Source organism: Pseudacidovorax intermedius (genome assembly GCF_003350475.1).
In the GTDB taxonomy this organism is placed as follows: Bacteria; Pseudomonadota; Gammaproteobacteria; order Burkholderiales; family Burkholderiaceae_C; genus Xenophilus; species Xenophilus intermedius.
Genome location: NZ_QQAV01000003.1, coordinates 1 through 57,158, shown reverse-complemented (window position 1 = coordinate 57,158; position 57,158 = coordinate 1). Strand labels below are relative to the sequence as shown.

Below are 57,158 nucleotides of genomic sequence, written 5' to 3'. Positions count from 1 at the left end.
GTCGACGACGCTCTGGGCCTTGGCAAACAGCTCGGTGGCCTTGGCCTGGTCGCCAGCGGCAACGGCCTTGGCGACGTTCTTCAGGGCCGTGCGGTACTTGGAGCGCAGCGAGCTGTTGGCGGCATTGAGTTTGGTGTCCTGGCGGACGCGCTTGCGGCCCGACGCGAGGCGCGGGTTCTTCTTCTTGGGCTTGGCGGATGCCATATTTGTGTTCCTTGAGTGTCTGGGGATGATGCGGCGAACCTGAAAGTATACCACCCCGTTTCTTGCTCACTTCGTGTAGCCGAATCCCCCTCAAGGGGTGCACCCGGCGGCCCCGCAAAGCCGGTTCCGCGGGTGCACTGGGGGTTCCGGCTCACGATGACTGCCGCCGCATCATCGGATGTTGGCCTCGCTGGCCTCCGTTGTCCTTGTTCCCGCCGCCCCCCGCGCCGCCGGCGACGTGATCCGCGCCGATGCTGTGTCGGAGGCCAAACACGGAGCCACGGGTGACGGAGGAGGCAGGCCCGCACTCGGCCAAGCTCTCAAACGCCCCGCCTACACTGCGCCGCCGTGTCGCTCTTCAAATCCGCTTCCACCGTCTCCCTGCTGACCCTGGCGTCGCGCATCACCGGCCTCGTGCGCGATGTGCTGATGAGCTCGGTGTTCGGCGTGAGCGCGCTGACCGACGCCTTCTACGTCGCCTTCCGCATCCCCAACCTCTTCCGGCGCGTGCTGGGCGAGGGCGCGTTCAGCCAGGCTTTCGTGCCGGTGCTGTCGGCCACCCGCACCGAGGGTGGCGAGGACGCGGCGCGGCAACTGATCGACCACGTCGGCACGCTGCTGCTGTGGGCGCTGGTGCTGCTGTGCGTGATGGGCGTGGTCGCCGCGCCGCTGATGGTCTGGGCCATGGCCAGCGGTCTGGAGCGCTCGGGCAGCTTCGATGCCGCCGTCGTGATGACGCGCTGGATGTTCCCCTACATCGGCTTCATGTCGCTGGTGGCTTTTGCCGGCGGCATCCTCAACACCTGGAAGCGCTTCGCCGTGCCGGCGGCCTCGCCGGTGCTGCTCAACATCGCGCTGATCCTTTCCATCGTGGCGGGGGCGCCGCTGTTCCGGCGCTGGGGCATCGAGCCGATCTACGCCCAGTGTGTGGGTGTGATGGTGGGCGGCATGCTGCAGCTGGCGATCCAGATCCCGGCGCTGCGCCGACTGGGCCTGATGCCGAAGCTGGCGGTGCGCTTCGCAGCCCTGCGCGAGGCCTGGGCCGACCCGGGCACCCGCAAGATCCTCGGCCTGATGCTGCCGGCCATGATCGGCGTCAGCGGGGCGCAGCTGTCGCTGCTCATCAACACGCAGATCGCCTCGCACCTGACCGCCGGCAGCGTCACCTGGATCACCAATGCCGACCGGCTGATGGAGTTTCCCAGCGCCATGCTGGGCGTGGCCCTGGGCGTGGTGCTGATGCCCCAGCTCGCCGCGGCGCGCGCGGCGAAGGATGCCGACCGCTATTCGGCCATGCTCGACTGGGGCCTGCGCCTGATCGTGCTGCTGGCGCTGCCGTGCGCAGCGGCGCTGCTGGTGTTTCCGGTGCCGCTGGTGGCGGTGCTGTTCCACAACGGCGCCTTCGACGACGCCAGCGTGCTGCGCACGGCGGATGCGTTGGCGGGCTACGGCGTCGGGCTGGTGGGCATCGTGTCGATCAAGGTGCTGGCGGCGGGTTTCTACGCGCGCCACGACATGCGCACGCCCATGCGCATCAGCCTGGCGGCGCTGGCCATCACCCAGCTGCTCAATCTGGCGTTCGTTCCCTGGCTGCAGCACGCGGGCCTGACGCTGGCCATCGGCGTGGGGCAACTGTTCAACGCATTGGCGTTGTGGGTGGGCCTGCGCCGCAGCGGCAGCTACCGGTTGGCGCCGGGCTGGGGCCGCTTCCTGCTGCAGGTGCTGGCGGGAACTGTGGTGATGACGGCGCTGCTGGTCTGGGGTGCGCACGGCTTCGACTGGGTGGGCCTGCGCAGCCAGCGGCTGCTGCGCATCGGACTGCTGGCGGCCTTCGTGGCGGGGGCGGCGGCGCTGTATTTCGGTGTGTTGACCGCCTGCGGCCTGCGGCTGCGCAGCTTCGTGCGACGCTGAAGCACGGCGCCCGGCATCGCCGAGGTGGCCGTGGGGCTTCCGCCGGCCGCCTTGACGCTGGCGACGCGGCTCCACTACAAAGGCCCATGTCTCTTCGATACGACACGCCGACGCCGCTGGCCTATTTCGAATCGCTGGTGCAGAGCGACGAGCACTTCCCCCTGCTCGAGGCCGCCGCCAGCCTCGCGCAGGACGAGTATCCCGAGCTCGACGTCCAGCAGGTGCTGGGCGACATGGACCAGCTGCTGGCGCGCCTCAAGCGTCGTCTTCCTGCCGACGCCGCTCCGCTTGCGCGGCTGCGGGCGCTGAACCAGTTCTTCTTCCACGACCTGAGCTTCGGCGGCAACATCAACGACTACTACGACCCCGACAACAGCTACCTGCATGCGGTGCTTCGCACCCGTCGCGGCATCCCGATCTCGCTGGCCGTGCTGTGGATCGAGCTGGCCCAGGGCCTGAGCCTGCACGCGCGCGGCATCAGCTTCCCCGGACATTTCATGCTGAAGGTGTCGCTGCCCAAGGGCCAGGTGGTGATCGACCCCTTCACCGGACGTTCGCTGTCGCGGGAGGAACTGGCCGAACGGCTGGAGCCGTACAAGCGCAGCAACGGCCTGGTGGGCGAATTCGACGTGCCGCTGGGCCTGTATCTGCAGCCTGCGCCCGCGCGGGAGATCATCGCCCGCATGCTGCGCAACCTGAAGGAGATCCACAGCGCGCAGGAGGACTGGGCCCGCCTCATTGCCGTTCTGGACCGCCTGATCGTGCTGCTGCCCCAGGCCTGGGGCGAGTACCGCGACCGCGGCCTGGCCCGCGCCGAGCAGGGCCATACCGCGCAGGCGGTGCATGACCTCGACACCTACCTCGCCCATGCAGAGGACGCCCTGGATGTCGACGCCATCGCCGAGCGCGCCGCCGCGCTGAGGCGAGAGATTTCCTGAACGGGCGTCGTCCAGTCGCGAAGTCCAGGACTCCGAAGCCGTCCGCCGCTGCGCCAGCCCCGTGCGACAACCTGACCAGTAGCTGACTCTTCTCTGGTCAGCTTCCCTTCGGGTGGGGTAGCCTTCGCCCCCATGCGAATCCTGTTGGTGGAAGACGATGCGACCCTGCGCGACGTGATGTTGCGCAGCCTGACCGATGCCGGGCATCGCGTCGATGTGGCGGCAAGCATGGAGGAGGCCGACTACCTCTGGCGTGTGCAACCCTTCGATGCCGTGCTGCTGGACCTGAACCTGCCGGCCGGCCCCGGCCCCGGCAGTCCGCTGGGCAGCGGCCTGACCGTGCTGCGCCAGGCGCGCAGCCGTGGTGACCGTACGCCGGTCCTGGTCCTCACCGCCCGCAACCGCACCGACGAGCGCATCGCCGGCCTGGACGCAGGCGCCGACGACTACCTCGGCAAACCCTTCGAGCTGCCCGAAGTCGACGCCCGCCTGCGTGCGCTGGTGCGCCGCGCCCAGGGCACGGACGACGTCGCATTGGTCGGCCAGCTCAAGCTCGACCGCCGGGCGCGTCGCTTCTTCATCGGCAACGCGCCGCTGGACCTGCCGGCCCGCGAATTCGAGGTGCTCTGGGAGCTCATGAGCCCGCCGGGCCATGCCGTCAGCAAGCGCGTGCTCTCCAACAAGCTCTCGAGCTTCGACGACGCGCTGGGCGACAACGCGCTGGAGGCCTTCATCTCGCGCCTGCGCAAGAAGCTGCTCGGCAGCGGTGCCGGCATCCGCACCCTGCGCGGCATCGGCTACCTGCTGGAAGGCGACGCTTGAGCGCCCGGCCGGCCACCGCCGCGGCAGTTGCGGCGGCCGGGCATCGCCCGCGCCCGTCGCTGCGCGCGCGGGTGCTGCGGCAGGTGATGCTGCCGCTGGCCCTCACCTGGCTGGCCGGCACGGTGGTGGTGCTGACCATCTCCAACTACTTCGTGCGCCAGGCCTTCGACCGCGCGCTGGTGGACGATGCCTATGCCATCGCCGCCAACATCCAGCCCCAGGGCCGGCCCGACGCGCAGCTGCAGCTGACGGCGCGCGAGATGACGACGCTGCTGTTCGACCAGCGGGAGACGGTGTACTTCGCGGTTCGTCGGCCCGACGGCAGTCTGCTTTCAGGCGAGCCGACGCTGCAGACGCCCTTCCTGGCCGACGGCGCGACCTGGCATCTGGCGGACGTGCGCTTCGCCGGCAAGCAATTGCGCGCCGTGGTCCTGCGCCATCCCGCCGGGACGGGCGACTTCACCGTGGTCGTGGCCCAGACGACCGGCTCGCGCACGGCGCTGCTGCGGCGCCTGGCGCTCTATGCGACGCTGCCGCAGATCCTGCTGCTGGGCGTGCTCGCCTGGTGGCTGTGGCGTGGCATCGCACGGGAGCTGGCCCCGCTGGGCGCACTCCAGCAGGACCTCGGCCGACGCGACGCCAGCGACCTGTCGCCGGTGATCGTGGGCGGCGACACACGCGAGGTCGCGCAATTGGGCGATGCCCTGAACGACCTGTTCGTCCGCCTGGACGGCAGCGTGCGGGCGCAGCGGGAGTTCGCCGGCAACGTGGCGCATGAGCTGCGCACGCCATTGGCCGGCATCCGCGCGCTGGCGCATTACGGCCTGGGCCATTCCGACCCGGGTGTCGCGCGCGAACAGTTGCAGCGCATCGCCGACAGCGAGGCCCGGGCCAGCCACCTGGTCGACCAGTTGCTCGCGCTGGCGCTGGCGGCCGAATCCGATGCCGTGCTGCAGCGTGAGCCGGTGGTGCTCGACGAACTGGCCCATGAGGCCGTGCTGCGCCACCTGACCCGTGCCGACGCCCGAGGCGTCGACCTGGGCGCCCGCGGCCTGGACGAGGCGCAGGAAAGCGGCGGCTTCACCATCAACGGCAGCGTGGCGCTGGTGGAGGGCATCCTCGACAACCTGATCGACAACGCCCTGCGCTACGGCGGCAAGACCGTGACCATCGAGCTGTCGAAGGAGGAGGTCGATGGCGCGATGGTGCCCGTGCTCTCGGTGGCCGACGACGGACCTGGGATTCCCGAGGTGCAGCGGCAGGCGCTGATGCACCGCTGGGCTCAGGGCACCGACGGACGCAAGCTGGGCGAAGGGTCGGGCCTGGGCCTGTCCATCGTCGCCCGCTATGCGAAGCTGCTGGGCGCGCAGATGCGCCTGGCAGCCACGGCGAGTTCGGGCGGGCTGCGGGCGAGCATCCTGTTCACGACCCGCTGAGCCGGCCGGCCACCACCGCCTGTCGGTGCGCCGGGCCACCGCCTGCATCGACGGGCGCGCTGCTTCAACAGACCCGCGGCATGCATCCTGCGTGACCCGGACGACTTTCCGCTCTTCCATGGACTCCCTGATCTCGATCGACGGCCTGCGCGGCCAATGGCGGCTGCTCTTCCAGCGCGCGCAACCCCTGCGCGTGCTGCTGGCGCTGGCCACGCTGATGGCCGGCGCCCGTCTGGCCGGCCACCAGGATGCGGTCATCCCGCTCTTCCTCGGCACCATCGCCAGCGCGCTGGCCGAGACCGACGACAGCTGGCGCGGCCGGCTGCGTGCGCTCCTGGTGATGCTGGCCTGCTTCGCAGCCGTGGGCGCGGGGGTGCAGGCCCTGTTCGGCCTGTCGTGGGTGTTCATCGGCGTGTTCTGCCTGGCGGCCTTCGGCATCACCATGCTGGGCGCCATCGGCGCACGCTACAAGGCCATCGCCTATGGCACGTTGATCCTGGCGATGTACGCCACCATCAGCATGGAGCATGCCGTGGCGGCGCACGGCCCTGGCCACCATTGGCGCGAGCCGCTGCTGCTGGTGGCCGGTGCGGCCTGGTACGGGGCGATCTCGGTGCTGTGGTGCGCGCTGTTCCCCTCGCTGCCGGTGCAGGCCATGCTGGTGCGGGTCTATGGCGTGCTGGGCGAGTACGTGCGCTACAAGGCCTCGCTCTTCGAGCCGCTGCGCGGCGTGGACGTGCAGCGCAAGCGGTTGGCGCTGGCCGGGCTCAATGCAAAGGTGGTCTCCGCCCTCAACGATGCCAAGGAGGCCATCTTCTCGCGCCTCGGCCCGCGGGCACCCACGGGCCGGCTTGCGCGCTACCGCGGCCTCTACCTGATCGCGCAGGACGTGCACGAGCGCGCCAGTTCCTCGCATGAGGACTACAACGCGCTGGCTGAGGCCTTCTTCCACAGCGACCTGCTCTACCGTTGCCAGCGTGTGCTCTGGCTGCAGGGCGATGCGTGCAGCCAGTTGGCCCGGTCGGTGGAGCGCCGCGAGCCCTTCGTGATGGACGGCCAGAGCGTGCAGGCCCTGGCCGAACTGCGCAGCGCCATCGTGCATGCGCGTGCGACCGCAGGTGAAGAGGCGCAGCAACGGCTGCCCGCCATCGAGGCACTGGCGCGCAACCTGGCCCTGCTCGACGGGCAACTGGCCGGCGCCAGCGATACGGCGCATCCCTCGGCCCGGCTCGGCCGCACCGACATGAGCCTGTTCGACCGCTCGGCCCGCGACTGGCGCGATGCGCTGGCGCGCGTGCGCCGGCAGCTCACGCCCCGCTCGCCGCTGTTCCGCCATGCCGTGCGCCTGGCCGTCGCGCTGGCCGCCGGCTATGGCGTCATGCATGTGGTGCAGCTGCAGGAGGGCTACTGGATCATGCTGACCACGCTCTTCGTCTGCCAGCCCGGCTATGGCGAGACCATCGCTCGCATGGGTCAGCGCGTGGCCGGCACGGCCCTTGGCGTGGTGGCGGGCTGGGCGCTGATCGACCTCTTTCCGCAGCCGCTGCTGCAGTCGGTGTTCGCCGTGGTGGCGGGCGTGGTGTTCTTTGCCAACCGCAGCACGCGCTACCTGCTGGCCACGGCGGCCATGACCTTGCTGGTGCTGATGTGCTTCAACCAGATCACCGACAGCGCGCGCCTGATCGAGCCGCGGCTGATCGACACCGCCATTGGCAGCGTGATCGCCGGCCTGGCCGTGCTGCTGGTGCTGCCGCACTGGCAGGCCCGGCGCATCCACGAGATCGCCGCGCAGGCCATGCGCCAGCATGCGGCCTACCTGCGCCAGATCGCGAGCCAGTACGACAGTGGCGCACGCGACGACCTGGCCTACCGGCTGGCGCGGCGCAACGCCCATAACGCCGACGCGGCGCTGTCCACGGCCGTGACCGAGATGTTCCGCGAGCCCGGCTTCGCCCGCCGCCGCGCAGGCGTGGCGGTGCGCTTCGTGATCCAGTCGCACACGCTGCTGAGCTACCTCTCGGCGCTCGGCGCGCACCGCGCCGCGGTGCCCGACGGCCCGCAGGTGGCGGTGCTGCGAGAGGCCGCCCAGCAGGCTGCCGCGGCGCTGGAACAGTTGGCGGCAGACGTCGAGGCGGGCCGGTTGGGTACGGCGCCGCCGCACCCGGCGCGCGAGGCGCTGGCCGCCGGCGCCGAGACGGACGCCGGTCGCAACGTCCCCCAAGCGGACGAGGCCGACGAGGTGATGGCCCGCCTGCGGCTGATGCGCACCGAGTTGCTGCTGGTGTGGGTGCAGATCGACGTGCTGCGTGCCCATGCCGCCGACTGGCTGGCGGTGGCCGACGCCGCGCCCGATCAGGCGGCCGAGGGGCGCGCGGGCGTGCCCGGCAGCCCGAACTGATGCCAGGCCCGGCGCAACTGCGTGTCCGTGCCGAAGCCCGCGGCCTCGGCCGCCTGGGTCACGTTGGCGCCGGCGCCGATGGCCTGCCGCGCCTTTTCGAGCCGCAAGCGCCGCAGGTAGGTCAGGGGCGCCACGCCGGCATGCTGCACGAACAGGCGTGTCAGGTGCCGCGGTGAGGTGTGGGCCAGGGCGGCCATGCCCGGCACCGTCCAGTCGGCCTGGGGCGCCTCGCTCACTGCGTCCTGCACGCGGTGCACGGCGGCGTGCAGGTGATGACGGTGGGCCAGGAAGGGCGAGAGTTCCGGATCCTGCGGGCCGCGCCGCAGCGGCATCACCATCGTCTGCGCCACCTGGGCTGCCAGCGCTTCGCCGCACAGCGTGCCGATGCGGTGCAGCACGAGGTCGATGCCGGTGGTCACGCCGGCGCTGCTGAAGACGGGCGCGTCGAGCACGAAGACCCGGTTGGCCACCACCTCGCAGGCCGGTTCGCTGGCCTTCAGTTCATCGAGGTGATGGTGGTGCGTGGTGGCGCGCCGGCCCGCCAGCAGGCCCGCGTGGGCCGCGAGCAGGGCGCCGCCGCAGATGGTCAACAGCTCCAGTTGGCCGGCTTCCAGACGCTGGCCGCGCAGCCAGTGCAGCAGATGACGCGCCTCGGGTGTGTCGACGTCGATGTGTCGCCCGGGCAGGCCCACCAGCACGAGCCAGGTCGCCCGCGCATCCCAAGCGCCGGGCAGCGGCATGAGGCCCGCCAGCTGCACGCCGACGGAGCTGCGCAATTCGGGCTGGGCGGCGGCGAACTCCACCTCGAAACGCAACGGCTGGCCGCCGGCCTCGAGCAGCCGGTTGGCGATGCGCAGCGCCTCGGCGGGCCCGGCCCAGTCCAGCGCCAGGCTGTCGGGCAGCAGGGCAAAGACGACGCGGATGGTGGTGTGCGCTTCCTGCGGCTGGCGCCCCGGTGCTGCTGCGGCCGTGGTTGCAACGCGCGCGCGTGCCCGCGCGGCCGGACAGTCGCTCATGGCCGTCCGCTGCCATAGGCCCGTTCGACGCGGGCCACGCGCAGTTCGAAGGCCGTGTACCAGCGGCTGCGGCCCTGCGCGCGTGCGGCGGCGTGCCCGGCATGGCGGCGCCAGGCGGCGATCGCCTCCTCGCTGGCCCAGTACGAGACCGTGATGCCGAAGCCATCGGCGCCGCGTGCGCTTTCCACGCCCAGGAAGCCGGGCTGCGCCGCCGCCAGCTCGACCATGCGGTCGGCGGCCTCGGCGTAGCCGTCGTCGTCATGCCCGGCACTTCGCTGGGAGGAAAAGATGACGGCATAGCAGGGGCCGTCGGGCAGGTGCGCAAAGGGGCTGGCGTTCGGGGTCGTCATGGAGAGGGTCCGGGACATGTGCCCTCGGCGCGCCGTCGCCTGGAAGGCGCAGCGTGGGGCGCCGGGCGTCGAGGTCTGCCTGCGATTCTGTGCGCTTCAGGCCGTTTCGAGCGCGGGCAGGCGTGCGACGGCCTGCGCGGCGCTGCACACCTGCGCGAATCGGCCCTGCAGCACGGTGGCCGTCCGGGCCTTGATCTGCGCGGCCGTCAGTGGCTGGCCGTCGGGCTGGACCATGTCGAAGGTGAGCGTGGCGTCCAGCGCGTAGTCCACCTGCCAGCCCGAGTCGCTGGCATGGCGCGTCGTCGTCTCGCAGCATTGCTCGGTGCGGATGCCGCTGACGATCAGTCGACGGACGCCCTGTTGGGTGAGCCAGACGTCGAGCCCGGTGCCCACCAGCGCGCTGTGCCGGTGCTTGACGAAGGTGGCGTCGGCGGCGAAGTCGGCCAGGCCGTCGAAGGGGCGTACGTGGCCGCTCTCCTCGGCGAAAGGGTTGGCGGCATCGTGCGGGCCGTCGACGTGGTAGACCCTGACGATGGGCACGCCGGCGTCGCGGCAGCCTGCGATCAGCGCGTTCTGCGCGGCCAGCCACGCGGGAACGTCGTCGGGACGGTAGAAGGGGCGGTGGAGAAAGGACGCCTGGGCGTCGATCACGAGCAGGGCGGTGGTCATGGCTGCTTCCTGTCTTGGCGTTGAGGAAGCCTGCATTGTTCGGACCACCACGCCCTGCGTCCGCACCGGCTGCGTCCACCTTCGCTCGGAATCGGACATCGGCAGGTCGCGTCCCGCGACTGCCTCAGACCAGCTTCGCCGCCTCCAGCTCCTTCTTGAGGTAGGCGTAGAACAGCGGCGCCGCCACCAGCCCTGCCGGCCCGAAGACGGTTTCGGCCACGAACATCACCGACAGCAACTCCCACACCGCCATGTGGGTGCGCTTGCCAACCACCTTGGCGTTGATGACGTACTCGGCCTTGTGGATCAGGATCAGGAAGACCAGGCAGGCCGCTGCCGTCACCGGCGAGACCGACAGGCCCACCAGCGTCAGCACCACGTTGCACAGCAGGTTGCCCACGATGGGCACCAGCCCCGCCACGAAGGTGAAGGTGATCAGCACGGGCGTGTAGGGCAGCCGCGTGTCCCACAGCGGCAGTACCAGCAATAGGAAGGTGGCCGTGAGGGCGGTGTTGAAGCTGGCGATCCAGAACTGGGCCGCCACGATCTGCTTGAAGGCCAGTCCGAAGGTGGTGATGCGCTGGTGGAGTGCGGCAGCCAGGGGGCGGCGGTGCAGCGGCGGCAGCGCGACGGCGGCCAGGCCGCCGACGATCAGGCCCACGTAGCCGTGCAGCACGGCGTTGAGCCAGGCCCGGCCGGCCAGGGCGAGCGTGCCCGCTTCGTTGCGCAGGTAGTTGGCCACCATGCGCTGGACGTCGTCGGCCGCCGCCGGCAGCGAAGCGGCCAGCTCGGGCGGCAGCTTCTGGCGCAGTTCCAGGATGGTGCGGGCGATGTAGTCGAGCAGTCCGCGGTACTGCTGCGGTGCCTCCACCACGTATTCGCGCGCCTGCGACACACCGAGCGCCAGCAGCGCCAGCGGGCCCAGCACCACCAGCAGGATCGCCACGGCCTTGATGATCGATTCGACCCGCGCCCGCGCTCGGGGCGGCAGCCGCCGATGTGCCCACTGCACCGTCAGGCGCGTGAACCAGCGCGTGAACAGAAAGCCCACGCAGGCGCACAGCAGGCCCACCAGCAGATGGCTGAGCAGGATGCCCAGCAGGCCCAGCCCCATCAGCAGGTAGCTGGCGATGACCACCGGCCGGTTTGCGCCGACGGCGACAGGATGCGGCATCGTCACGGCGTGGCCGGGCGGATCCTCAGGCCACGACGACAGCGGCGCCGTTGCCGCGCTCGGCGATGGTGCCGATCTGGTAGACCGTCTCGCCCTGGGCGCGCAGCGTGGCGGCGCAGGACTCAGCGTCGGCGGCGGCCACCACCACCACCATGCCGATGCCGTTGTTGAAGGTACGGTTCATCTCGATGTCGTCAATGCCCGCCACCTTCTGCAGCCAGGCGAACAGTTCCGTCTGCGGCCAGCTGCCCTTGGTGAGGTGGGCCGCGGTGCCTTCGGGCAGCACGCGCGGAATGTTCTCCAGCAGGCCGCCGCCGGTGATGTGGGCCAGCGCCTTGATGCCGCCGTCGCCCGCCTCGCCGCCGTGCGGATGGCCGGCCAGCGCCGCCAGCACCGGCTTGACGTACAGGCGGGTGGGCGCCATCACGGCCGCGCGGAAGGGCTGGCCGTCCAGCGTGGCGGGCAGGTCGGTGCCGGCGCGCTCGATCACCTTGCGCACCAGCGAGAAGCCGTTGGAATGCACGCCGTGCGAGGCCAGGCCCAGCACCACGTCGCCGGGCTTGACGTTCTGGCCGGTGAGGATCTTCGACTTCTCGACCGCGCCGACGGCGAAGCCGGCCAGGTCGTATTCGCCGGCGGGATACATGCCGGGCATCTCGGCCGTCTCGCCGCCGATCAGCGCGCAGCCCGACAGCTCGCAACCCTTGGCGATGCCGCCCACGACGCGGGCGGCGGTGTCCACGTCCAGCTTGCCGCAGGCGAAATAGTCGAGGAAGAACAGCGGCTCGGCGCCTTGCACCAGGACGTCATTGACGCTCATGGCCACCAGGTCGATGCCCACGGTGTCGTGCATCTGCCATTCGAAGGCCAGCTTGAGCTTGGTGCCGACGCCATCGGTGCCGGAGACCAGCACCGGCTCCTTGTAGCGCTTGGGCACCTCGAACAGCGCGCCGAAGCCGCCGATGCCGGCCAGCACGCCTTCGCGCATCGTCTTCTTCGCCAGCGGCTTGATGCGGTCGACCAGCGCGTCCCCCGCATCGATGTCGACGCCGGCGTCCTTGTAGCTGAGGGGGGTGGAGGAGGGCGAAGTCATGGTGGCGAGCGGCGCAGGGAAGGGACAAAAAGAAGGCGGCCCGGGCGTCTTCGACAGGCGCGGAGGCGGGCCGCATAGAATTTCACGCGATTTTAAGGGTCGGCTCCGGCCCGCCCCGCCGCATTCCCGCATCCCCTCCGCCGCCATCCATCTCCCTCGCATGAAGCAGCTCGCGCTCGACATCGGCCTGCAGACAGCGCCGACGCTGGCGAGCTTCCACGTCGGGCCGAATGAAGAGGCGGTGGCCCATCTGCGGGCCTGGGTGGGCACGGGCCGGGGCACGCTGCACTCGCCGGTACCTATCTATCTCTGGGGCGAATCGGGCACCGGCAAGACGCACCTGCTGGAGTCGGTGGCCGCGGCCCTGTACGACCAGGGGGCGCGGCTGGGCTGGATGCACCCGGGCCTCTACGACCCACCGCCCTTCGACGAGCAATGGGACGCCGTGCTGATGGACGACGTGCACCTGTACGACACCGTTCAGCAGCAGGCCGCCTTCAGCTGGTTCGTGCAGGCCCAGTCGCTGCAGTGCGGCGTGGTGGCGGCGGGCGAGCTGCCGCCGGCCGACCTCAAGCTGCGCGAGGACCTGCGCACGCGGCTGGCCTGGGGCCATGTGTTCCAACTGCAGCTGCTGAGTGAGGCAGAGCGACGGGCGGTGCTGCACGAACTGGCCTCGGCGCGCGGCCTCAAGCTGCCGCCGGAGGTGGTCGACTACATGCTGCACCGCTTCAGCCGCGACCTGGGCAGCCTCATCGAGCTGCTCAAGAAGCTCGACGGTTATGCGCTGCAGACGCAGCGTGCCATCACCATCCCGCTGGTGCGGCACATGCTCGAGAACGAATGAAGACACTCCGGGCCGCCCTGCGGGGGCGGTCCGACACACGGATTCCATGATCAAGCAATTCATCGACAAGATCCTGGCCAAGACGGGCTCGGCCCGCGGCGGCCGCTCGCGCTTCGGCAAGCGCCAGGAAGTGGATGCCAGCGTGCACCGCATCGACCCCGCCCTGGTAGACGAGCGGGCCAAGAACGTGGTGGCCACCTTGCAGCAGGCCGGTTTCGAGGCCTACATCGTGGGCGGCGCGGTGCGCGACCTGCTGCTGGGCCTCAAGCCCAAGGACTTCGACGTCGCCACCAATGCCACGCCGGAAGAGGTCAAGGGCCTGTTCCGGCGCGCCTTCATCATCGGCCGGCGCTTCCGCATCGTGCACGTGGTGTACGGCCGGGGCCGCGAGCACGAGGTGATCGAGGTCTCGACCTTCCGCGCCTACATGGAAGCCGGCGCCGCCGAGCAGGTGGCCGGCAACGAGCGCACCAGCAAGAGCGAACTCTCGGCCATGAAGCATGCCGTGGATGCCAGCGGCCGCGTGCTGCGCGACAACGTCTGGGGACCGCAGGACGAGGACGCCGCGCGGCGCGACTTCACCGTCAACGCGATGTATTACGACCCGGCGCGGCAGATCGTGGTGGACTACCACAACGGCATCCGCGACGCGCAGAAGCTGGTGCTGCGCATGATCGGCGACCCCGCCACCCGCTACCGCGAGGACCCGGTGCGCATCGTGCGCGCCATCCGCTTCTCGGCCAAGCTGGCGGCGCTGGGCTTCAAGATGGACGCCAAGACGGCGGCGCCGCTGGTCGAATCGGCCCGGCTGCTGGCCGACGTGCCGCAGAGCCGCATGTTCGACGAGATGCTCAAGCTGCTGCAGACCGGCCATGCACTGGCCAGCATCGCGCAACTGCGCACGCTGGGCCTGGCGCGCGGCATCTATCCGCTGCTCGACGTGGTGGTGGAGCGCGCCGACCTGCCCTTCGTGAAAGCCGCGCTGGCCGACACCGACCGCCGCGTCGGCGAGGGCAAGCCGGTGGCGGCCAGCTTCCTGCTGGCCTGCGTGCTGTGGAGCGATGTGCGCGAGGGCTGGCAGGCGCGCCTCAAGGAACGCCCGGGCCAGCGTGCACAGCCGCCGATCCCCGCGCTGCAGGACGCCATCGACGACGTCTTCAACACCCGCATCGGCGACGTGTCGGGCCGCGGCAAGCTGGCGGCCGACATGCGCGAGATCTGGATGATGCAGCCGCGCTTCGACAAGCGCGTCGGCAGCACGCCCTACGGCCTGGTGGAGCAGGCGCGTTTCCGCGCCGGCTTCGACTTCATGCGCCTGCGCGCCGACATCGGCGAGGTGGACGAAGCCATCGCCGAGTGGTGGCAGGAGTTCAGCACCGCCGACGACATCCGCCGCGAGGACCTGATCGAGCAGGTGCGGGCGGAGCAGCGCAAGACACAGTCGGGCAACCGCGCGCCCCGCGTGCACACGCGCAGCCCTCGTGCCGCGGTGCCTGCGTCGACGGCCGGCGGAGAACCGGCCGAGGCTGCCCTGGGCGAACAGACCGGCGATGGCGACGAGGCCCTGGTGCCCGCAGATGGCGAGGGCGGGGCACCGCGCAAGCGCCGGCGGCGCCGCAAGCCGCGTACCGGCGGCGGCGCGGCGGGTGGGGGCGACGCGGGCGGCTCCTCGCCCGACGCGGCGTGAGCCTCGCGTCGGGCACGCCGACGGGCGCACCCATCGCCAGCGACGCTGGAGGTCGCCCCGTCCCAGGCATGCACGCCGTACCCGAAGTGCCCTGCGTGCGCGCCTACGTGGCACTTGGCGCCAACCTCGGCGACGCCCAAGCGGCCGTGGGTCGTGCACTCGCCGACCTTGGCGGCCTGCCGCGGACGCGCCTGGTCGCCCGCTCGAGCCTCTACCGCAGCGCGCCCGTCGATGCTGGCGGCCCGGACTTCGTCAATGCGGTGGCTGCCCTCGACACGCAGCTGTCGCCGCTCGATCTCCTCGACGAGTTGCAGCGCCTGGAGCTCGAAGCGGGCCGCGAGCGTCCGTATCGCAACGCGCCGCGCACGCTCGATCTGGACCTGCTGCTCCATGGCGATGCCCGCATCGCCGAGCCGCGCCTCGTTGTGCCCCATCCGCGGATGCATGAGCGGGCCTTCGTGCTGTTGCCGCTGGCGGAAATCGCGCCCGAGCGGGTCGACGCGGCGCAGCTCGCAGCCGTGGCGGGCCAAGCCATCCAACGCCTCTGAAGAACCCGCTGGGGGCGCCGGCAGGCGCCGCCCTTTACACTCGCGGGTTGCTCGGGTGTCATCACCCTGTCGCATCTTTCGTGTAAGGACGCCAATTTCATGCTCGGCAAGCTGCTGCCCCGCGAGGGCAATTTCTTTGAGATGTTCAACCAGCATGCCGAGCGCATCGTCGAGGCCGCACGGGCTTTCGAACAGCTGGTCGCCAACTACAACGACGTGCACCTGCGTGAGCAGTACAACCGCGACGTCGACAACGCCGAACGCGCGGCCGACCGGGTGACGCACGACGTCAACCTGCTGCTGCACAAGACCTTCATCACCCCCATCGACCGGGAGCAGATCCACAAGCTCATCAACACGATGGACGACGTGGCCGACCTGATCCAGGACTGCGCCGAGACCATGGCGCTGTACGACGTGCGGCAGATGACGGACGAGATCTCCCGCCTGACTGCCCTGTCGGTCAAGTGCTGCGGCCGCCTCAAGGATGCCGTCAAGTACCTGGGCAAGATCGCCGATCCTGCCGTGGCCGAGGCCACGCTCAAGACCTGCGAAGAGATCGATCGCATCGAATCCGACGCCGACCGCGTGATGCGCAGTGCCATGAGCAAGCTCTTCCGAGAAGAGCCCGACGTGCGCGAGGTGATCAAGCTCAAGGCCATCTACGAGCTGCTGGAAACGGTCACCGACAAGTGCGAGGACGTGGCCAACGTGATCGAGGGCATCATCCTCGAGAACTCCTGAGCCGCCGGGAGCAGTCTCCATGGCAACGGTGCAGGTCGCCCTCTGGGTGGTGGTGGTGCTGGTCGCGCTGGCCATCGCCTTCGACTTCATGAACGGCTTCCACGATGCGGCGAATTCCATCGCCACCGTGGTGTCCACTGGCGTGCTCAAGCCGGGCCAGGCGGTGCTGTTCGCCGCCTTCTTCAACTTGATTGCCATCTTCGTCTTCCACCTCAGCGTGGCGGCGACGGTGGGCAAGGGCATCGCGCATGCCAATGTCATCGACGTGCACGTGGTGTTCGGCGCGCTGATCGGGGCCATCAGCTGGAACCTGGTCACGTGGTACTACGGCATTCCCAGCAGCTCCTCGCATGCGCTGATCGGCGGCATCGTGGGCGCCGTGATGGCCAAGACCGGCACGTCGGGCCTGGTGGGTGCGGGTATCTGGAAGACGGTGGCCTTCATCTTCGTTTCGCCGCTGCTGGGCTTCCTGCTGGGCTCGCTGATGATGGTGGCCGTGGCCTGGATCTTCCGCCGGGCCACGCCCTCCCGGGTGGACCGGTGGTTCCGGCGGCTGCAGCTGGTCTCTGCCGGCGCCTACAGCCTGGGCCACGGCGGCAACGATGCGCAGAAGACCATCGGCATCATCTGGATGCTGCTGCTGGCCACCGGCTACGCCTCCGCCGCCGACACCTCGCCGCCCACCTGGGTGGTGGTGTGCTGTTACACGGCCATTGCCCTGGGCACCATGTTCGGTGGCTGGCGCATCGTGCGCACCATGGGCCAGAAGATCACCAAGCTCAAGCCGGTGGGCGGCTTCTGCGCCGAGACGGGCGGGGCGCTGACGCTGTTCCTGGCGACGGCGCTGGGCATACCCGTGTCGACCACGCACACCATCACGGGTGCCATCGTCGGTGTGGGGTCGGTCCAACGCGCCAGCGCGGTGCGCTGGGGCGTGGCGGGCAACATCGTGTGGGCATGGATCTTCACCATTCCCGCCGCCGCCTTCGTGGCAGCCATCGCCTACTGGCTGAGCATGCAGCTGTTCTGAGGCGGCGGGGCGCTGGCCTGCCGCCTGCTCACTGCGAGATGCGGCGGCCTTCCTCGATCTGGTGCTCGAAGTAGCGCTGGAAGCTGAAGACGATGCTCGACATCAGCACCGTCGCGCCGATCAGCAATGCCAGCACGACGGCACCGATGGTGAACCAGTTGGTGCCACCCGGCGCCGCATCGGGTGCGAGCTGGGGGTTGTGCTTGGCGTTCCAGCGTTCCGGCGCCATCAGGCCGTAGATGATGGCCATCAGCGCGCAGCCCGCAATGGTGAAGCCCAGGAAAGGGATGAGCACCCAGCTCCAGCCGTCGTCCAGCCCGTACATGCGGGCCCGCTCCACGCCGTAGAGGCCCAGCGCCGTCGGGATCGGCAGCAGCCAACCCAGCATGTCGCCGAGGCCATGGAGGTAGAAGCGGTGCAGCCCCAGCGGGCCGCCCACGAAGGCCAGCCATGCTGCGAGGGTCTTGCTCCGGGGCCTGCGAACTGGAACGGCGCCGGGGACGGTCCCGGCCTGGGTGTCGATGGTCATGGCGGGTCCTTATTCGGGTGACGTGCTGCTGCCTTCGCCGAGCACCTTGTCCATCAGCACCACATCGCGCCACTGGCCGAACTTCCAGCCGCAGTCCTTGATGACGCCGACTTCGACGAAGCCCAGCTTGCGATGGACGCCGACCGACCCCGCATTGGCCGAGTCGCCGATCACGGCGATGAGCTTGCGCACACCGGCTGCCTGGGCGGCGCCGATCAGGGCTTTAAGAAGGTGCGCCCCGACGCCCATGCCGCGTGCGGCGTCGGCGATATAGATCGAGTCCTCGGCGGAATAGCGATAAGCGGGCCGCGGCTTGAACCAGTTGCAGTAGGCGAAGCCGAGCACCTCGCCGGCCTCGCTCTCTGCCACCAGATAGGGCAGGCCCTTGGCCAGCACGTCGGCCCGGCGGTGGGACATGTCGACCCGGGTCGGGGCGTCGGTCTCGAAGGTGCCCGTGCCGTTCAGGACGTGATGGGCATAGATGGCCGTGATGGCCGCGAGATCTTCGTCGCGGCTGGGTCGAATGGTCAGGTGCATGGAAGCGGGGGTGCGGAAGGGCGCTATACTCGCGGGCTTTTCAGCGTGTCGCTGGCCGGGTGGCCATGTCGCGTGTCTCAACGCTGGAGAAGAATTCACCGGCCGATCCCAGGCATTCCCAGAAACCTGCGGCTGGCTCCACCCCAAGGATAAATCATGGTCGTCATTCGACTCTCCCGCGGCGGCTCCAAGGGCCGTCCGTTCTTCAATATCGTCGTCGCCGACAAGCGCACCCGTCGCGACGGCCGCTTCATCGAGCGCCTGGGCTTCTACAACCCCACCGCCCGCGGCGGCGAGGAAAGCATCCGTATCGCCCAGGACCGCCTGGCCTACTGGAAGAGCGTCGGCGCCCAGGCTTCGCCCACCGTGGTGCGCCTTATCAAGCAGGCCGGCACCGCCGCCCCTGCCGCTGCCGAGCAAGCCGCCGCCTGATCGGCGCGCCGTCGCCGATGCTGCCCACGCTCGACGCTGCCGAACTGCCGGCGGACGCCATCGAAGTCGGGCGCATCGTCGATGCCTGGGGCATCAAGGGCTGGTTCAAGGTCCTGCCCCACAGCGCCGAGCCCGAGGCGCTGTTCACTTCCAAGCGCTGGTTCCTCCAGCCGCCTGGCAACGGTCGCCAGGTCTTTCGACTTCCCATCCGAGAAGCCCGCGAGCACACCGATTGCATCGTGGCGCATTCCGATGAGGTGCCCGACCGCAATGCGGCCGAGGCCCTGCGCGGTGCCCGCATCTTCGTGCCGCGCTCCCTGTTCCCGACGCCGGGCGACGACGAGTACTACTGGGTCGACCTTGTCGGCCTGTCGGTCGTCAACCGCGAAGGCGTGGCCTTGGGCACGGTGCGTGAACTGCTGGCGACCGGCCCGCAGACCACCCTGGTCCTCGAGGTGCCGCCGACTGCTGAAGGCGACAAGCCTGGCGAGCGGTTGATTCCCTTCGTCTCCGCCATCGTCGACAAGGTCGATCTGGCCGGCCGCCTCATCGTGGCCGACTGGCAGCCCGACTACTGAGCGGCTGGCCCACTGCCGCCTGCACGCGGACGCGCATGCGCTTCGACGTCCTGACCCTTTTCCCGGAACTGTTCGCGCCCTTCCTCGCCAACGGCATCAACCGGCGCGCCTTTGCGTCCGGACAGGTGGACGTGCGCTTCTGGAATCCGCGCGACTTTGCCGAAGGCAATTACCGGCGCGTCGACGACCGGCCTTTCGGCGGCGGGCCCGGCATGGTCATGATGGCCGAGCCCCTGGCCCGTTGCGTGGAGGCTGCCGTTGCCGACCGGGGTGAGGCCTCGCCCGTGGTCCTTTTCTCACCCGTGGGCCAGCCACTGGGCCACGCAGTGGTGACCGAATGGGCGGCGAGTGCCGGGGCGGTGCTGATCTGCGGCCGCTACGAGGGACTGGATCAGCGCTTCATCGATCGCTACGTGACCCATCAGATCAGCCTGGGCGATTTCGTGCTGTCCGGCGGCGAACTGGCGGCGCTGGCGCTGCTCGATGCCGTGGCACGGCTGCAGCCCGGCGTGCTCGGCGACGCCGACAGCCATGCGCAGGACAGTTTCAATCCCGAACTGGATGGCCTGCTCGACTGTCCGCACTACACGCGACCCGAGGTCTGGCGCGACATGTCCGTGCCGGCGCCCCTGATGTCCGGCCACCACGCCCAGATCGAGCGCTGGCGGCGGGAGCAGCGGCTGGCGCTGACGGCCGAGCGCCGGCCCGACCTGATCGCCGCGGCCCGCGCCCAAGGCCGTCTCCAGCCGCTGGACGAGCAGTATTTGCAGCAACTGCCGCAGCCCACGCTATAATCGAGGGCTTTTCGATCCTCTGTCCGGCCGCGGCCCTCGTCCCGAGGCTCGCCCTTGTGGATCCGGCGCCTTCTTTGCAACTCGCGATATCGCAGGCACCGGCAGCCGCCTTCAGTGCAGCGCGGACACGATCCTTTCGCAGGAAACCATGAACCTCATCCAGACCCTCGAGCAAGAGGAAATCGCCCGCCTGGGCAAGAAGATCCCCGCGTTCGCTCCTGGCGACACCGTGATCGTCAGCGTCAACGTGGTCGAAGGCACCCGCAAGCGCGTGCAGGCTTATGAAGGCGTCGTCATCGCCAAGCGCAACCGCGGCCTGAACAGCGCCTTCACCGTGCGCAAGATCTCCAGCGGCGAAGGCGTCGAGCGGACCTTCCAGACCTACAGCCCGCTGATCGCCGGCATCGAAGTCAAGCGCCGCGGCGACGTGCGCCGTGCCAAGCTGTACTACCTGCGCGAGCGCAGTGGCCGTTCTGCCCGCATCAAGGAAAAGCTGCCGGGCAAGGCCTCCAACGCGGCCGCCGCGAACTGATTCGCGACGTGCAGGCAGGACCGGTCACCGCTCCTGCCGTCCGCACAGGGCCGCCTTCGGGCGGCCTTTTTCATTGCAGTTCACCGCCATGTCCCTGAGTCCTGAACCCCCTTCTTCCGGTAGCCCGGGCCATGCACCGCCCGAGGTGGTCAACGCGGTCGGCACGCCGGCCGGGGCGGTGACGGATCCGCGCGCCGTGCCGGTGACCCGCATCGACCGCCACCTGCCCGCGGTGCCTGCCGCCCGACTGACGGCTGCGGGCCTGCGCGAGCGCTTCTCCACGCCCCACAGCGTGACGTGGACCCCCGAAGTCCGCAGGGAGCCGAGCCTGACGCGCCGCAACCCCGCCCCTGCTGCCGTCCTCGTGCCGATCGTGCAGCGGGACGAGCCCACGGTGCTGCTGACCGAACGCGCCACCCGCATGTCCACCCACTCGGGCCAGATCGCCTTTCCAGGTGGGCGGGTGGATCCCGGCGATGCCAGCATCGCTGGCGCGGCCTTGCGCGAGGCATGGGAGGAGGTGGGGCTGGAGGCGGGCTTCGTCGAGGTGCTGGGTGAACTGCCCACCTACACCACCATCACCGCCTTTGTCGTGACGCCAGTCGTCGCGCTGGTGCAGCCCGGCTTTGTGCTACGACCCAATCCTGCCGAGGTGGCGGATGTGTTCGAAGTGCCGCTGGCCTTCCTGATGAACCCGGCCCACCATCGCCGCCATCAGGTGGAAGGGGACGGCCCCGCGGCGCGGCACTTCTTCTCGATGCCGTACCAGGACGGCGGCCGCGAGCGCTTCGTCTGGGGCGCCACAGCGGGCATGCTGCGCAATCTCTACCGTTTCCTGGTCGCATGACGGCACTGTGCGTGCCAGCGATGGCTGCGCCGCCGGAGTCCGTGGCGGGCTTCAGGGCCGTCTTATGATTCCTCGATGAGCTTCTTTGCCATCCTGTGCGCACTGCTGATCGAGCAGGTCCGGCCGCTGGCATCCGACAACCCGGCAGCTCGCGCGGCGCTGGCCTGGACACGCTGGACGAGCCGCAACTTCGATGCCGGCAAGCCCCACCACGGATGGGTCGCATGGTCGCTGGCCGTGGGGGTGCCCAGCCTGTTGGCACTGGGGCTGCACTGGCTGCTGATGCTCACGCTGGGCGCGCCCTTTGCGCTGGTCTGGGGCGTGGGCGTGCTCTACGTCACGCTGGGCTTCCGGCAGTTCAGCCATCACTTCACGGAGATCCGCGACGCGCTGGATGTGGGCGACGAGGCGCTCGCGCGCAGCCTGCTCGCACGCTGGCAACGGGTCGACGCGGCCGAGCTGCCGCGCAGCGAGATCGTCCGGCACGTGATCGAGTACTCGGTCATTGCGGCGCACCGCCATGTGCTGGGCGTGCTTGCATGGTTCTCGCTGGGCGCGCTGCTGGGGCTGGGGCCGGCCGGGGCCGTGTTCTATCGCATGAGCGAGTTCGTCGGCCGCTATTGGGCCTACAAGCACAACGCCATGAGTCAGCCGGCGAGCGTCTGGGTGCAGCAGGCCGCGGACCGCGCATGGACGGTGATCGACTGGCTCCCCGCCCGCATCACGGCCCTGGGCTTCGCGGTGGTCGGCAGCTTCGAGGAAGCCATCGACTGCTGGCGCAACGACGCGCGTCATTTCTCGGGGGTGAACGATGGCGTGATCCTGGCTGCCACCTCGGGGGCGCTCAATGTACGCCTGGGTGGCGAGCAGTTGCGGCCCAGCCGGCCGTTGGCCGACGCGCTGGTGGATGCTGCCGACCAGCCCGGTCCTGCCATATCGGCCGGTGGCGGCACGGCTGGGCGAGAGCCCGAACCGGCCCATCTGCGCAGCGTCGTGGGCCTGGTGTGGCGCTCGGTGGTGCTGTGGATGCTGCTGCTGGCGCTCCTGACCCTGGCGCGCCTGCTGGGCTGAAGGCCCGCGCCGTCTTCTCTCTTCCATCTTCCTCGGCGGTCTTGTGCCGCATGGCGAGCGATATGTCCCATCCCTATCCTGCCTTCTGGAGCCCGCGTGTCGCGGGGCTCGAGCCCTATGTGCCCGGCGAGCAGCCACGCATCGCCAACCTGGTCAAGCTCAACACCAACGAGCATCCGAGTCCGCCGTCGCCGCGGGTGATCGCCGCCATCGCCGAGGCCGCGCGTGATGGGCTGCAGCGTTACCCCGATCCCGAGTCCACGTCGCTGCGCGAGGCCATCGCCCGCCGTCATGGCTTGCAGCCCGCGCAGGTGTTCGTCGGCAACGGCTCCGACGAGGTGCTGAGCCACGCCTTCCTGGCTTTCTTCCAGCGCGGCGAGCCCCTGCTCTTTCCCGATGTCACCTACAGCTTCTACCGGGTCTGGACCCAGCTGCACGGCATCGAGGCGGAGGCGGTGCCGGTGGACGAGGCCTTGCGCATCGAGATCGACGCCCTGGCCCGGCGGGCGGAGCGGGGCTGCGCGGGCGTGGTGATCGCCAATCCGAATGCGCCGACGGGGCAGGGGCTGCCCCTGGACGCCATCGAACAGTTGCTGCGCGCCTGCCCCATGCGGGTGGTGTTGGTCGACGAGGCTTATGTGGACTTTGGCGCCAGCAGCGCCGCGGCGCTGGTCGAGGCCCATCCCAACCTGCTGGTGGTGCAGACCCTCTCCAAGTCGCGCGCGCTGGCCGGCCTGCGCGTGGGCTTTGCGCTGGGGCAGCCGCCGCTCATCGAAGCCCTGGCCCGCATCAAGAACAGCTTCAACTCCTACCCGCTCGACCGGCTGGCCCAGGCCGGCGCACAGGCGGCCATCGAGGACGACGAGTGGTTCAGCGCGCAATGCCGCGCGGTGATCGACACGCGCGAAGGGCTGGCGCTGCAGCTGGAGGACCTCGGCTTCGAAGTGTTGCCTTCGCAGGCCAACTTCGTGTTCGCGCGCCATCCGCAGCGCGACGCGGCCACCCTGGCGGCAGCGCTGCGCGAGCGGGCCGTGCTGGTGCGGCATTTCCGGCAGCCGCGCATCGACCAGTGGCTGCGCATCAGCATCGGCACGCGGGCGCAGTGCGGTGTGTTGGTGGAGGCGCTGCAGGCGATCCTGGAGGGCTGAGGCTGAGGTTCGGCGCGGCAGTCGCGCCGGCATGCCCGGCTTGCGACTGGGAGGCGGGGCGCAGCCCGTGGCCCTTCAGTACGCCGGCCGGCTCAGCTCGTCGAAGAGCTCGTTGTAGATGCGGTAGCGCATCGCGCTGATGTCCGCGTCGCTGTTGCCGTTGCGCTCGTCACCTTCCACATGGGCGATCACGCCGCACCCAGGCTCGTGCCGGTGCGTGCAGTTGTAGAAGCGGCATTCGCCCGTGTGGGCCGCGATGTCGGGCATCAGCGCCGGCAATTGCGTGGGCTCGATGTGGTGAAGGCCGAATTCCTGGAATCCGGGCGAGTCGATCAAGGCCGTCCCGGCTGGCTTGTCCATCCAGTACCAGGTGGTCGTCGTGGTGGTGTGGCGGCCCGAATTGAGTGCCTGCGAGATCTCGCCCGTCTGCGCCAGCGCCGAAGGCACCAGCCGGTTGACCAGCGTGCTCTTGCCCACACCCGAGGGGCCGAGGATGAGCGTGGTGCGGCCTGCCAGTTCGGCCTGCACCTCGGCCAGGCCTGAGGCGCCGGTGTCCTTCAACGAAAGGGGCAGCACCCCGTAGCCCATGCGGCGGTAGGGCGCGAGCCGCTCCCAGGCTGGCGAGAAAAGACCGGGCAGGTCGCTCTTGTTGAGCACGATCAGCGCACGGATGTGTTCGGCCTCGGCCGCGATCAGCGCCCGCGCCAGCTGATGCTCCGAAAAGTCGGGTTCCGCCGCGACCAGCATCAGGATCTGGTCCAGGTTCGCCGCGAAGGACTTGGTGCGGATCTCGTCCTGCCGATAGAAGAGATTGCGGCGCGTGTCCACCCGTTCGATGGTGCCCTCGTCGGTGCTCGGCAGCCATTGCACCCGGTCGCCCACCACGGCCTGGCTCTTCTTGCCGCGTGGGTGGCAGATGCGGCGCTCGCCGTCGGGCGATTCCACCAGGCAGTGCCGGCCATGGCTGCCAACCACCAGGCCTGGCTGCACCGTTGCCGTGGCGGGTGCGGCGCCGACTTGCGTGCTGTGCTTGCTGCGGCCCACGGATGTCCTCAGGCCACCGCGGCCGGCTGCAGCCGCGCCAGGCGCTGCGCCGCCGGCGGGTGGGAGTAATAGAAGCCGACATAGACCGGATCCGGCGTCAACGTGGACGCGTTGTCCTGGTGCAGTTTGAGCAGGGCGCGGGACAGGTCGGCACCGTCGGCATGCGTGGCCGCGAAGGCATCGGCCTCGAATTCGTCCCGACGCGACATGCGCGCCATGACCGGCGAGACGAAGAAGCTGAACACCGGCACCACCAGCATGAACAGCAGCAGCGCCAGCGCGTCGTTGGGCGCCGCCATGTGCGGCTGCACGCCCAGCCCGGTGTAGAACCAGGCCTGGGCCGACAGCCAGCCCAGCAACGCGAAGGCCGCGAGGCTCAGCACCAGCATCAGGCCCATGCGGCGGGTGATATGGCGGTGCTTGAAGTGGCCCAGCTCGTGGGCCAGCACGGCCTCCACCTCGCCCGGCGTGAGCTGCCGCAGCAGCGTGTCGAAGAACACCACGCGTTTGGACCGGCCGAAGCCGGTGAAGTAGGCATTGGCATGGGCGCTGCGGCGGCTGCCGTCCATCACGAACAGGCCCTTCGCCGCGAAACCGCAGCGGGTCATCAGCGTCTGCACGCGCTGCTTGAGCGATTCGTCCTCCAGCGGCAAGAACTTGTTGAACAGCGGGGCGATCCAGGTCGGGACGATGAACTGCAGCAGCAGCGTCCAGCCCGCGAGTGCCACCCAGGCCCACAGCCACCAGAGCGGCCCGGCCGCACCCATCAACCAGAGCACCAGCGCGGCCAGCGGCAGGCCCAGCGCCACGCCCAGTGCCGTCCCCTTGAGCAGGTCGGCCAGCCAGAGCCTGGGCGTCATCTTGTTGAATCCAAAGCGCTCTTCGAGCCGGAAGGTCTGCCACCACGTGAAGGGCAGGTCGATCAGTCCGCCGATCAGGCTGAAGGCGCCAAGCAGCGCGAGCTGTTGCCACATGCCGGCGCCCAGCCAGGCAGCCAGCGTCTTGTCCAGCAGGTCCAGGCCGCCCAACAAGGTCCAGGCGATCAGGGTGGCCGCGCCCCAGGCAGCTTCGATCAGGCCGAAGCGCATGCGCGCGACCGTGTAGTCGGCGGCCTTGCGGTGCGCCGCCAGATCGACGGTGCCGGCAAAAGGCGCTGGCACGGCATCGCGGTGCCGGGCCACATGGCGGATCTGGCGTGCCGCCAGCCAGAAGCGCAGCAGCAATCCGGCACTCAGCGCGACGGCGAAAAGAAGGGTGAAGGCAAGGGAGGCGGACATGCGTGGCGCAGTGTAGTGGGCACCCACCGGCCACACGGGGCGCAGGTGACTGTGGGCGAGAATGCCCCGATGTCCGCATCCCAAGCCTCTTCTGCCCCGGCCCTTCCCAAGAGCGACCAGAACCTCGTCTGGCTCGACTGCGAGATGAGCGGCCTCGATCCCGAGAAGGAGCGCCTGCTCGAGATCGCCGTCGTCGTCACCAGCCCCGACCTGTCGGTGCGTATCGACGGCCCCGTGCTCGTCGTCCACCAGAGCGACGCCGTGCTCGACGCCATGGACGCGTGGAACAAGGGCACGCATGGCCGCAGCGGCCTGATCGACAAGGTGCGCACCTCCACCCTCGACGAAGCCGCTGCCGAGCAGCAGCTCATCGACTTCCTCATGCGCTACGTGCCGCGCAGCGGCTCGCCGATGTGCGGCAACACCATCGGGCAGGACCGGCGCTTCCTGGTCAAGTACATGCCGCGGCTGGAGGCTTACTTCCATTACCGCAACCTCGACGTCAGCACGCTCAAGGAATTGGCCAAGCGCTGGAAGCCCGCCGCCTATGCCACCTTCAAGAAGCAACAGGCCCACACGGCGCTGGCCGACGTGCACGAGTCCATCGACGAGCTGCTGCACTACCGCGACACCTTCCTGCGCCTGCAGGATTGAACATTTGCTCAAAGCGGGATTAGGCAAAACCCTGAACTCCTGCCATAATCGTGGGCTCGCTGCAAAACCATGACCGCAGCGAGTTTTGCGCATCTCCCTTCTTGCACATTGGTCGGCGGCTCCCGCACACAGCGGAACAGCTCGATGAACCCGACCACGGCGCCTGATCCTCTTACACGGATCGCCTGCGCGCCGATCGTCGTTGGATGGTTGATGTTTTTCTGAACCTCCAACGTGCCTGCCCCTGCGGGGCGGCGTGCGTTCACGATCAGTTTTATGACCGACTCCCTGCATGAGCAGGGCGCTGCTGCGCCTGTGCTCGACCCTTCCTTTTCCACTGAAATCGTGGCTGATGGCCGCGCCGACGCGCCCGAAGCCGTCCTGGCCCACGACGTCGTCGCCGAGCCTGCTGCGCCCGAGGGCCCGCATCCTTTTGCCAAACTCGGCTTGGCGCCCGAACTCGTCGCCGCCGTGCGCGACCTGGGCTACACCGAACCCACCGCCGTCCAGACGAAGGCCATCCCGATGGCCATGCCCGGCAACGAAGAGCAGGACGCCAGCGCGGCCGGCTTCGTCGACCTGATGGTCTCCAGCCAGACCGGCAGCGGCAAGACCGCCGCCTTCCTGCTGCCCGTGCTGCACACGCTGCTGCTGCAACAGCAGCGCGAAGAAGAAGAGGCCAAGGCCGAGCACGCCCGCCTGGCGGCCGAAGCCGCCGCCCGCGGCGAAGCGCCGCCCAAGAAGCCCCGCCGCGTCAATCCGACGCAGTCGCGCAACTTCAAGGCGGCCGTCCCCGGCGCGCTGGTGCTGTGCCCCACGCGCGAACTGGCTCAGCAGGTGGCCCACGACGCCATCGAACTGGTGCGCCACTGCCGCGGCCTGCGCATCGCCAACGTGGTGGGCGGCATGCCCTACCAGTTGCAGATCGCCCGCCTGCAGAACGCCAACCTCGTGGTGGCCACGCCCGGCCGGCTGCTGGACCTGCAGCGTTCGATGCAGATCAAGCTGGATCAGGTGCGCTTCCTCGTCGTCGACGAGGCCGACCGCATGCTCGACCTGGGCTTCGCCGACGACCTCGCCGAGATCAACCAGCTGACCATCCAGCGCCAGCAGACCATGATGTTCAGCGCCACCTTTGCGCCGCGCATCCAGCAACTGGCCGCCCGCGTGATGCGCGAGCCGCGCAAGGTGCAGATCGACAGCCCGCAGCAGAAGCACGCCAACATCCGTCAGGTGCTGCACTGGGCCGACCACGCCAGCCACAAGCGTGCGCTGCTCGATCATTGGCTGCGTGACACGGCCATCCAGCAGGCCGTGGTCTTCGCCAGCACGCAGATCGAATGCGACGGCCTGGCCAATGACCTGCAGCAGGCCGGCTTCTCCGCCGTGGCGCTGCACGGGGCGCTGAGCCAGGGCCTGCGCAACCGTCGACTCATGGCGCTGCGCAACGGCCAAGTGCAGATCCTCGTGGCCACCGACGTCGCTGCCCGCGGCATCGACGTGCCGACGATCAGTCACGTTTTCAACTTCGGCCTGCCGATGAAGGCGGAGGACTACACCCACCGCATCGGCCGTACCGGGCGGGCGGGCCGCGATGGTATCGCCGTGACCTTCGCCGAGTTCCGCGACCAACGCCGCATCTTCGACATCGAAGCCTTCACCAAGCAGCAGTTCCAGCCCGAAGTGATCGAAGGCATGGAGCCGACCCGCCGTGCGCCGACGGCCCAGCCGCCGCGTGGCGGCGCGGGCCGGGGCCGTGGTGGTCCGGCCGGCCGCCAAGGAGACGACCGCCGTCGCTCGCCTGGCTTTGCCGGCGGTGGCCGTGCGCAGGGTTGGGGTGAGTCCTCGGGCGGCGCGCGTCATGGCGGCCAGCGCTCGCAGGGTTTCGACGGTGGCGCTCGCGCAGGGGGTGGCTTTGGCCGGCCTCAGGGCGACGACGGTTTCGGTGGCGGCCATCGCGGCCGTCAAGAGGGCTTCGGCGGCGGCCAACGTTCTGGCGAAGGCTTCGCAGGTCATCGTGGACACAACGAAGGCTTTGGCGGCCGTGGGCATGGCGAGGGCTTTGGCGGTCCCCGCTCGCACGGCGACAGCCGCCGGCCCGCGCCTGCTGCGCGCGACGGTCGTCCTTCGGGCGCCGGTCGTGGCCCCGGCGGCAAATCTTTTTCGGGTCGTGCCTTCGTTCCGCGTGACAGAGGCTAAAAAATCGTGTCATAATCTCACCTCTTCGGGCCGTTAGCTCAGTTGGTTAGAGCAGAGGACTTGAAGGGCAGCAGCCTAAAGGTGCCTCGGCGCCAACGGATGAGGCCCGACGGGTTGCTCAAGGTAAGTTCACTCTGCCTTGAAGTAGAACTTCTCAAATTCGGCGAACGCTAACGTGCTCTTCCGAGCGCCAGGCCAACGCCGAGCGAAGCCCCGAAAGGGGAACGTGTAGAGACTCGACGGGAAGGCCGAAAGGCAAGACAGAGTCCAGACCACGAACCGGAAACGGGCAGCGAAAGCTGAAGTGGTAGGCATAATCCTTTGGTCGCTGGTTCAAGCCCAGCACGGCCTACCAGGGCGGAAGAAACGAAGAAAGTTTTGCTTGATAGTTGGCGCCACGAAAATGTCGTGCTATACTAGAAAGCTCAGCGGCTGTAGCTCAGCTGGATAGAGTACTTGGCTACGAACCAAGGGGTCGTGGGTTCGATTCCTGCCAGCCGCACCATATTTCCCTATGGGGAACAACGGGTTAGCGCCACAAGCGCTAGCCCGTTTTTCTTTGTCCGAAAACTTTTGAGGGATCTCGCGCATGAGCAAAGCCTTCACCAAGGAAAGCGACAACGGTGATGAGGACGACGAGGCTGGCGGCCTCCCGCCCTTGCCCCCAGGTGGCAAGAACTACATCACGCCGGAAGGTTACGAGCGCCTGCGTGCCGAACTGCTGTCATTGATGGACGTGGAGCGTCCCAAGGTGGTCGAGGCCGTCCATTGGGCCGCCAAGAATGGTGATCGCTCGGAAAACGGCGACTACCTGTACGGCAAGAAGCGGCTTCGAGAAATCGACCGGCGGATCCGCTTTCTCACCAAGCGCCTGGAGATCGCCGAAGTGACCGATCCATCGGTCCACCACGGCAGCGACCAAGTGTTCTTTGGCGCCACCGTGACCTACGCGGATGAATCCGGCGAGGAGCACACGGTCACCATCCTGGGGATCGACGAGGCGGAGAGCGCACAACGCCAGGTGAGCTGGATCGCGCCCATATCGCGGACCTTGCTCAAGGCCCGCGTGGGCGATGCGCTCAAGCTGGTGACGCCCGGCGGTACGCAGGAGATCGAAGTGGTCGAGGTCGTGTACCCCGCCCCCGCCTCCCGCTGATCGGACAACAGCGCGGCCGGCCGGCGGCGCACGGGAGCGCTCAGGGTGCAGGCACGATCCGCCGTGCCGACAGCACTGACGGTGTGCGCCGCGCGGCGCGCAGCACGGATTCGACATGGGCTGCGTCGCGTACAGCGATGACGAAGCGCAGGTCGGTTGAATCCTGCTGGCTTTCGTCCGGCATCTCGACGTGGGTGATGTCCGCCTCGGCCCGGGCGAGGGTGGAGGCGACGCGCGCCAGCACGCCTTTGTCGTTGCGAACCGTCACCAGGATGCCCGTCTCGAAGCTGCGCACGGGCTCGTCGGCCCATTCCACGGCGAAGAAGCGCTCGGCGTCCTTGTGGCGCAGCCGCTGACCGACCCCGCAGGCGTCGGTGTGGACCACCAGGCCTTCACCATGGCCCAGATAGCCCACGATCGGATCGCCGGGCACGGGGCGGCAGCACAGCGCAAAGCGCACGGATGAGTTCTCGCTGCCGTCCAGCGTGACCGCGCCTTGCGAGACGTTCTCATGCGCCGTGAAGCGCTCGCGACTCATCAGCAGCGCATCGGGCTTCTCGCCGCGCTCGGCCAGCAGCGTCATCAACCGCTTGGCCACGATGCTGGCCACCCGCTTGCCGAGGCCGATGTCGGTCATCAGGTCTTCGCGGTTGCGGTTGCCGGTGAAGCGCAGCAGCTTGTCCCAGATCGCCTGGTAGTCCGCTTCGATTCCCGGCAACTTGCGCACGCCCTCAGCACGCAGCGCCTGGGACAGCAGCTTTTCGCCCAGGCGCTCAGACTCGGCCTGGGCCAGCGTCTTGAGGTAGTTGCGGATCTTCGAGCGGGCCCGGCCCGTGCGAACGAAGCCCAGCCACGCTGGGTTAGGCGTGGAGACCGGCGCCGTGATCACCTCGACCACGTCGCCGTTCTTGAGTTCGGTGCGCAGCGGCACCTGCTCTCCGTTGATGCGCGCCGCCGAGGCGTGGTGGCCCACGCTGGTGTGGATCGCATAGGCAAAGTCCACCACCGTGGCGCCGCGCGGCAGCGCCAGGATCTCGCTGCGGGGCGTGAAGACATAGACCGCGTCCGGGAACAGGTCGACCTTGACGTGTTCCCAGAACTCACGCGCGTCGCGCGTCTCGTCCTGGATGTCGACCAGCGACTGCAGCCACTTGGCGCTGAGCCGCTCGCCTTGGTCTGCATCGCCGGCCGCCTTGTACAGCCAGTGTGCCGCCACGCCGGACTCGGCGACCACATGCATCGCTTCGGTACGGAGCTGGAACTCCACGTTCACGCCCGAAGGGCCCACCAGCGTCGTGTGCAGCGACTGGTAGCCGTTGATCTTGGGGATCGCGATGTGATCCTTGAACTTGCCCGGATGCGGCTTGTACAACTGGTGCAACACGCCCAGGCCCGTGTAACAGGCGATGGTGCTGGGTACGACCAAGCGAAAACCGTAGATGTCGGTGACCTGTGCAAAGCTCAGGTGCTTGTCGTCCATCTTGCGGTAGATGGAGTACAGCGTCTTCTCGCGGCCGGCGATACGCACTTGGAGGCCGGCGGCAGCAAACGCCGTCTCCACGTCGCGCTGCACTTTCTGGATGAGATCGCGCCGGCGGCTGCGGGCCTTGGCCACGGCCTTGGTCAGGATCGCGTGGCGCCAGGGCTTGAGATGCCGGAACGACAACTCCTGCAACTCGCGGTAGGTCTGGTTGAGCCCCAGGCGGTAGGCGATGGGGGCGTAGATGTCCAGCGTCTCGCGCGCGATGCGGCCCCATTTGGCCCGCGGCGCATCGCTCAGGGTGCGCATGTTGTGCGTGCGGTCGGCCAGCTTGATGAGGATGACGCGCACGTCGCGCGCCATGGCGAGCAGCATCTTGCGGAAGGACTCGGCCTGGTTCTCCTCGCGCGTGTCGAACTGAAGCTTGTCGAGCTTGGTGAGGCCGTCCACCAGTTCCGCCACCGCCGAACCGAAACGCTCGACCAATTCAGGCTTGGTGACGCCGCAGTCTTCGATGGCGTCGTGCAGCAGCGCGGCCATGAGGGCCTGGGCATCGAGCTTCCACTCGGCACACTGGGCGGCGACGGCGATGGGATGCGTGATGTAGGGCTCGCCGCTGTTGCGCAACTGGCCGAGATGGGCTTCGTCGGCAAATCGGTAGGCGCGGCGCACCAGTTCCACATCCTCCGCGGCCAGGTAGTCCAGTCGCGCGGTCAGCGCCGCGAAGCTGGCCGCGGCCGCGTTCAGCGCAGCGGTCGGCGCCTTGCCGGGCGCCGGCGCCGCGCCGGACGCGGAAGAGGGAAGGACCACACTCATGCTTCGACTTTAGCCGCTGAAGCGTCCTGCGGTCTCCGGGCGCAAAAAAAGCACCTCGAAAGGTGCTTGTTCTTCGCCTGAGTTGCGAGAGGTGGCGGCAATCAGCCCGGAACCTTCTTGAGCATCTCGAGGCCGACCTTGCCATCGGCGATCTCGCGCAGGGCGGTGACCGCGGGCTTGTTCTTGCTCTCGATCTTGGGCGCATGGCCCTGGCTCAGCATGCGGGCGCGATAGGTGGCGGCCAGGACGAGCTGGAAGCGGTTGGGGATCTGCTGCAGGCAGTCTTCGACGGTGATGCGGGCCATGACGGTATGCGTTGATGAAGTGTCAGGGAATGTTCAGTGCCGCGAAGGTGTCGGCACGGGCGCGGCGCTGGGCAGAGTAGCGAAGCCGCTGCGCGTGAACGATCGCTTTGAGGTCGAAAAGCGCGCGTTCAAATAACTCGTTGATTATAACGTAGTCGAATTCACGGGTTTGCGTCATCTCCTCCGCCGCATTCTGCAAGCGCAGTTCGATGACCTCGGGGGCGTCCTCGCCGCGGCGCTCCAGGCGGGAGCGCAACTCTTCCCAACTGGGCGGCAGGATGAAGATCAGCACCGCGTTGGCGAACACCTTGCGCACCTGCAGCGCGCCCTGGAAGTCGATCTCCAGGATCACGTCGGCACCCGAGGCGATGCGCTCTTCCACCGCGCGCTTGGACGTGCCGTAGCGGTGGCCATGCACATTGGCCCACTCGAGGAAGGCCTCGGCCTGCACCATGGCATCGAATTCGGCGGGCGAGACGAAGAAGTACTCGCGGCCGTGCTTTTCCTGCCCGCGCGGCGCACGGGTGGTGTGCGAGACCGACGGGTTGACCGCCGAATCCAGCTCGCGCAAGGCCTTGACGAGGCTGGACTTGCCGGCGCCGCTCGGCGCCGCGACGACAAACAGGTTTCCGGGATATTCCATGGCGCTCATTCGATGTTCTGGACCTGCTCGCGCATCTGCTCGATCAGCACCTTCATGTCGACGCCGATCCGGGTGAGTTCGAGCGCCGCCGACTTCGAGCCCAGCGTGTTGGCCTCGCGGTGCAGTTCCTGGATGAGGAAGTCGAGCCGCTTGCCGACTTCGCCGCCCTTGGTCAGCAGCCGGTCGATCTCGTCGAGGTGGGCGCGCAGACGGCCCAGTTCCTCGGCAACGTCGATGCGGATCGCAAAGGCGGTGGCCTCGGACAGCGCACGGTCCTGTGCGGCCTCGGGCGTCGCACTGCCGGCGGCCAGGCCCATCGCCTCTTGCCAGCGCTCCAGGAAGCGGGTGCGTTGCTGCTCCACGAGCCGGGGCACGAGCGGTTCCGCCTGCTCGGCCAGGGCGCGCAGGCCTTGCAGCCGCTCCTGCAGCAAGGCCACGAGCCGGGCGCCTTCGCGCTCGCGCGCGGCGATCAGGTCGTCCACCACGGAGGTGGCGAGGGCGACGACGTCGAACTGTTCGGCGGGCAGCGTGCGGCCGCCGTCGCTGCCGGCCAGCCGCAGCACATCGGCCACGCTCAGCTCGCGGGCAGTCGGCAGCCAGGCTCGCACCGCGTCCTGGACGCCGTTGAGCCGCTGCAAGAGGCGCACGGAGGGCTCGGCCACCGCGGCGTCCGTGCCGGTCTCGACCGAGCCGCGCATCTCGACCTTGCCGCGCTTGAGGCGGCGGGTGAGCAGTTCGCGAAGGGCCGGCTCGTGCTGGCGCAGCTCTTCGGGCAGCTTGAAACTCAGGTCCAGGAAGCGGCTGTTGACGGCGCGCAGCTCCAGGCCCAGGCGGGGGCCCGGGCGTTCCTCGCCCGCGGGCGCGTCCGCGCTCGACGCGCGGCTCTGGCCGCTGGCGTAACCGGTCATGCTGTAAACTGCCATTGCACCTCGCTCTCGGCTCGTGTTCGTCTGACAAGCCCCGCAGAAGCGACGGGCCGGCGCCCTCTCTCATGCGGATCGACGGGCTTGCCGCCTCACCTCTTCGGGCGAAGCCTCCGATTATGTCAAAGGTCAAACCGTCGCCCCTGATTCCGGACACGGTGATCGGTGGCTACCGAGTCGTTCGACGCATTTCCTCCGGCGGTTTCGGCGTGGTCTACCTGGCGATGGACAAGGCGGGCCAGCAGGTCGCCATCAAGGAGTACCTCCCTTCGTCGCTCGTGACGCGCGAGGACGGCAGCCTCATTCCGCAGGTGGCGCCCGAAAAGCTGTCGCTCTACCGGCTCGGACTCAAGAGCTTCTTCGAGGAGGGCCGGGCCCTGGCGCAGATCGCCCATGCCTCGGTGGTGAGCGTGCTCAACTTCTTCCGCGAGAACGAGACCGTCTACATGGTGATGAACTACCTGGAAGGCGCCACGCTTCAGGACTTCATCGTCACCGCCCGCGAACTCAAGCGCGCCAAGGTGTTGCGCGAGTCGACGATCCGCTCGCTGTTCGACGAGATCCTGCGCGGCCTGCGCGTGGTGCACCAGCACAAGATGCTGCACCTGGACATCAAGCCCGCCAACATCTTCATCACCGACGACGACCGCGCGGTGATGATCGACTTCGGCGCCGCCCGCGAGGTGCTCTCCAAGGAGGGCAACTTCGTGCGGCCCATGTACACGCCCGGCTTTGCGGCGCCCGAGATGTACCGGCGCGACTCCTCCATGGGCCCGTGGACCGACATCTATGCCGTGGGCGCCTGCATGTATGCCTGCATGCATGGCTACCCCCCGCTGGACGCGCCCCAACGGCTCGACAAGGACCGCCTGGGCCTGTCGCTCACGCGCATGCGCGGCGTGTACTCGGACGACCTGATCGAGGTGGTCGAGTGGTGCATGGCCCTCGACCCGCTGTCGCGGCCCCAGTCCGTCTTCGCGCTGCAGAAAGAGCTGGGCCGCGAGGGTGAGCGCCGCTACACCAAGCTGTCGGTGGCCGAGCGCATGCGCCTGTCGATCGACAACATGCGTGCCACGGAGCGCAAGCCGCTGGCCAAGGCCGGCACGCCCACCACCCGTCCGGCGGCGTCATGAAGTTTTCCGTCTTCCAAGTCAGCCGCAAGGGCGGGCGCCTCAAGAACGAGGACCGCATGGGCTACTGCTACACCCGCGAGTCGGCGCTGTTCGTGCTGGCCGACGGCATGGGCGGCCATCCGGAAGGCGAGGTGGCGGCGCAGATCGCGCTGCAGGCCGTTGCGGCGCTGTTCCAGCGCGAGGCGCGACCCGTGCTCAAGGACGTGCGCGCCTTCCTCGCGGCGGCGGTCATGGCGGCCCACCAGCAGATCATGCGTTACGCCAGCGGCAAGGCCATGCTCGACACGCCGCGCACCACCATCGTGGTGGCGGTGCTGCAGCAGGGCTGCGCCACCTGGGTCCACTGTGGCGATTCGCGCCTGTATGCGGTGCGGGGCAACCGGCTGATGGTGCGCACGCGCGACCATTCCAATGCCGAGCGGCCTCGTGCCGAGGGGGGCGCCATGCCGGTGAACCGCAACCTGCTCCAGACCTGCCTGGGCTCGCCGGTGCCGCCGCTGTTCGATCTGTCTGAGCCGCTGCCCTTGCAGCAGGGCGACCGGCTGATGCTCTGTTCAGACGGGCTCTGGAGCGTGGTCGAGGACGCGCTGCTGGTCCGTACCCTCGGCGCGCGCCCGGTGGCCGATGCGGCGCCCGAACTCGTCGAGATGGCCCTGCGCCGCGGCGGCAGCCACTCCGACAATGTCACGCTGATCGCGGTGGAGTGGGAGACGCCCGACGCGCCCGGCTCCGAGCCCGGCGTTTCCACCGACAGCATCGGGCCGGACGTCTTCGCCTCCAGCATCCAGGCCGGGCTGCCGGGCGAGGAAGACCACGACGAGCTCGACGAGGCCGCCATCGAGCGCTCCATCGCCGAGATCAACGAGGCGATACGGCGCTCCGCCGCCCGAAAGAACTGATCCGCGCAAGGTGCTGCACGGCGAGCCTTCCGGGCCTGCGGCCATCGCCTTGCTTTTCCACGTTTCCGATCCAGAGATTCACATGAGTCCTTTCATCCGCAGCAGCGGCCGCGCCGCCGACCAGCTTCGCCCCGTGCGCATCACCCGCGGCTTCACCATCCATGCCGAAGGCTCCGTCCTCATCGAATTCGGCCAGACGCGCGTGCTGTGCACCGCCTCCGTCGAAGAGAAGGTGCCGCCGCACAAGCGCGGCAGCGGCGAAGGCTGGGTGACGGCCGAATACGGCATGCTGCCCCGCGCCACCCACACCCGCGGCGACCGCGAGGCCGCACGCGGCAAGCAGAGCGGCCGCACGCAGGAGATCCAGCGCCTCATCGGCCGTTCGATGCGCGCCGTGTTCGACCTGGCGGCACTGGGCGAGCGCACCATCTACCTCGACTGCGACGTGCTGCAGGCCGACGGCGGCACCCGCACGGCGGCCATCACGGGCGCCTTCGTGGCGGCGCACGATGCGGTCGCCAAGCTCATCGCCGCCGGCACGCTGGCCGCGTCGCCCATCCGCAGCCATGTGGCCGCCATCTCGGTCGGCATCGTGCAGGGCACGCCGCTGCTGGACCTGGAATACGTCGAAGACTCCGCCTGCGACACCGACATGAACGTCGTGATGACCGGCGCCGGGCACTTCGTGGAAGTGCAGGGCACGGCCGAGGGCGCCGCCTTCAGCCGCGACGAGATGAACCAACTGCTCGCGCTGGCCGACAAGGGCATCGCCGAGCTGGTGCAACTGCAGAAGCAGGCGCTGCAGATCGCCTGAGTGGGCGTGAGCACGGAGAGCGCATCCATGAAACTGGTTCTCGCATCCAACAACGCGGGCAAGCTGGCCGAGCTGCAGCAGCTCTTCGGCACGCTGGGCCTGACGCTCGTGTGCCAGTCGGAGCTGGGCGTGGGCGAGGCGGAAGAGCCCTTCCGCACCTTCGTCGAAAACGCGCTGGCCAAGGCCCGCCATGCCAGCGCGGCCACCGGCCTGCCCGCCATCGCCGACGACGCCGGCCTGTGCGTCGACGCCTTCGGCGGCCTGCCGGGCGTGGACACGGCCTACTACGCCACGCAGTTCGGCTACGAGAAGGGCGACGCCAACAACGTGAAGGCATTGCTGGCGCAGCTGCGCGGCGAATCCAACCGCCGCGCCGCGCTGGTCAGCACCCTGGTCGCGCTGCGCCATGCCGAAGACCCGGAGCCGTTGGTCGCCGTGGGCCGCGCCGTCGGCGAGATCACCACCGAGCCGGTGGGCGAGCACGGCTTCGGCTTCGACCCCGTGATGTTCCTGCCGCAGTTCGGCAAGACCTTCGCGCAACTGCCGCCCGAGGTGAAGAACGCCCACAGCCACCGTGGCCAGGCCGCGCGCGCCATGCTGGCCCTGATGCGCGAGCGCTGGGCCCTGGGCGGATGAGCAGCATCCCGATCCAGCCCGCCGTGGCCGTCGCGCCGCAGGCCAACGACGTGCTGCACATGATGCGGCCCGGGCCGCTGCAGCTGGCCGCATCGCCGCCGCTGTCGCTGTACATCCACCTGCCCTGGTGCCTGCGCAAGTGCCCCTACTGCGACTTCAATTCGCACGAATGGCGTGGCGAAGGCAATGACGCGGCCGTGCCCGAGCAGCGCTACATCGACGCACTGATCGCCGACCTCGACGCCGCGCTGCCCCTGGTGTGGGGCCGCACCGTGCACACCATCTTCATGGGCGGCGGCACGCCCAGCCTGTTCGCGCCCGAAAGCATCGACCGCCTGCTCGGCGCCGTGCGCGCCCGCCTGCGGCTGGAGCCCGGCTGCGAGATCACCCTGGAGGCCAACCCCGGCACCTTCGAGCGCGACCGCTTCCGTGCCTACCGCGCTGCGGGCGTCACGCGGCTGTCGGTCGGCGTGCAGAGCTTCGACGACGCGCACCTGAAGGCGCTCGGCCGCGTGCACGACCGCCGCCAGGCCATCGCCGCCGTGGAAGAAGCTGCGCAGGCCTTCGAGACCTTCAACCTCGACCTGATGTACGCGCTGCCCGGGCAGACGCTGCAGGGCCTGGAGGCCGAGCTGGACCAGGCCCTGGCCCTCGCGCCGCCGCACCTGTCGATCTACCACCTGACCATCGAGCCCAACACCTTCTTCGCCAAGCACCCGCCCGCGCTGCCCGAGGACGACATCGCCTACGCCATGCTCGACCGCATCACCGAGCGCACCGCGGCCGCGGGCCTGGCGCGCTACGAGGTGTCGGCCTATGCGAGGCAGGGCCACAGCTGCACGCACAACCTCAACTACTGGCAGTTCGGCGACTACCTGGGTCTGGGCGCCGGCGCGCACGGCAAGCTGAGCTTTGCCCACCGCATCGTGCGGCAGGTGCGCGTGCGCGACCCGCAGCGCTACATGGCGCAGGCCCTGGCCGGCCAGGCCGTGGCCCAGAGCGACGACGTGGCGCTGGCCGACCTGCCGTTCGAGTTCATGCTGAACGCACTGCGCCTGAAGGAAGGTTTCACGCTGGCCCAGTTTGCCGAGCGCACCGGCCTGGCCATCAGCGCCATCCGCCGCCCGCTGGAAGAAGCCGAAGCCCGCGGCCTGCTGGCGCGCGACCTGCACCGCGTGTGGCCCACCGAACGGGGCATGGATTTTCTGAGCGACCTGCAGGCGATGTTCCTGCCCGAAGGCGACGGGGCGGACTGACGCCGCTGCCACCGCGGAAGGGCGCGGCGGTGCCCTTACACTTGCGGCCGCATTTTGCCTTCGGGTGCCGCACGGCACCGCCGCAGAAGGCCGACCCAGGAAGCGTGGCAGAGTGGTCGATTGCACCGGTCTTGAAAACCGGCGACGGGCAACCGTCCGTGAGTTCGAATCTCACCGCTTCCGCCAGTTGCGGCGTGTACCGTGGTCGATCAGTTCGGATGCGTCCGTGAGCATCTGACAGGGTCTAGACAAAATCAAACATGGCTCGCCAACCTACGCAGGAGCATACGAGACTGGGCCAGCCAGGCCCAGGCAGTGGCATTTTTTGCAGAGCGGTCATGGTGCATGACCATGCGGCGCTCGCGCTCCAACCAAGCCTGAGTGCGCTCGACGACCCAGCGCTTGGGCAGGATAAAAAGCCGCCGGCCTGAGCACGTGTGAACAGTGCGGGTCGTTCCACTCGCCGAAGGCGCCAGGGCGACGTACCACTTCGACAGCAATGTCGTTCTCATGGCGCAGTCGCTCGGCGCACTTGCCTGCGTAGGCGGAGTCGGCGTAGAGCAGCTTGACGGACGCGTACTTGGCACAGGCTGGGGCGACGACCTCAGGGGCACCATCGCGATCCTGCACGCTGGCAGCGGTGACGCTGACGGCCAGCAACAAGCCCAGCGTATCGGTCACGATGTGGCGCTTGCGCCCCTTGACCTTCTTGCCAGCGTCGTAGCCCGAGGTGCCGCCCTGCGGGGAAATGCGGTTGGCCTGCGAATCGATGACCATCGCGCTGGGGGCGGCATTGCGTTCGATGCGTTGGCGCCATTGTGCGAACAGCCGTTGCTGCAACTGCTCGAACTTGCCTTGCGCGGCCCAGCGACTGAAGCTCTTGTGCACCGTCAGCCAAGGGGGAAAGGACTTGGGCAGCATCGTCCAGGCGCATCCCGTTCGAAGCACATAGCAGCACGCATCGACCATCGTGCGCCGCTCGTATTTGGAGGGCCGACCTCGGCTGCCCTCAGGCAGTTCGAACAGGTCTGCCGCCAGCGCCCATTCGGCGTCCGTCAGCGAACTGGCGTACTGGTCCGCGGTCGAAGGCGCAGTGCGATGCGCCTTGGTGTAGCCATAGCGCTTGGGTTGAGTAGCCGTGCGCGCCTGGCGCGTGTTGGTGCGCTCAAGGCCGGCACGCTTGATCGCCCGGTGCATGGTCACGGTGCATACCGCGATGCCGGTGCGCTCGGCGAACGCAACGCACAACTCCTGCATCGTGGCGCCGCGCTTGGCGGCCTCCCTGGAACCTGACCCAAAGGTTGAGCCCGGCCTTGCGCGACCATCAGAGTCAGCCCGCGGCTCGTCGATATCCCACCTATGCGTCCAGTCGGGGATGGAACTATTCCGACTCCTTGGTTATTTCCCGGCCCGGAAAGTGTTCGCAGCTCGGGGCTGTCGAAAAGCCCGGAGACTCCAGCGTCTGGATGTATCGCCGCAGCGTGCGCGTGTGAACGTCAAACTTTCGGGCAAGCATGTGAACAGGCTCGCGTCCCAAGTAAAGCGCCAGTTCGTCAAGCTGCTCGGCACTCAGCGAACGCGGTCTTCCTACGTGTCGACCTTGGCCGCGGGCAGCCTCCATGCCGGCCTTGGTGCGTTCACTGATCAGGGAGCGCTCAAATTCCGCCAGCGCTCCCATCAGATGAAAAATAAGGATGCCGCCCGGGGTACCGGTGTCAATGCTCTCCGACAACGATGCGAAGTGGATGCGCCGCTTGCCTAGCGTAGAGACGACCTGCACAAGCCCATTGACGGAGCGCCCCAATCGATCCAGTTTCCAGACGACCAAAGTGTCGCCCGCCCTCAGCCGTCTGAGAGCTCGAGTCAAACCGGGCCGGTCGAACACTGCACCCGACACACCCTGATCGGTGTAGAGCGCGTCGCAGCCTGCGCGCTCAAGCGCCCGTATCTGTAGATCGACACTTTGTTCGTCTGTCGAAACCCTTGCGTAGCCAACTTTCATGATCGTAGGAGGGGGGGACGCACCCGCTTCGTCGCAGAGCGCGCCACTTGCCTGAGGAGTAGTTAACAAGGACTGAGTCTAGGCATTGACAAAAGGGTACCCTTTTGCTTGCATCATTTACAGCCCCTATCTAAAAAGATACTAAGAGTAAAAACGGTCACTGACTAACCGTTTTTCAGTATTTAGACCTAAAGGGTACCCTTTTGTCCAGCGGGATTACGGTGTAGCTGAGCGCAAGGCCAGAGTTGGTGTAGGCCGGACGGGCGGATGTGATGCCTGAAGTCGGTCTTTCTCCAATGGCTGCCGGTCTTGCACTGAACCCGTCCAGTCTGGAGCGGCTTGAGCGTGAGCTTTGCGAGCTGCTGAGCACCATCCGTGCATACCGCGGGGTCACAGGTGACCACGCGAGCGACGTGAGTGCTGAGGCCTCGACCGAGGAGGGGGGCACCCCGCCCCCTTCGGGCCTGGCGGACATCATCATTCCGTCATCGAGGCAACCTCAAGCAACGCCGTCTTCGATTGATCTGGGCGACCGGTCGCTGGGTGAAACCGGTTGGCTGCTCATCGGCGACTGCTGGTTGCTGCGAGCCCCAGACGGCTACCAACTGCGACTGAATATCTGCGAGCGCGCGCTCCTGCTTGCGCTTGCTCAGGCAACAGATCACGCGATCTCTTTCGACGCGTTCTTCCAGCTCATGGAGAACACGCGTGTCATGTATGGCCAGAAGCCACTGGCGCTCACCAGTAGGCGAATGATCCTGATGCGGCTGATGACCAAGCTTGGGCGATCAAGCTCGCCAGGACCGCTTTTGTCCGTACACGGCTGGGGCTATCGGTTGCGCGTCCGCGACGAACTGCAACCGGCCGCTCTGCATTCGGACGGCCCGTTCTTCCGATCCTCGCTCCTGGGGGGGCGCGCACAGACTTCTCCTGCCGAGAAGTCTGACGCCTCCTCATGAACGCGCAGACCGCTTCATGTGTGTCAGTGGATCCGCAACGTCTCGGTCGTCCTCCCCTTCCCCGCATTTCTTCAGTCTAGGAAAGATCATGAAAACTCGCCTGACCGCCGCCGCTTTGCTGAGCCTGTTTCTGGCCACACCCATTTGGGCGCAGTTGGTCCCTCCCTCAGGAAAGTCGGCCGAGCTTGAAGCAGCGACTGCGCCCCAGGAGCAGAGGGCCGTAACCGTCTCCTTGACCCAGAAGAAGGTCGTGAAGGATGGGGGTGGCCGCGACAAGCTTATTGACGCTGACGCTGTCAAGCCCAACGACGTCTTGGAGTACCGAGTCGTCTATAAAAATGTAAGTAGCCAGACCGTCAGGGGCATCGCGGCGAATCTGCCGTTGCCGGAGGGCTTGGAGTACGTCGCCCGCTCAGCGCAGCCAGAGAAGGGCGCTCAGTTTGCGCTGCAGGCAGATGGTGCATTTGCCCCTGAGCCCCTGATGCGCAAGGGTAGCGACGGGCGCATGCAGGCTGTGCCCTATGACGAATACCGGCAGATTCGCTGGCGCATCGATGAACTCGCGCCCGGAGCCCAGGCGGTCGTGAGCGCTCGCGCGACGGTCGAAGCCGTCAAGCCGAAGACAGCGCCCTCCGCAAGCACTTCTCCCAATAGCGCAACTACCCGAACCGCGACCGCAACTGCGGCATCGCCAACCAAGCCTTGAGAGGGGCCGGCTGGCACCGCTTTGCGCTTCGACAACGTGGTACGGCCTGCTTCTCTCTACCCCCGTGTTGGTTGCTACGAAAGCCTGGACCGTAATGGTTTGGGCGCGTGGTGGCCGCACTGCCCTGCTGTGCGGGAGGCGGCGAAATAGCCGTAACGCAAGGCAGATTTCAAGTTCTTTTGTGAACGTCGGCCTTCCTTAGAGGAGAAAACAAGTGAAAAATCAATACCCCCTGACTCGCGGCAGCGGCAAGCTGCTTGCGACGTGGGCGGGCACGGCAGCCATGGCGGCGGTCTTCCTGAGTGGAAGTCCAGCAGCGATGGCGGCAGCGCCTGCCGCGGGAACGTCAATCGGCAACGTGGCGTCGGCTTCCTATCTGGATCCGAATGGCACTTCGCAAGTTTCCACGTCGAACCTCGTGCAGACCACGGTCCTGCAAGTGGGCTCCTATGCGTTGGATGGAAAGATTACGACCGCCAGTACGCTGGACGTCGTCAACAACAAGACAGGCGCCGCTGGTGCCACGATCTACGCGGCGCACGTGCTCACCAACACGGGCAACGGTGCCGACGGGTTCAACATCAAGGTAGATGCGTCAGCCAGCAAGAAGTTTGCCAAGATCGAGATTTACAACGACTCGAACTTCGACGGCCTTCCCGACAGTGCAACTCCTCTATGTTCCGACGCCACGGGTCAGACTGGCTGTAGTCTGACGTCTGTCACGACGGTGGCTGGCAACAACGGCCAGTACGGCTTCGTGGTGGCATACAGCATTCCGACGACGGCGACCGGCACAGGCGCCTACGACGTCGGCAATGTGACGGTCACGCCGCAGGCATCGAGCGTCACCAGCTACGGCTATGCCGCAAGCAACCAGAGCGTTCAGGTCCAGGACAGCGTCACGCTCACCAATGCGGCCGCATTCAACGTCTCCAAGGCGCTCGCACTGCCCAATACCGGCATCGGTGCGCCTGGCGGCGGATCGTGGCCTGCAGCCATCGCTGCCGGCAAGCGTACGCCCGCTGGGGCCACGTGCGCGACCACTTGGGCGGGCATGGGCAGCAACCCGGCGTCGTGTGTCTACACCACCTACACCATCACCTACAGCAACACTGGTGGTGCAGTGGGCCGCTTCAACCTGCAGGACGTGATCGGTACGGGTGCGACCGCCGGCTTCACGTACGTGTCCGGATCAGCGGTGTGGAGCAGCAACCCCGGCGTAGCGTTGAGCGAAACGGCAGGCAGCAACGGTGCGAACATCGACTTCGCAGCCAGCGGCGGCACGCTGACCTTCGTGGACAACAGTCTGCCCGTGAACAACACGCGTAGCCTGACCTTTGTCGTATTGGTGAACAGTTCTGCAACCGTCGGCACGGCCAGCACCACCAACACGGTGAAGTACAACCCGACCGACGCGCCAACGGCCACCGCGAGTGCGCCGGCACTGGGCAGCACCCCGTCGACCTCGAACGGTTCCCCATTCACGGTGCAAGGGACCTACAGCGTTGCGGTGGGTGCGGCCACGTCGGTTGCCTCCAGCGACGCGAAGGACAGCACAGCGGGTACGCCGAACAATTCGAGCACGGATGCGCAGTCCAACGCCAAGGTCGCCGCCGGCTCTGCCACGAGCTTCACGCACGTGGTCTACAACCTGGGCAACGACACCGACAGCGTCAACATCTCCATCGCGACCCAGACCTTCCCGGCCAACACGATCTTCCGCTTCTACAAGTCGGACGGCACCACAGAACTGTCGGACACCAACAACGATGGCAAGGTGGACACGGGTCCGATCGCCATTGGCGGTTCGGTCAAAGTCATCGTGAAGGCGACGATTCCGCCGACGACGGCCATCAACACAGGGGCCAACTACACCTTGACGCTGCTGGGTACGTCGGGCTCGGATTCTGGCCAGTTTGACGCCTCCAAGGACACCGTTGTGGCGGTTACCGGCCCCGCAGTGGACCTGACCAACAGTGCGGCGGGCGTTTTTGCATCGGGCAGCAAAGCTGACGTGGGCACGGGCCCGAGCGCGCAACCGACCGTGACCCAAGACCCCGTTCCGGCGGGTTCGTGGACCACGTTCGACCTGTGGGTGACCAACAACGACAGCAATGCCAACACCTACACCCTGTCGGCGAGCAGCACATCGGGCTTCCCTGGCTCTCTGCCCGCAGGCTGGACGGTGAAGTTTGTCTCGGGTGCAACGACCAGTGCCTCGTGCGCGGCCGGCACCGCCATTACCACCACGGGCACGGCAGCTGCCAACGGCGGCCAGACCCAGGTCACGGCTTGTATCTTCGTGCCTGCAACCCAGGTGCAGATCAGCCAGGCGGTGTACTTCCAGGTACGCGCGGTGTCTGCAGCCTCTGACGGCTCCACTCCGGTGGATACGCTGTATGACCAGGTGAATGTGACCGCCGCTGCGTCCACTTACAGCGCCACCATCGGGGTCGCAGGCACGGGGCAGGTCGCACCCGGTGGTTCGATCGTCTATGCGCATACGCTGAGCGCCACCGGTACGGGCGCATGCAAGCCCGGCAAGCTCACCGTCACCCTTGGAAGCGGTAATGCAGCCTTGGGATGGACCTATGCGGCCTACGTCGACAGCAATGGCAACGGCGTGATTGACGCGAGCGATCAGCTGATCGATGCAACAGGCGCCATCCCGGCGCCCGTGCCTGGCACGGATGTCAAACTGCTGATCAAGCTGTTCGCACCGGGCGGTGCAACCGTTGGCAGCGCCGACATCTCCACTGTGGCCGTGACCTTCCCTGCAGGTAGCGACAACTGCGGTACGCCGTCTACGACCGACACCACCACCGTCGTTGCTGCTCAAGTGCGTCTGTACAAGACGCAGGCCAAGAACCCCAATGCAACGTGCGATGCCGCAGGCATCACCACCGCATTGGGCAACCTGGCGACGACTGCGCTGACCGCCAAGCCGGGCGAGTGCATCGTGTATCAGGTCAAGGCCATCAACGAAGGCACCTCCACGGTGACAAACCTGAACATCTCCGATGTTCTGCCGGCGTACACAACGCTGACCACGGTTCAGCCCACGAGCACTTGTGCGTCGTCGGCTGGAACGGTCTTGCCGGCCTTCACCAACCCGACGGGTTGGAGCGCCAGCACCACGTCGGTGAGCTGCGGCAATGGCACCACCGCCACCACGGTGGCGCCGGGCGCTTCGGCCACGCTGACCTTCCAGGTCCAGCTGCAGCAGTAAATCGTCTGCCCTTGCGGGCCTAGGGCCGCGGGTGCTCGCCCCCTATGGGGGCGGCCCCGCGCGCAAGGCAAAGCACGCTGCTCTGAGGCTGCGTCCGCTTTGCCCTTTTCTGTCTGCTTTGGCGCACCTGCAACAGAGCAAGCAGAAAAGAACGAGAACAAGCCGATCAAGGCAAAAACAGCCGTTCGAGAGAGGGAGCTTCGCCATGCGTGCGTATTCGCTTTCGAAACCAGCCCACAACAACGACCAAGTCAGTCGAGCCGTGACTGAAATTCAAATGCACCTGAACCCCACCCTGCTGCGACATTTCTGCCCGTCCCGGTGGTTTGGCCCTTTGCTGCGGGTGCTCATGCTGCTGCTGTTGCTGGTCGGTTGCCTGTGCGGCGCAGCGGGGGCCACGCCTGCACCTGCCGGCACCATACTGCGCGTCGTCGCCACGGCCACCTACATTCCGACGGGCTACACACAGACCGAGACTGTCAGCTCCAACGGCGTGGTTCTCACGGTGCAATCCGTCGAAGCCATTGCGCTCACGCAGGACCAAGCTCTCACGCGTCCGCCGGGAATGCAGGTGGTCATGAGTCATCTGCTGACCAATACCGGCAATGTCCGGAGCAGCTACAAAATTGGCTGGAGCAATGGCGGCGCGGCATGCCCTTCTAGCGCCGCGTTGAGCCTGAGTGGGCTGCAACTGGTGCGCGATAGCAATGGCAACGGTGTTGTCGATGCGGGAGAGGCGGCACTGCCGCTGAATACTGCTGGGGCGTTTTCGCTCGATTCCGGGGAGTCTGTCACGTTGCTGGCGGTGGGCACGATGCCCACGGCGGCCTCGGGTGCCGTCTGCGCGACGCTGACCGCCAGCACGGGCGCGCAGGCGGTCAGCGCGAGCAATATGGACGTGATCGAGATTGGCAATGCGGCCGTCCTCAGTCTGATCAAATCCGCGAGCTACACCGCGCCTCTGCAGCCCGGGGTCTCCCGTATTGACTACGTCGTCAACGGGACCAATGTCGGTAATCAGGCTGCGCAGGCCACTGGCACCGCGGTTCCTGCCAACACGCCAATCGTCGTCGATGGCAGCCCCGTCAGCGCGATTCTCGTGCGCGATGTGCTCCCGGCAGGCACGCGATACATGGCTGGCAGCTTGCAAAGCTCAATGCCGGGGGCCCTGCGGCTGTTCCGGCTGCCCGGTGATGCTGCCTTCAGCTACCGCACAAGTGGTGGCGACGACGCGTCGGCAATCGAAGTGGCGGCGGCGCTGCTCGCTCCGGCCACCATTTCACCGAATGCCTCGTTGCAGATGCGGCTGTCGGCCACCGTCACAGCCAGCGCGGGCAACTTGCTCAACACTGCGCAGGCCTATTTCAACGACGGCACGCAGGCCACCTCCAGCAGCTCAAACACGCAGGCCATCTCCGTGAATCCGGCGCGCATCGGAGTGGCCGAAGCCGCGAGCCTGCCGCGACCCAACGCGGACGGAACTTCCGATGTGACGCTTTCCCTGCGCGTCAAGAACTACGGCACTTCATGGCTATACGACGTCCAATTGCTCAATGTCCTCGAGGGCGCAGGCGCAACGCAGTTTGGCACCTACAGCACATCCGCCTCGCCTGCAGTCGGCCAGTACACCATCGTTCCTGGCTCGCTCAAGATCGCGCAACCCAGTGGCAGCGTGGGCGGTCAGTCGGCAAGCGTGAGCAGTGCCTTCGACGGCACTTCATCACGATCTTCGTTGCTGGCTCCGGGCGCCGTGTTGCCAGTGGGCGGCGACTTGACACTTCAGTTCGTGGTTCGCTTCAACACGGCCGGACGGCCGTCCATGCTCTACACCAGTAGCAAGGCCCAGGCGGCCACTGTGGCGGGCAGTAGTGCCGTCATCACAGACGATTCCGTCAACGGCAGCGACCCCGATCCCGACGGCGACGGCAACCCTGGCAACAACGGCTCTCCCACACCGGTAGGCACTCAGTCTCCGCTGCTGGCTCTCAGCAAGAGCGCGTCTCCTCCGCGGTACGTTTCTGCAGGTGTGTACGACGTCGATTTCCTCTTCAAGGTCAGCAACACCGGAAGCTCCGAGGCGCCCAATGTCCGCGTGATCGACAACCTCAACTGTGCATTCTCGATGGACCAGGCATCCGGCCCGGTCGCTCAATGGGAACTGCGTGGGCCAGTACGCAGTGGGGCTGGCATCCTGGCACCTTCGGCCAACTTCACGGGCGCTGCCGGTTGCAACCGTAGCCAGTGGAACTCCGCCGACCCGACCCACTTCCCCACGGAAATTGGGCTCAACTTGACCGATGGAAGTCGGCCGCTACCGGCCGGAAGCAGCGAGCAACTCGGGTTCACGGTGCGCGTGACGCTCAAGGGCGACTATGCAGGCGGGCGCGTCACATATACCAACAAGGGCTGGGCTGCTTCGCTTATGCAGAACACCATCAACGTCGACCCCACACAGGTGGCTGGCGCCAGCGCAGCCTCTGCTGTGGGGCTGCTGGTGGACCCTCAAGGGACCGTCTACGACGCCGTCAGCCGCAGTCCGATAGTCGGCGCGGTCGTCACCATCAAAAGGCAGTCCTGCACCGGCGGCACCGCCGGTGCCATCACAGCAGACCAAGTGCTCGGCGGCAACTCCGGGATCTACACGTTCAACGCAGACGGCACCATGTCCATGACGACGGGTACCGATGGCAGTTGGCAGTTCTACTGGCTTGCGCCGCCCATTTCGGGCAAGTGCGCCTACAGCCTTTCCGTGACCCCGCCTGCCAACAGTGGTTACATCTACCCTTCGCAGCGCATACCTGCGCAGGGAGGGAGCTTTGCCACGTGCGGGGCCGTCACGCCCAACGCGCTGTCTCCCGCCAATGGCGAAGCCACGACTTGGTATACCACCCTGGAGGCGGGATTCAACTCGGACGGCAGTGCCTGCGATGTCGTGCACAACCACATTCCGCTCGACCCGGGCTTGATCAACGGCCTTGTGCTTCGCAAGGCCGCGAGCAAGCAGCAGGTGGAGTTCGGCGACTTCCTCGACTATGCCCTGACAGTCACCAACAAGACGGGCTTTCCCCTCAAGGGCGTCAACTTCAGCGACACCTTGCCGGCAGGCTTCGCTTATGTGCCTGGCAGCAGTCGCCTCAACGGCAACACTGTGGCCAACCCGAGCGGCGGCGTCGGTCCGACGCTGGCATGGCAGTTCCCCGACGCGCAACTCGCGGCCGATCAGAGCGTCATGGTGCGTTACCGGGTGCGTGTAGGCGTCGGCGCGCGCGTCGCTGCAAACGCCACCAATCGGGCCCAGGCAAGCACCACGGGATTCACTTCCAACACCGCTGAGCACACCGTTCGTGTCAATGGCGGGGTGTTCTCCGATGAGGCCTTCGCATTCGGCAAGGTGTACATGGACTGCCGAAGCGATCGACAGCAGGACGGAGAAGATGAGCCTGGCGTTCCCGGTGTCCGCCTCTGGCTTGAAGACGGCACCAATGTGATCACGGACGGTGAGGGCCGCTGGAGCCTGTACGGGCTCAAGCCCATGACCCACGTACTGCGCCTCGACGAGACGACACTACCCGTTGGCGCCAAGGTGCTCATTCAGGACAACCGCAATGCCGGGACCGCCGCCAGCCGCTTCGTCGATCTAAAGAAGGGCGAGTTTCACAAAGCCAACTTCCCGCTGCAGGGCTGCGATGACGCTCAGACCACCAAGGATGTCGAGGCGCGTCGCAAGGCGGCGGCCAAGAACCTCGACGCCGAACTGGCGGGCGCTCTTCGCAATCGGCTCGATCCCAAGGCCCAGACTATCGTCGCCAGCGACACGCGAGCGCTGCCCGCTGCCGGACAGATCAACGGCACGGGAGCCGGCGCCGGCGCGTCTCTCACGGCGACGACCGGGCCGCTGATTTCCCTGCCGGGTGCGCCTCAACGGGCGGCGGGCGCGGGCGGCGGCAATTTCCTGGATGGCACCGGCACGGTCGGTGGTTCCGGCACGCTGGCTGTGGCCCAGCAGGTGAGGGCCATGCCCGCAACGGGCCAAGTACCCAGTGCCGGCATCGGCGATCAAAGTGCGGGCCAACCCGGGAGCGTCACGCAGGGCCTTGTTCCACAGCCCATGGCTCCAAGTGTCATCGAGTTGGAGAAACTCCTTCCAGACCTTGACAACAAGCCGGGCTTCGTAGAACTGCGCAACGGAGACACCTTGCCGGGCCAGGCCATCAACGTGCGTGTGAAAGGTCCAGCGGGCGCGGTTCTGCAACTCTCCGTCAATGGCGAGGCAGTCGATGCCCGCCGCGTCGGCAAGAAGACGACGCTGCCCGCCACCCAGACCAGTGCGTGGGAATACATCGGGGTCCAGTTCAAGCCTGGCAACAGCCGTCTGCGCCTGCAGGTGACGGACGAGATGGGCAACTCGCGTGGCGAGGCGGTCGAGATCTCGGTGACCGCGCCCGACAAGCTCGGTGTCGTGCGCCTTGAAGTGCCGAAGGACTCCCGCGCCGACGCGCGCACCCCTGTTCCCGTGCATGTCGTGTTGACCGATGCCGCGGGCGTGCCGGTCACCGCCCGCACTGCGATTACCCTGGAGAGCGATGCTGGTCGCTGGCAGGAAGAGGACCTCAACGACAAGGAACCCGGCCTGCAGTCCTTTATCGAGGGTGGGCGTGCAACCTACCACTTGGTGCCGCCCGGCACTCCGGGCGATGTGCGCGTGCGTGCGACCGTCAACGGCATCGTGCAAGAGGTTCGATTGGTCCTGCTGCCCGACCTCCGCCCCATGATCGCGGTCGGCGTTGTCGAGGGCACGCTCGACCTCACCAAGCGAGGCAAGCTCGGAATCGATCAATTGCCGGCGGGTGCAGCCTTCGAGCAGGAACTCAGTTCCCTGGGCAGTAACGGCGATACCAAGAACACTCGTGCCGGCGGTCGTGCAGCATTTTTCCTGAAGGGCGCCATCAAGGGCGAGTACCTCCTCACTGCGTCACTCGACACTGCCAAGTCCAACAAGGACCGTCTGTTCCGCGACATCCGCCCCGACGAGTTCTATCCCGTCTACGGCGATGCCTCCGAGCGCGGCTACGACGCGCAGAGCTCCCAGAAGCTCTACGTGCGTATCGACAAGAACCGCTCCTATCTGCTCTATGGAGACTTCCAGACCAGCAGCAGCACCGAAGTGCGTAAGCTGAGCCAGACGAACCGTACGCTGACGGGTGCCAAGGGTGTGTACGACGAGGACCGCATGCGCATCACCGCCTATGGCTCGCGCACCTCGCAGACCCAGCAGATCGAGGAATTTGCCGGTCGCGGCATCTCGGGTCCCTACTATCTGGCGGGCAACCTGGGCGACATGGTGGAGAACAGCGAGACGGTCGAAATCGTCTCGCGCGACCGCAATCAGTCGAACGTGATCCTGAAGGCCACCACGCTCGCGCGCTTCGTGGACTACACGCTGGAGCCGAACACTCGGCGGCTGATGTTCGTGAGCCCCGTCTCCGCGGTGGACGCGAACCTCAACCCGCAATCGGTCCGTGTCACCTATGAGGTGGACGCAGGCGGTCCGAAGTACACGGTAGCCGGTGTGGACGCGCAGTTCAAAGTCGGCGAACGTGTGCAGGCCGGCGTAGTGGCACATGTCGACGAGGACCCGAAGAATCCTCGGCGTCTCGCGGCGGTCACGGGTCTGGCACGGCTTGGAGACAACACCAGCATGGCCACCGAAGCCGTGCGCACCCATAGTGACGAGAAGGGCTCAGGCTCGGCGGGCCGCATCGAACTGCGTCATCAGACCGAGAACCTCGGCGTCTCGGCGCAGGCTGCACGAGCCTCCAGCAGCTTCGACAACCCGGCCGCGGGCTTCGGTGCAGGCACGACCGAAGCCAGCGTACGCGCCGAGTACCGCATCGATTCCACGCTTGCAGCGCGGGCCGAGGCGCTCTACAGCAAGAACGACGGCACCAGCGCCAGTGCCAACGGCACCTCAATCAGCACTGCCACGGCAGCCACACCCGCTGCACGTGGACAGAGCGTGTCGCTGCTCAAGCGTTTCAACGACTACTTCAGTGCCGAGGTAGGCCTGCGGCACGGTGCGACGGCCAGCAGCAGTTCGGCCTCGATGTTCAGCTACGACCAGGTCTCGAGCTATAGCAGCACACTGGGGTCGAGCCAGATGGGCTCCTCCGTGACAGCCCTGGGCGCAGCCGCCAATTCCAGTGGCAGCCTTGCCAGCGACCAGAATGACCTCACGACCGTGCGCGGCCGTCTGACGGCCACATTGCCCGGTGTTCCGCAGGCGCAGGTGTTCGTGGAAGGGGAGCAGGACACCAACGACAGCGGTCGTCATATGGCGGCGGTCGGCGGCAATTACGCCATCACCGACAAGACGCGGGTCTATGGCCGCTATGAACTCAGCTCCACGCTTTATGAGGACTCGAGCAGCACGACCAGCAGCAGCCGCAACGTCGGCATTCTGGGCGTCGAAAGCGCCTACATGGAGGGTGGCCGTGTCTACAACGAGTACCGTTTGGCAGACGCCGACAGCAGTCGTACGGCGCAGATTGCCAATGGCATCCGCAACACCATCAAGTTGGGTGAGCACTGGTCGGTGACCGGCGGCATCGAGCGCACCCGTGCCCTGGGCACCGTCTCCAGCACCAGCCTGGCCTCGGGTCTGGGCAGCTCCACCGCGGTGACGAGCGGCGTCGAGTACACAAACGGGGCCTTCCGCGCGAGCGGCATCCTGGAGAAGCGCACCGGCTCCGACGCCGACACGGTGCTCAACAGCATGGGCATGGGCTACCGTCTGAATGACGAGTGGACCTTGCTTGCGCGCAGCGTTTACAGCAGCAGCAAGGGCGTTGATGCCCAGCAGGGCAATGACCGCATCCAGTCACGCCAGCAGATCGGCGCGGCCTACCGCCCAAAGGATGACGACCGGTTCAATGCGCTGGCGCGCTATGAGCACCGCAGCGAGACCATCCGTGGAAGCACGGCCACCGCGGGCAGCATCAGCGGCAACGCCTTCGGATCGGACGCCAGCCTGCCCGGCAGCTACAAAGCCGACATTGCTTCGGTGCACGCGAACTTCAGCCCTGACGCGGACAACACCGTCAGCGGACGTCTCGCGATGAAGCGCTCGAGCTACGACGACGGCAGCCTCAAGAGCAGCTACACGGCGCAACTCCTCTACGCCCGCTGGACGCGTGACCTCAATGCCAAGTGGGACATGAGCGTACAGGGTGGCCTGCTGCACGGCTCAGGAGGCGCGTTGCAGAAGTCGCTCGGGCTGGAGCTGGGCTACCAGGTCATGAAGGACCTCTGGCTGTCGATTGGCTACAACGCGCTCGGCTTGTCCGATCGCGATCTGACCGCCGGCGAGTACACCAGCAAGGGTGCCTACTTCAGGTTGCGGTTCAAGTTCGACGAAACAGGCCTGGGCTTCGCGCGCAGCGGTGCGGATCAACCGGGCAGCGCGGTCGGGGCGGCCAGCCTGTCGAGCAACGCGCCAAGCAAGCCGATCGAGGAACCGCCTCGCATCGATGGCGTCCCCGCTCAAGCCCCCAGGCAGGCGGCGCAGTCGCAGGACTGAGTGGCAACGCGTCGTCTTCGTCGAGGGAGCACAGTGACATGAGCGCATTCGTACTGGTGGTTTGGATCGGCGGCGTTCTGGTGGGCGGCACCTTTGGGGTGCTGGTCATGGCGCTGTGCGTGGCGGCTGGCAGGGCGGACGACAGCTTGGCGCATCAGGACGATGAGGCAGTCGCCCTTCGCGGCCAAGACCTCTGACGAGGCGGCACGATGGGCTTGCGCGTACGGCCCATCGCCAAATCCTTCAAGACACAACAAGAATGCACAAGATTTTCACGAGGCTTGCAGCAACCGTCCGCACGCAGATGCGGAGGTGCGGGGGCAGGGTAGGCCAGCCGGATCCGGAGGGTGCCAGCCGGGCGCCATGGCGGGCGGTTGCGGGCGTCGCACTGGCGTTTGGTATGGGCATGGCTCAGGCGCAGACCACGGTGTTCTCCAGCAGTACAGCAGGCTCATGGAACTACACCATTCCTGCCGATGTGAGCGTCATCACGGTCAACCTGGGTGGCGGAGGTGGCGGGGGCGGAGGAAATGACGGGGGCGGTGCGGGGGGCACTGGCGGCAACGGTGCAATGATCAGCGCCAAGATCCAGGTGACCCCTGGTTCCGTGATCAGTGGAGTGATCGCTGGCGGGGGGGGGGGGGGGGCCTTTGCTGGCTGTCCGGTGACGACTCCGGGTGGGACCGGGGCCGCCAGCGGCGGCTTAGGCGGTGCCGGCGGCTGTTCGGGAGCCAGCGGGACGGGCGGCGGCGGTGGCGGCAGCAGCACGCTCGTGGTTGCCGGCGCCGTGCTACTGCAGGCAGGCGGTGGCGGAGGCGCCGGTGGTGGGTTCAATGGGAGTGCCTCGACAGCTGTGAGAAACGGCGGCGCCGCGGGCGCCGCCATCACGGCCTCGTCCAACTGCGGAACGTTGTCGAATGGAAGCAACGGATTGCAGCCCTCCGTCGATGGCAGTGGTGGTGGCGGCGGCGGCGGCGGTTTTACGGCCGGCTCGGGAGGTGCGGGTGGTGCCGATTGGAGCTCGGAGGCCAGAGGCGGCACCGGGGGCGGAAGCTGTTACGCATCCGCAAATTCGGCAATCGTCGGAACGCCGACTGTTTCCTCTAGTGGTGGATCTGGGGGCGCTGGGCAGCCGCCCTCGGCCAGTGTGGCAGCCACGGCCGGTGGCTCCGGCTCCGTCCAGATCATCGTCTCCACGGGCAGCTACTGGGACATCGTGGCGGGCAACAACCAGATCAATGGCGGCTCCGGAACCTGGGACACGACGACCACCAACTGGTCGGACAGCACCGGTGCGGTCGTCGGCGTCTGGGCGGGAGGCTCGGTCGTCGCGAAGTTCGGCGGCACCAGTGCCGGCACGGTCACGGTCTCAGGCACGCAGAGCATGGGCGGGCTGACCTTCAACACCACGGGCTACACACTGAGCGGGGGCACCTTGACGGGTGCGGCGAGCAGCAACGTGCTCACGGCTGCCTCTGGGGTGAGCGCGAGCATCTCCAGCGTGCTGTCGGGCAGCACCGCCTTCGAGAAGCAGGGCGCCGGAACCATCACGCTCACTGGCACCAACACCTTCAGTGGGGGCCTGTCCGTCAAGGCGGGTGTGTTGAACAGCAGCGCACAACTGAGCGCGCTCGGTGGCTCGGTGTCGGTCGACAACGGCGCCACACTGGGCCTGAGCAACCCCACCGCGGCCCAGATCGCCTACACCGGCACCTGGAACATCGCGGGAACACTGTCCTACAGCCACGCGGGCACCACCCCCAGGAGCCTGTACGTTGGCGGGCCAACCACCCTGACCAACGCCACGATCAACGTCACCGGCAGTTCTCCCCTGGAGACGGTCGATGGTTCCAAAAAGCGCCTTGTCCTGTCTGGAGCCACGACCACCGGCTCGGGCAACCTGAACGTGAGCAACTTCGGCGACGTCTCGCTGGAGGGTGGCATCGACACCACCCTGGCCGTCACGGTGGACAGCACGAGCCGGCTGCAGATCTACAACGGCACCATCAAGATCGGCACCCTCTCGGGCGCGGGCACGGTGGCCGCGGCCATCGCAGGCACCGCACCCACGCTGTCGGTCGGCAACGGCAATGGCAGCAGCACCTTCTCCGGCAAACTAAGCAACTCTGCGGCCCTTGCCGGAGGCAGCAACAACTGGGGCCTTACCAAGGAAGGCACGGGCACCATCACGCTCAGCGGCACCCACACCTACACGGGCGCCACCAACATCAACGGCGGCACCTTGCAGTTCGGCACGGGTGCTGCGAATGTCACGGCGGGCTCCACATCGGGCTTCAGCATTGCGAGTACGGCCAAGCTGAGATTCAATGAATCGACGGCGATTTCCACGGTGCCCTGGGCCAACATCACGGGGGCGGGCACGCTTGCGCTGAGTACCGCGGGCACTGGATGGCCGAATGATGATTGGCAGACACCATCATTGCCCAGCAGCTTCACGGGCACCTTACTTATCGAGAAGGGGCGAGTCTTCACCAGCAATGTGGGAGCGGGCCTTGGAGGAGCAACCTCCGTGATCGTTCAGAGCGGTGCCCAACTCGGCATATTTTTTGCAACGGCCTCCTATCCGCAGTCCATCTCGATCGCCGGAGTCGGCTTGGGCGAAGCAGGATTTGAAGCCGCCATACGTGGAGGCGATGGGGGAGTCGTCTCGACGTTGACTGGGCCGGTCACGCTGACGGCTGATGCGACTGTGGGTGCAACCGGCACAGGCAGTCTGGTCTTCGACAACGTCATCAGCGGCGCCAATGCACTGACGGTGGGTACCAGTACGCTGAACGGCTCGGTGGTGCTCAATGCCGCCAACACCTACAGCGGCAAGACCACCATCAGCAATGGCACGCTGAAGATACGCAGCAGCGGTACGCTGGGCGTCGGCAACTATGGCGGCGACATCGTCAATGGCGGATCGCTTTTCTACAGCAGCAGTGCCAACCAGACGCTTGCGGGCGTCATCAGCGGAGCGGGTACCCTCACCAAGGACAACGACAACACGTCCACGCTCACGCTCACTGGGGCCAACACCTTTACCGGTGCCATCACCATCAGTGCCGGCACCCTCAAGATCGGCGGCGCAGGCGCATTGGGCTGGAACGGCAGCGCCGGTGCCTACGCGACGGCCATCACCAACAACGCCACGCTGCAGTACTCGAGCAGCGCCAACCAGACGCTTTCGGCCACCATCACGGGCACCGGTGCGCTGATCAAGGACACCGGCACGGGCACCCTCACGCTCAGCGGCACGGGCAGCACCTACGGCGGCGACACGACGGTGAGCGCCGGCACGCTGGCCGTCGGAGCCAACAACGGCGCATCGACTGCCAGCGCCATCACCGTCAAGAACACGGGCACGTTCAAGCTGGGCAGCTTCAGCCAGACGCTGGGCAAGGGCATCACGGTGGAGTCCGGCGGCACGTTGGACATGGGCAGTGGTGGCGCGCTGATCCTCAACAACGGCAGCACCAGCAACGTCTCGGCCATCACCGGCACGGGCACCATCACGGTGAACGCGGGCGCCCAGCTCACAATCACTGCGTCCATCAACAACACGGGAGTGAACATCGTGTTGGCGGGCGGTACCTTGAAAGTCACCGCAGGCACCAGCAGCAGCCTGGGCGCCATGACCCAAACGGCTGCCAGCACGCTGGATATGGATAGCAGCACGAGCGTCTTCGCCAGCCTGCGGGTGTCGTCCCTCAATCCCGGCGCCTATGCCATGAAGGTGGACAACTGGGCCCTTGGGAGTGACAGGTTCTACGCCACGAACGTGTTCAGTGGTCCTCTCCGAAACGTGATGAACAAGACGCCGCTCAACCAGATCAAGCTGGGCGGCAACGACCCGAGCCTGACCTACTGGGCTGCCAGCAGCGATGAACTGCTGGCGGGGAGTCTCAGCGGTACTTACTGGGACGTGACACAAGGCAACGGCACGGTAGACGGGGGGACCGGCACCTGGGACAGCAGCAATTCCAACTGGACCACCAGCGATGGAGCATTGAACGGTCCTTGGGCGGGCGGCACCAGCGTGGCGACATTCGGAGGCGCCAGCGGCGGCACGGTCACGGTCTCTGGCACGCAGAGCATGGGCGGGCTGACCTTCAA

47 protein-coding genes and 2 tRNA genes (1 of these 49 running past the window's edge) are annotated in these 57,158 nt (G+C 67.4%); 33 read left to right on the top strand and 16 right to left on the bottom strand.

The features are described 5' to 3' along the window. On the bottom strand, positions 1 to 204 hold the 5' portion of the coding sequence (rpsT, locus tag DFR41_RS09750) for a 30S ribosomal protein S20 (RefSeq protein ID WP_017761815.1). 111 nt of this gene lie to the left of the window's left edge; the window shows 204 of its 315 coding nt (coding positions 1-204); its start codon is at positions 202 to 204; its stop codon lies beyond the left edge, outside the window. 348 nt (positions 205 to 552) lie between these two features. On the opposite strand from rpsT, the gene murJ reads away from it, so the two are divergent. The 5 genes from murJ (at position 553) to yccS (ending at position 7,709) form a co-directional block, all read left to right on the top strand. Continuing rightward, positions 553 to 2,115, top strand: a complete 1,563-nt coding sequence (gene murJ, locus DFR41_RS09745; protein ID WP_114802570.1) for a murein biosynthesis integral membrane protein MurJ — start codon at positions 553 to 555, stop codon at positions 2,113 to 2,115. A gap of 86 nt (positions 2,116 to 2,201) precedes the next feature. Beyond that, positions 2,202 to 3,053: a SirB1 family protein gene (locus DFR41_RS09740; RefSeq protein WP_017760051.1), complete on the top strand. Its 852-nt coding sequence runs from the start codon at positions 2,202 to 2,204 to the stop codon at positions 3,051 to 3,053. A gap of 132 nt (positions 3,054 to 3,185) precedes the next feature. Continuing rightward, entirely contained in the window at positions 3,186 to 3,875 is a 690-nt protein-coding gene (locus tag DFR41_RS09735) for a response regulator transcription factor (RefSeq protein WP_043118021.1), read from the top strand. Continuing rightward, the gene (locus DFR41_RS09730; protein WP_244917708.1) at positions 3,872 to 5,311 is read left to right on the top strand and encodes a sensor histidine kinase; all 1,440 of its coding nucleotides are present in this window, start codon (positions 3,872 to 3,874) and stop codon (positions 5,309 to 5,311) included. Before DFR41_RS09735 ends, DFR41_RS09730 begins: the two co-directional genes overlap by 4 nt. A gap of 118 nt (positions 5,312 to 5,429) precedes the next feature. Continuing rightward, a complete protein-coding gene (gene yccS / locus DFR41_RS09725) occupies positions 5,430 to 7,709 on the top strand; it encodes a YccS family putative transporter (protein WP_114802569.1) in 2,280 nt (759 codons plus the stop codon). Here the strand turns inward: yccS and DFR41_RS09720 are convergent. The 5 genes from DFR41_RS09720 to purM form a co-directional block, all read right to left on the bottom strand. Further along, positions 7,664 to 8,725 (bottom strand): GlxA family transcriptional regulator, encoded by a 1,062-nt coding sequence (locus tag DFR41_RS09720; protein WP_114802568.1) that lies wholly within the window; start codon positions 8,723 to 8,725, stop codon positions 7,664 to 7,666. The two genes, yccS and DFR41_RS09720, sit on opposite strands and share 46 nt — an antisense overlap. Further along, on the bottom strand, positions 8,722 to 9,075 hold the full coding sequence (locus DFR41_RS09715) for an antibiotic biosynthesis monooxygenase family protein (RefSeq protein WP_114802567.1): 354 nt from the start codon (positions 9,073 to 9,075) through the stop codon (positions 8,722 to 8,724). Before DFR41_RS09715 ends, DFR41_RS09720 begins: the two co-directional genes overlap by 4 nt. Positions 9,076 to 9,171: 96 nt before the next feature. Continuing rightward, a complete protein-coding gene (locus DFR41_RS09710) occupies positions 9,172 to 9,744 on the bottom strand; it encodes an isochorismatase family protein (protein ID WP_017757495.1) in 573 nt (190 codons plus the stop codon). 124 nt (positions 9,745 to 9,868) lie between these two features. Next, positions 9,869 to 10,918 carry an AI-2E family transporter gene (locus DFR41_RS09705; protein WP_017759849.1) on the bottom strand — a complete coding sequence of 350 codons (1,050 nt, stop codon included), beginning with the start codon at positions 10,916 to 10,918 and terminating at the stop codon, positions 9,869 to 9,871. 25 nt (positions 10,919 to 10,943) lie between these two features. Continuing rightward, positions 10,944 to 12,011: a phosphoribosylformylglycinamidine cyclo-ligase gene (purM, locus tag DFR41_RS09700; RefSeq protein ID WP_114802566.1), complete on the bottom strand. Its 1,068-nt coding sequence runs from the start codon at positions 12,009 to 12,011 to the stop codon at positions 10,944 to 10,946. Between the two features lie 160 nt (positions 12,012 to 12,171). Here purM and hda point away from each other — a divergent pair, with 160 nt between their 5' ends. The 5 genes from hda (at position 12,172) to DFR41_RS09675 (ending at position 16,864) form a co-directional block, all read left to right on the top strand. After that, the gene (gene hda, locus DFR41_RS09695; protein WP_076507839.1) at positions 12,172 to 12,855 is read left to right on the top strand and encodes a DnaA regulatory inactivator Hda; all 684 of its coding nucleotides are present in this window, start codon (positions 12,172 to 12,174) and stop codon (positions 12,853 to 12,855) included. A gap of 46 nt (positions 12,856 to 12,901) precedes the next feature. Continuing rightward, complete coding sequence (gene pcnB / locus DFR41_RS09690) at positions 12,902 to 14,542, top strand: polynucleotide adenylyltransferase PcnB (protein WP_114802565.1); 1,641 nt, start codon at positions 12,902 to 12,904, stop codon at positions 14,540 to 14,542. Between the two features lie 68 nt (positions 14,543 to 14,610). Continuing rightward, positions 14,611 to 15,090, top strand: coding sequence for a 2-amino-4-hydroxy-6-hydroxymethyldihydropteridine diphosphokinase (folK, locus tag DFR41_RS09685; RefSeq protein WP_017759824.1), 480 nt, complete (start codon positions 14,611 to 14,613; stop codon positions 15,088 to 15,090). 99 nt (positions 15,091 to 15,189) lie between these two features. Beyond that, on the top strand, positions 15,190 to 15,834 hold the full coding sequence (locus tag DFR41_RS09680) for a DUF47 domain-containing protein (RefSeq protein WP_017759823.1): 645 nt from the start codon (positions 15,190 to 15,192) through the stop codon (positions 15,832 to 15,834). Between the two features lie 19 nt (positions 15,835 to 15,853). Next, positions 15,854 to 16,864 (top strand): inorganic phosphate transporter, encoded by a 1,011-nt coding sequence (locus tag DFR41_RS09675; protein ID WP_017759822.1) that lies wholly within the window; start codon positions 15,854 to 15,856, stop codon positions 16,862 to 16,864. A 28-nt stretch (positions 16,865 to 16,892) separates the two neighbouring features. Here the strand turns inward: DFR41_RS09675 and DFR41_RS09670 are convergent, their stop codons facing one another. Both DFR41_RS09670 and DFR41_RS09665 read right to left on the bottom strand, forming a co-directional pair. After that, positions 16,893 to 17,393 (bottom strand): TM2 domain-containing protein, encoded by a 501-nt coding sequence (locus tag DFR41_RS09670; RefSeq protein WP_114802564.1) that lies wholly within the window; start codon positions 17,391 to 17,393, stop codon positions 16,893 to 16,895. 9 nt (positions 17,394 to 17,402) lie between these two features. After that, on the bottom strand, positions 17,403 to 17,930 hold the full coding sequence (locus DFR41_RS09665; RefSeq protein ID WP_114802563.1) for a GNAT family N-acetyltransferase: 528 nt from the start codon (positions 17,928 to 17,930) through the stop codon (positions 17,403 to 17,405). Between the two features lie 156 nt (positions 17,931 to 18,086). Here DFR41_RS09665 and rpsP point away from each other — a divergent pair, with 156 nt between their 5' ends. The 7 genes from rpsP to hisC all read left to right on the top strand — a co-directional run bounded on the left by rpsP (position 18,087) and on the right by hisC (position 23,332). Continuing rightward, entirely contained in the window at positions 18,087 to 18,362 is a 276-nt protein-coding gene (rpsP, locus tag DFR41_RS09660) for a 30S ribosomal protein S16 (RefSeq protein ID WP_017759819.1), read from the top strand. Positions 18,363 to 18,379: 17 nt separating this feature from the next. After that, complete coding sequence (rimM, locus tag DFR41_RS09655) at positions 18,380 to 18,940, top strand: ribosome maturation factor RimM (RefSeq protein WP_017759818.1); 561 nt, start codon at positions 18,380 to 18,382, stop codon at positions 18,938 to 18,940. Between the two features lie 35 nt (positions 18,941 to 18,975). Beyond that, positions 18,976 to 19,734, top strand: coding sequence for a tRNA (guanosine(37)-N1)-methyltransferase TrmD (gene trmD / locus DFR41_RS09650; RefSeq protein ID WP_017759817.1), 759 nt, complete (start codon positions 18,976 to 18,978; stop codon positions 19,732 to 19,734). Between the two features lie 148 nt (positions 19,735 to 19,882). Then, a complete protein-coding gene (gene rplS, locus DFR41_RS09645) occupies positions 19,883 to 20,266 on the top strand; it encodes a 50S ribosomal protein L19 (RefSeq protein WP_017759816.1) in 384 nt (127 codons plus the stop codon). A gap of 88 nt (positions 20,267 to 20,354) precedes the next feature. After that, positions 20,355 to 21,113: a CoA pyrophosphatase gene (locus DFR41_RS09640; protein ID WP_114802562.1), complete on the top strand. Its 759-nt coding sequence runs from the start codon at positions 20,355 to 20,357 to the stop codon at positions 21,111 to 21,113. Between the two features lie 75 nt (positions 21,114 to 21,188). Next, positions 21,189 to 22,184 (top strand): CobD/CbiB family protein, encoded by a 996-nt coding sequence (locus tag DFR41_RS09635; protein WP_017759814.1) that lies wholly within the window; start codon positions 21,189 to 21,191, stop codon positions 22,182 to 22,184. Positions 22,185 to 22,246: 62 nt separating this feature from the next. Continuing rightward, positions 22,247 to 23,332: a histidinol-phosphate transaminase gene (gene hisC / locus DFR41_RS09630; RefSeq protein ID WP_114802561.1), complete on the top strand. Its 1,086-nt coding sequence runs from the start codon at positions 22,247 to 22,249 to the stop codon at positions 23,330 to 23,332. A 75-nt stretch (positions 23,333 to 23,407) separates the two neighbouring features. Here hisC and rsgA read toward each other — a convergent pair whose 3' ends face one another. Together rsgA and DFR41_RS09620 are read right to left on the bottom strand one after the other, a co-directional pair. Further along, on the bottom strand, positions 23,408 to 24,376 hold the full coding sequence (gene rsgA, locus DFR41_RS09625; protein WP_211322572.1) for a ribosome small subunit-dependent GTPase A: 969 nt from the start codon (positions 24,374 to 24,376) through the stop codon (positions 23,408 to 23,410). Between the two features lie 8 nt (positions 24,377 to 24,384). Then, positions 24,385 to 25,653 (bottom strand): M48 family metallopeptidase, encoded by a 1,269-nt coding sequence (locus DFR41_RS09620; RefSeq protein WP_114802560.1) that lies wholly within the window; start codon positions 25,651 to 25,653, stop codon positions 24,385 to 24,387. A gap of 69 nt (positions 25,654 to 25,722) precedes the next feature. On the opposite strand from DFR41_RS09620, the gene orn reads away from it, so the two are divergent. The 4 genes from orn to greB all read left to right on the top strand — a co-directional run bounded on the left by orn (position 25,723) and on the right by greB (position 29,662). Next, positions 25,723 to 26,307: an oligoribonuclease gene (gene orn, locus DFR41_RS09615; protein ID WP_114802559.1), complete on the top strand. Its 585-nt coding sequence runs from the start codon at positions 25,723 to 25,725 to the stop codon at positions 26,305 to 26,307. Positions 26,308 to 26,583: 276 nt separating this feature from the next. Beyond that, positions 26,584 to 28,506, top strand: a complete 1,923-nt coding sequence (locus DFR41_RS09610) for a DEAD/DEAH box helicase (protein WP_114802558.1) — start codon at positions 26,584 to 26,586, stop codon at positions 28,504 to 28,506. 428 nt (positions 28,507 to 28,934) lie between these two features. Further along, a tRNA-Arg gene (locus DFR41_RS09605) sits at positions 28,935 to 29,011 on the top strand. Positions 29,012 to 29,095: 84 nt separating this feature from the next. Continuing rightward, entirely contained in the window at positions 29,096 to 29,662 is a 567-nt protein-coding gene (gene greB / locus DFR41_RS09600; protein ID WP_114802557.1) for a transcription elongation factor GreB, read from the top strand. Between the two features lie 40 nt (positions 29,663 to 29,702). Here greB and DFR41_RS09595 read toward each other — a convergent pair whose 3' ends face one another. From DFR41_RS09595 to DFR41_RS09580, 4 genes are all read right to left on the bottom strand, one after another. After that, complete coding sequence (locus tag DFR41_RS09595) at positions 29,703 to 31,958, bottom strand: RelA/SpoT family protein (RefSeq protein WP_114802556.1); 2,256 nt, start codon at positions 31,956 to 31,958, stop codon at positions 29,703 to 29,705. 101 nt (positions 31,959 to 32,059) lie between these two features. Further along, complete coding sequence (gene rpoZ, locus DFR41_RS09590) at positions 32,060 to 32,263, bottom strand: DNA-directed RNA polymerase subunit omega (RefSeq protein ID WP_017758912.1); 204 nt, start codon at positions 32,261 to 32,263, stop codon at positions 32,060 to 32,062. A 22-nt stretch (positions 32,264 to 32,285) separates the two neighbouring features. Beyond that, complete coding sequence (gmk, locus tag DFR41_RS09585) at positions 32,286 to 32,906, bottom strand: guanylate kinase (RefSeq protein ID WP_017758911.1); 621 nt, start codon at positions 32,904 to 32,906, stop codon at positions 32,286 to 32,288. A 5-nt stretch (positions 32,907 to 32,911) separates the two neighbouring features. Further along, positions 32,912 to 33,829: a YicC/YloC family endoribonuclease gene (locus tag DFR41_RS09580; RefSeq protein WP_043114477.1), complete on the bottom strand. Its 918-nt coding sequence runs from the start codon at positions 33,827 to 33,829 to the stop codon at positions 32,912 to 32,914. Positions 33,830 to 33,948: 119 nt separating this feature from the next. On the opposite strand from DFR41_RS09580, the gene DFR41_RS09575 reads away from it, so the two are divergent. The 6 genes from DFR41_RS09575 (at position 33,949) to DFR41_RS09550 (ending at position 38,753) form a co-directional block, all read left to right on the top strand. Further along, a complete protein-coding gene (locus DFR41_RS09575) occupies positions 33,949 to 34,962 on the top strand; it encodes a serine/threonine protein kinase (RefSeq protein ID WP_114802555.1) in 1,014 nt (337 codons plus the stop codon). After that, the gene (locus DFR41_RS09570) at positions 34,959 to 35,861 is read left to right on the top strand and encodes a PP2C family protein-serine/threonine phosphatase (protein WP_017760654.1); all 903 of its coding nucleotides are present in this window, start codon (positions 34,959 to 34,961) and stop codon (positions 35,859 to 35,861) included. The genes DFR41_RS09575 and DFR41_RS09570 overlap by 4 nt, the downstream gene beginning before the upstream one ends. 82 nt (positions 35,862 to 35,943) lie before the next feature. Further along, positions 35,944 to 36,675: a ribonuclease PH gene (gene rph, locus DFR41_RS09565; RefSeq protein WP_017760655.1), complete on the top strand. Its 732-nt coding sequence runs from the start codon at positions 35,944 to 35,946 to the stop codon at positions 36,673 to 36,675. Between the two features lie 27 nt (positions 36,676 to 36,702). Continuing rightward, a complete protein-coding gene (rdgB, locus tag DFR41_RS09560) occupies positions 36,703 to 37,311 on the top strand; it encodes an RdgB/HAM1 family non-canonical purine NTP pyrophosphatase (protein ID WP_017760656.1) in 609 nt (202 codons plus the stop codon). Further along, entirely contained in the window at positions 37,308 to 38,567 is a 1,260-nt protein-coding gene (hemW, locus tag DFR41_RS09555) for a radical SAM family heme chaperone HemW (protein WP_017760657.1), read from the top strand. Before rdgB ends, hemW begins: the two co-directional genes overlap by 4 nt. Before the next feature lie 98 nt (positions 38,568 to 38,665). Then, positions 38,666 to 38,753, top strand: a tRNA-Ser gene (locus tag DFR41_RS09550). A 150-nt stretch (positions 38,754 to 38,903) separates the two neighbouring features. Here the strand turns inward: DFR41_RS09550 and DFR41_RS09545 are convergent. Together DFR41_RS09545 and DFR41_RS09540 are read right to left on the bottom strand one after the other, a co-directional pair. Further along, the gene (locus DFR41_RS09545) at positions 38,904 to 39,824 is read right to left on the bottom strand and encodes an IS5 family transposase (protein ID WP_081682216.1); all 921 of its coding nucleotides are present in this window, start codon (positions 39,822 to 39,824) and stop codon (positions 38,904 to 38,906) included. Positions 39,825 to 39,948: 124 nt separating this feature from the next. Next, positions 39,949 to 40,569 (bottom strand): recombinase family protein, encoded by a 621-nt coding sequence (locus DFR41_RS09540; RefSeq protein WP_017760658.1) that lies wholly within the window; start codon positions 40,567 to 40,569, stop codon positions 39,949 to 39,951. Between the two features lie 272 nt (positions 40,570 to 40,841). Here DFR41_RS09540 and DFR41_RS09535 point away from each other — a divergent pair, with 272 nt between their 5' ends. The 6 genes from DFR41_RS09535 to DFR41_RS09515 form a co-directional block, all read left to right on the top strand. Continuing rightward, entirely contained in the window at positions 40,842 to 41,528 is a 687-nt protein-coding gene (locus tag DFR41_RS09535) for a hypothetical protein (protein WP_147284331.1), read from the top strand. An 88-nt stretch (positions 41,529 to 41,616) separates the two neighbouring features. Further along, entirely contained in the window at positions 41,617 to 42,234 is a 618-nt protein-coding gene (locus DFR41_RS09530; RefSeq protein WP_114802554.1) for a DUF11 domain-containing protein, read from the top strand. A gap of 214 nt (positions 42,235 to 42,448) precedes the next feature. Then, complete coding sequence (locus tag DFR41_RS09525; protein WP_244917707.1) at positions 42,449 to 45,463, top strand: beta strand repeat-containing protein; 3,015 nt, start codon at positions 42,449 to 42,451, stop codon at positions 45,461 to 45,463. Positions 45,464 to 45,668: 205 nt separating this feature from the next. Further along, positions 45,669 to 53,039 (top strand): DUF11 domain-containing protein, encoded by a 7,371-nt coding sequence (locus tag DFR41_RS09520; protein ID WP_114802552.1) that lies wholly within the window; start codon positions 45,669 to 45,671, stop codon positions 53,037 to 53,039. A 38-nt stretch (positions 53,040 to 53,077) separates the two neighbouring features. Further along, positions 53,078 to 53,236 (top strand): DUF3789 domain-containing protein, encoded by a 159-nt coding sequence (locus DFR41_RS27670; protein WP_170159337.1) that lies wholly within the window; start codon positions 53,078 to 53,080, stop codon positions 53,234 to 53,236. A gap of 950 nt (positions 53,237 to 54,186) precedes the next feature. After that, on the top strand, positions 54,187 to 57,158 hold a 2,972-nt coding region (locus tag DFR41_RS09515), incomplete at its 3' end, for a beta strand repeat-containing protein (protein ID WP_211322571.1).

Excerpts from the sequence above, each read along its gene's own strand:
- DFR41_RS09740 (WP_017760051.1), top strand. The coding sequence starts at position 2,202 with ATGTCTCTTCGATACGACACGCCGACGCCGCTGGCCTATTTCGAATCG.
- DFR41_RS09735 (WP_043118021.1), top strand. The coding sequence starts at position 3,186 with ATGCGAATCCTGTTGGTGGAAGACGATGCGACCCTGCGCGACGTGATG.
- yccS (WP_114802569.1), top strand. The coding sequence starts at position 5,430 with ATGGACTCCCTGATCTCGATCGACGGCCTGCGCGGCCAATGGCGGCTG.
- DFR41_RS09720 (WP_114802568.1), bottom strand. The coding sequence starts at position 8,725 with ATGAGCGACTGTCCGGCCGCGCGGGCACGCGCGCGCGTTGCAACCACG.
- DFR41_RS09715 (WP_114802567.1), bottom strand. The coding sequence starts at position 9,075 with ATGACGACCCCGAACGCCAGCCCCTTTGCGCACCTGCCCGACGGCCCC.
- DFR41_RS09710 (WP_017757495.1), bottom strand. The coding sequence starts at position 9,744 with ATGACCACCGCCCTGCTCGTGATCGACGCCCAGGCGTCCTTTCTCCAC.
- DFR41_RS09705 (WP_017759849.1), bottom strand. The coding sequence starts at position 10,918 with ATGCCGCATCCTGTCGCCGTCGGCGCAAACCGGCCGGTGGTCATCGCC.
- purM (WP_114802566.1), bottom strand. The coding sequence starts at position 12,011 with ATGACTTCGCCCTCCTCCACCCCCCTCAGCTACAAGGACGCCGGCGTC.
- hda (WP_076507839.1), top strand. The coding sequence starts at position 12,172 with ATGAAGCAGCTCGCGCTCGACATCGGCCTGCAGACAGCGCCGACGCTG.
- pcnB (WP_114802565.1), top strand. The coding sequence starts at position 12,902 with ATGATCAAGCAATTCATCGACAAGATCCTGGCCAAGACGGGCTCGGCC.
- folK (WP_017759824.1), top strand. The coding sequence starts at position 14,611 with ATGCACGCCGTACCCGAAGTGCCCTGCGTGCGCGCCTACGTGGCACTT.
- DFR41_RS09680 (WP_017759823.1), top strand. The coding sequence starts at position 15,190 with ATGCTCGGCAAGCTGCTGCCCCGCGAGGGCAATTTCTTTGAGATGTTC.
- DFR41_RS09675 (WP_017759822.1), top strand. The coding sequence starts at position 15,854 with ATGGCAACGGTGCAGGTCGCCCTCTGGGTGGTGGTGGTGCTGGTCGCG.
- DFR41_RS09670 (WP_114802564.1), bottom strand. The coding sequence starts at position 17,393 with ATGACCATCGACACCCAGGCCGGGACCGTCCCCGGCGCCGTTCCAGTT.
- DFR41_RS09665 (WP_114802563.1), bottom strand. The coding sequence starts at position 17,930 with ATGCACCTGACCATTCGACCCAGCCGCGACGAAGATCTCGCGGCCATC.
- rpsP (WP_017759819.1), top strand. The coding sequence starts at position 18,087 with ATGGTCGTCATTCGACTCTCCCGCGGCGGCTCCAAGGGCCGTCCGTTC.
- rimM (WP_017759818.1), top strand. The coding sequence starts at position 18,380 with ATGCTGCCCACGCTCGACGCTGCCGAACTGCCGGCGGACGCCATCGAA.
- trmD (WP_017759817.1), top strand. The coding sequence starts at position 18,976 with ATGCGCTTCGACGTCCTGACCCTTTTCCCGGAACTGTTCGCGCCCTTC.
- rplS (WP_017759816.1), top strand. The coding sequence starts at position 19,883 with ATGAACCTCATCCAGACCCTCGAGCAAGAGGAAATCGCCCGCCTGGGC.
- DFR41_RS09640 (WP_114802562.1), top strand. The coding sequence starts at position 20,355 with ATGTCCCTGAGTCCTGAACCCCCTTCTTCCGGTAGCCCGGGCCATGCA.
- DFR41_RS09635 (WP_017759814.1), top strand. The coding sequence starts at position 21,189 with ATGAGCTTCTTTGCCATCCTGTGCGCACTGCTGATCGAGCAGGTCCGG.
- hisC (WP_114802561.1), top strand. The coding sequence starts at position 22,247 with ATGTCCCATCCCTATCCTGCCTTCTGGAGCCCGCGTGTCGCGGGGCTC.
- DFR41_RS09620 (WP_114802560.1), bottom strand. The coding sequence starts at position 25,653 with ATGTCCGCCTCCCTTGCCTTCACCCTTCTTTTCGCCGTCGCGCTGAGT.
- orn (WP_114802559.1), top strand. The coding sequence starts at position 25,723 with ATGTCCGCATCCCAAGCCTCTTCTGCCCCGGCCCTTCCCAAGAGCGAC.
- DFR41_RS09610 (WP_114802558.1), top strand. The coding sequence starts at position 26,584 with ATGACCGACTCCCTGCATGAGCAGGGCGCTGCTGCGCCTGTGCTCGAC.
- greB (WP_114802557.1), top strand. The coding sequence starts at position 29,096 with ATGAGCAAAGCCTTCACCAAGGAAAGCGACAACGGTGATGAGGACGAC.
- DFR41_RS09595 (WP_114802556.1), bottom strand. The coding sequence starts at position 31,958 with ATGAGTGTGGTCCTTCCCTCTTCCGCGTCCGGCGCGGCGCCGGCGCCC.
- rpoZ (WP_017758912.1), bottom strand. The coding sequence starts at position 32,263 with ATGGCCCGCATCACCGTCGAAGACTGCCTGCAGCAGATCCCCAACCGC.
- gmk (WP_017758911.1), bottom strand. The coding sequence starts at position 32,906 with ATGGAATATCCCGGAAACCTGTTTGTCGTCGCGGCGCCGAGCGGCGCC.
- DFR41_RS09580 (WP_043114477.1), bottom strand. The coding sequence starts at position 33,829 with ATGGCAGTTTACAGCATGACCGGTTACGCCAGCGGCCAGAGCCGCGCG.
- DFR41_RS09575 (WP_114802555.1), top strand. The coding sequence starts at position 33,949 with ATGTCAAAGGTCAAACCGTCGCCCCTGATTCCGGACACGGTGATCGGT.
- DFR41_RS09570 (WP_017760654.1), top strand. The coding sequence starts at position 34,959 with ATGAAGTTTTCCGTCTTCCAAGTCAGCCGCAAGGGCGGGCGCCTCAAG.
- rph (WP_017760655.1), top strand. The coding sequence starts at position 35,944 with ATGAGTCCTTTCATCCGCAGCAGCGGCCGCGCCGCCGACCAGCTTCGC.
- rdgB (WP_017760656.1), top strand. The coding sequence starts at position 36,703 with ATGAAACTGGTTCTCGCATCCAACAACGCGGGCAAGCTGGCCGAGCTG.
- hemW (WP_017760657.1), top strand. The coding sequence starts at position 37,308 with ATGAGCAGCATCCCGATCCAGCCCGCCGTGGCCGTCGCGCCGCAGGCC.
- DFR41_RS09545 (WP_081682216.1), bottom strand. The coding sequence starts at position 39,824 with ATGCAGGAGTTGTGCGTTGCGTTCGCCGAGCGCACCGGCATCGCGGTA.
- DFR41_RS09540 (WP_017760658.1), bottom strand. The coding sequence starts at position 40,569 with ATGAAAGTTGGCTACGCAAGGGTTTCGACAGACGAACAAAGTGTCGAT.
- DFR41_RS09535 (WP_147284331.1), top strand. The coding sequence starts at position 40,842 with ATGCCTGAAGTCGGTCTTTCTCCAATGGCTGCCGGTCTTGCACTGAAC.
- DFR41_RS09530 (WP_114802554.1), top strand. The coding sequence starts at position 41,617 with ATGAAAACTCGCCTGACCGCCGCCGCTTTGCTGAGCCTGTTTCTGGCC.
- DFR41_RS09520 (WP_114802552.1), top strand. The coding sequence starts at position 45,669 with ATGCGTGCGTATTCGCTTTCGAAACCAGCCCACAACAACGACCAAGTC.
- DFR41_RS27670 (WP_170159337.1), top strand. The coding sequence starts at position 53,078 with ATGAGCGCATTCGTACTGGTGGTTTGGATCGGCGGCGTTCTGGTGGGC.